Raw genomic sequence first — 57,671 nt, forward strand, 5'->3', positions numbered from 1 at the left:
TCCGGCTTCAGCTCCAAGAATGTAATTATCTAAATAATTCAAGTGCGAGGTTTCTTTTCATAGCAGAAGAAACCTCCTCTTAGTACCTTGTACGATTCGTTAACTTATTTAAATCTCGTAAAGGTGGCGTGTACCTTACTGAGTACAAACAAGCTTATAAACAGTTGCCCCATTTACGCTTGCTAGCTCAAAACGATTATTTTGATCAAAGGTTGCTGTTGAAACAATTCCTTTCGTGTAATCAGGACCAAATGTAATCTTAGCGACAAATTGTTCCTTATCGTACTTTGTGAAAACGAAGTAGGCTTCGTCGATATCTGCGTGAATTTTTGCATCAGTATACTCAAATGCATTTTCTAGTTTGATTTCTTTAAGTTGAGACTGTCCTCTGTCGTCCAAATATCTTTTTGAACCGATACAATCCATTGACAGGGCAGAAGATGCCAAAAGTAATGCTAACGTGATTTTTGCGATCTTTTTCATTTGAACTCCTTACCCCTAAGTTAATTAATAGGAAATTCTAGTGAAGAAATGCTATCAACGCAAAATATTGTGCTCAATAGTTAGAAAGTGTTAGATTTTTGTCGACTTAAGTTACTGAATTAACTTTAAAAGGTCCTTACTGAATGCATTAGACATGAGGGCCGAGAATAAGAAGATAAAGAATGTTGCAAAGACTTGTTTGATGAATTTCTTTTCCATATCGAAATCTTACTGGATTTTAATATTTGAAAATACTTTTTTAATAATTGCCTAGGTAGTGTTCAGCTTTATTTTTATTACTGTGCAAAAAGGTTAAGCTGATCAAGGCGTGATTCATGCTTAGAGAAAATTGTCTCAACAGAGTGCTCATGAACTTCGCGTTTTTCAAAGCCATTGTCATAAGTTTGAATAACGAAGAAAGACATACGTGGAAATTTTGCTTTTAGCTCTTTCATCGCATCTGTAATGAGATCGATATTTCCAGCATCATCATCACTCATTCCAAAGCGGTGATAATCTGAGTATCCGTATTTTTGAATAGCAAGTTCAACTGATTCGATAATGGCCTTGTACTTAAGTTCAGGCACATTATAATCCTCATCACGTCCACCAAGTCGTACACGAGTTTCTGGATTTGAAACAGCATAGACAGTGTGAAAGTTTGGCATATTTGGTAGGTGACCTTCGTTATAGATAACTTCGATCCCTTGCTTAATTGTATCTTCTCTGTGACCACGAGCTGTAATAATTGAAACTGGTCTTTGATTATAAGTTGCATGATAGAAGTGATTCCAGCTCGGAGCTTTCCAAGTTGAATCACTTCTTTCAAGTGCATCCTGGATATCTGTGATAAGTGATTGCTTTCTTCCGGTTAGTCGTTGAGTAAGCGAAAGATCTGAATCGCGGAAATTTCTAAAAGTTCCCGTCTCATCATCGAAATCCATGTGATAATTTGCGTAAGGTCCTTCTTTTCCAATGATCTTATTATGAGCAGCAAATTCGTGAGAAGAAAGAAGCTTCTCTTCGCCTGTCTCATTGTGAAAGATAATGATTGGAGTTGAAAGGAAAACGACATTGTCGTCGAAATCGAAGAAATAGAAAGACTTTCCACCAAGGTGGAAATTGCGATCGTTTTCGCGCGGAAGCTCAAAGTTAAACTCGAGCTGTTCCTTGTTTTTAGGTGATTTTTTCTTACGATTAAAAACCATGGTTTCTCTTTTCTATTTCTAACGAAAATACTTTTTATGGCGTATATTCGCAGAAGTTGTGGTCGCGTTCAAGAAAAGAGCTTAGTATCTGCAATATTTACAGATACTAAGTTATTGAAAACTAATAGCATTTACTATCGTTTAGCAGGGTAATTGTAGCTGAAATCATCATTTTAAGGTCATTACTATCAAATACTAGTGAGCTATTTGATAGAGTTGCAAGGCTTTGTTCAATACCTGTACAAATCATCCAGTCTTCAGAGGCAAAACTGATCGCACTTAAAAGATTACTCGTGTAATCTGAAATGATATAGCTATTCTCCTCAGTTAGCTCAAAATTCGTCATTCTAATTTTAAAGAAGAAGTCACGTAGAAGTATTAATGTTAGTTTATTAAGTAATACATAATTTGGATTACCTCGAATTTGATCATAAGAGAGTTTATCAATCATTGGGATGATATCTCTTAACATTTTATAATCTGCCCTTAAGGTTTTTAGGCGATTAAGTTCTTTCGAATCCACATAAAGTTCGTTCGATAAATTTAGATTTAAATTAATTAAAGGTGCAAGTGCAATTGTATTATATTTCTCAAGTGATAAATTTCCTTGCTTGAAATATGCAAGCTCTTCTTTTATCGAGCGTGAATTAAATGAACGCAACTGAGTGTTTTCAACGATGTCAAAAGACTGCTTGGCCCATTTCATTTTAAAATCACCAAAGCTCAAGATATCTTGCTGAATTAATACTTTTGTCGAGTAGACATAATTATCATCATTGATTCCTTGAGCTCTAAGAAGCTCGTGAAGAACCATAATGTTTGTAAGGCGAGAGTTTTTAAAAATATTATTCCAGTGAAGCTCTGGAATGGCATCTCCCACATATAAAGTTATCTTTCCCGGAACCCCAATCGCGCTAACTGGATTTCCAAGATTGTCGATTAAAATATCATTGGAAGTACTAATCGTATTGATATTTAGATGGGCCTTAAGTAGAAGAGGAGATACAAGAACTTCACTAATAGACTTAAAACCATCTTTATAATAATCGATGATACCATTTCCTGTGTTTATAAATCGAAGCCTTATTGTATCACCACCATTGCCAACTCCTGAGCCTCCTTCTCGTAAAACAGGACGTTCTTTAGCTGCTGAGGTCAAAGTTAATAAAGATAGTGCTAGAATTAAAAGTACTTTCATTGGTCAACCTTATTTGAAATAGCAAAGAAGTTAATTGCTAAGTGATATAATTGATTTCCTTCAAAGTCCTTTTCGATAAATTTTTGAGAAAATTCCTCTCTGAATTTTCTTAACTCTTCCTTCGCTTGTGGAAGATTTTCGGCGCGAATCCCAAATGTAAAGCCAGAGAACTCTCTGTCCTCCACATCTTGTTTTTCAACTGCTTCTTTTGCGAGTTCAGCAATGTTCTTGTGATATTCTTGCTTGGCAATATTTGGGATATCATTTGCTGTGAAGACTGTCTCGTGGGCCTTGCGATAACTACCATCTTTTAAAATTAACATTTCAAGCTTTGTTAGTAGCTCAACACTTTTTCTGATTTCTGTAAGAGGGTAGTTATGAATTAGTAATTTTTGAATCTTGATTGGTGTAAGATCAGCATCTATTAAGCAAAATAATTCAAGAATGAAGAAGTTAAGAGGATTTCGTATCAGCTCGTAATTATCTACTTCATAAACTTCAAGAGTTTCATTATTTCTCTGTATTGAGTTTAAATAGAATAATTTTTCTTCTTCTGATTTTGCGGCTTGAAGTTTTACTAGTTTTTCAAAATAGTCTGCTTCCTCTGCCTCAAGTTTTAAATCTCTCGCAATAGTCATTATATACTTACTAGGAAGATTGCGTTTTCCGTTTAGAACTTGGTGTAGCTGAGAATGGGAAGTTATTCCAAGTTTTTGTGCCCAAGACCTAATTGAGAAGTTTGGGTTAAGCTCTTTCTTCTTAAGCCAAGTATCTCTTAAGTACAGAGAAGCATTTACGTAGTTGTAAATATCCACGCAATGCTTATCTGATAAATATGGGGGATTTGTTTGTATATCCAATCTATTTTACTTTTAAATCAAGTCCGTAATCTAAGTTCCAAATACAAGTGTAATTATTTGTCCCTTTTGTTTTTTGAGTCATATTCTCTGGGATTGAAATATTCACTTTACCTTTTTGGTAAGTCAGAGTTCCGATATTAAGGTTTTGTAAATAGTCGTTCTTGTTACGATATAAATCGTAGCCACCAAAACCATCTTCTTCACCGATAAAGCTCATTGCAAAACCTGCACATTTCTTTCTGTCTTGTGACTTTAGTAAAACAGTGATTCTACCTGTACTTGATTTTGTAATCTGAACATCTAACTTAATATTTAGAGTCTTACTTTTTCCATAGTAGTCTTCGTAATCAAAACAAAGAAACTTGCTACAATCAGCCTGAAAATAACCCGTGTAAGTTAAAGAGATCTTTTTCTTTCCACTATATTCACCTTCAATTGATTTCTTTCCAAGTGCCTGAGTACTTAAAGAGAGTGATAGTAGGGTAATTGCTGTGATTAATCTTTTCATTTTTTATCCTTATAATATTATTTCTTTAGGTTTACGTTTAATCCGTGCTTAAGATCCCATATGCAGTTGTGTCCATTGCGACCTTTTGTTAGCATTGATATCTCTTGTGAAATTGCAATATCTAATTCTTTTTGCGCATAAGTTGCTGTACCAAAGACCTCATTTTTTAAGTATGATTCTTTGTTTTTGAATAGATCATATCCTCCAAAACCATCGGGCTCACCGATTAGTTTGATTGAGAAACCTGCACACTTTTTCTTGTCTTGTGAAGAAATCATAAGAGTAATTCTTTCTGAACTTGTCTCAACAACCTTTGCTTCAAGTTTTACTTTGAAAATATTTTCGCGAACATAGCTATTGTTGAAGCATACTGATTGCTTGTAACTTTGAACCAAGATAAATGTTCCGATGATCCCAATTGGACCAAGTGACCACGCTGCTCCAGCGGCACCTAGTGAAAGTGCATTGTAGCCAAGCCTTCCATCGAATGAGCATTTGTTAAGGAATCTAACACCATCGTAGTTTAAGGAAATACTCTCTTTACCTTTATACATTCCCGTGATGCCATTATCTTTACCACCAAAAAGTGCATAAGTATTTGTACTTAAGATGACAGTACTAAATACTGCGATTAATACTCTTTTCATTTCTCTCTCCCTAGTTCTAACTTATTAGTTACAACCATTATTTCTCATCATTCTATAAGCGCTTAAAACATTTCTTCTCTTGCTTGATACATCATTCGTTTGAAGAACAAATGTTAAACTCTTCTTTGCACACTCATAATTTCTAGAGAATGTACTTTCTTCGATTAACTCAATAGCAAGTCCTGCTACACGATTTAGCACTGCAATTTCTGTTTCATCATTCTTTGATCTTTCGCCCTCTGTAAGACCTCTTGAAAGAATGTCTTGAACATACTCTCTGTGATTTCCATAACACCAAAGACAAAGTCTTCTAGTAAGTCTGTCGTGAAATTTATTAAGATCACCAATTGCATCTCTTAAGTGTCTTCTTAGGAAGAGAACCTTATGTTCAGGTGAATCGTAAACTTCAGTGCCCTTAATTGCACTTGCAAGAGTTGTGTAAAAATAGAAGAAGTTCTTTTTTGGAGTGCTATCTAGAACAAAGTGTGAGGCATCTAAAAGGATTTCTAATTCCTCTTCATAAGTCACGCTTTCAAAACCTGATACAATTGCGTTCTCTAAAATAAAACTCGTATCTTTACACCACTTGCTAACTTCAGCGTTAGTTGTCAGTGCCAAAAATGTACAAATAAAAACTAATAACTTTCTCATCGAATCCTCCCAGATCGTTTCCAATGGAGGTGTTGTATCGATTTAAAAGTCAAAGTTGAACGCATTTGTACACAAACTGTATCAAAAATGTAAACAGCTCATTTGAATGTCAGTAAGATTTATGTAGTCAGGACTACCAGTTGGTTCCTTTCATATTGTGAATCACTTCAAAAACAGTCGTTCTTTCAATGATTCCAACTACTTTCTCGTTCTCTACAACAGGAAATGCATGGAAAGGATAGTGGAGAAAGAGTTCAACGATGAAGGTGAGGTTGGACTTTGAAGGAATGGTTACAACATTCTCGCTCATATAGTGTTCAACGAGTGAAGAAGGGTGGTTGTAGTATTTTGCATCGAGGCTATATTTGAGGCAGTCTTTTTGCGAGAGAAAACCAACAATATTTTCAAACTCATTAACGACAGGAAGACCTGTAATATTGTGTTTTATGAAGTATTCGCCAGCTTCTTGCATATCCATACTTGTGTGAAGTGGAACGAAAGCTTTGATAACTCGATTTATAATATTATAGCTTGATGTAAAGTGTTCTTCTTTTTCTCTTTGTCTTGGGGCCTTATCGCGTTCGATAGGTGGAGTGTAGTTAACCATTATGCATCCCTTTTTTGTTTAAACCTATCTCAAATTGTATTGTTAAAAGTTGAAAAGATTTTGATTAAATGTAGAGAAATCATCATAATAATTAATAATGGAATTCATTCAAGACTATGGCATCGTAGGGCTTTTCTTTATAAGCTTTGCCGCCGCAACTATTCTCCCATTCAGCTCTGAAGCATTCTTATTTGGTGCTGTAAAAGCAGGACTTTCAAGAATTGATATTTTCTGGGCCGCAAGCCTTGGCAATTTTCTTGGAGGGGTAAGCTGCTTTTATCTTGGTCACTTGGGCAAGATAAGCTGGTGTGAAAGATACTTAAAAATTAGTAAAGAACAGATCGTACGTTGGCAAAATCTTATTCAGCGCTTTGGGCCGGCCCTTGCTTTTTTGACATGGCTTCCCATCGTTGGTGATCCCTTGGCCGTAGCACTCGGCTACTTTCGTTGTCGCCCCGCGTATGTTTTCTTATCGATGTATATCGGTAAAGCATTGCGTTATGTCTTTGTAATTTGGTTAGCAAATAAGTTCTAAGAATATGACAAAACGCCTTGAAAATGGGATACTTAAATAGCACGACACACTGATTAAATAAGACATTTTGAGGACTCCATGGAACAAGATAGTAACGTCGAATCTAGCGAAACGAAATCACTAAAAGAAACTCACCCAGATAGCTTTGTACACCTTCACTTACATACACAGTATTCACTACTGGATGGAGCGATTCGTTTAAAGGATTTAATTCCACAGGCAAAGGAATTAGGTGTTCCGGCAATTGCACAAACTGACCATGGGAATATGTTTGGTGCTATTGATTTTTACACTCGCTGTAAAGCTGCAGGGATAAAACCAATACTAGGTTCAGAAATTTACTTCACACCTGGGTCACGCTTTGATCGTCGTGCGGCCAAGAAGTCTGCTAGTGTTAGTTCACAGGATGCTGAAGAGTCTTCAAGACAAATTCACCATTTGATTCTTCTTGCAAAGAATAATACTGGTTACCAAAACTTATGTAAGCTCCTTTCAAAAGCTTATCTTGAAGGTTTTTACTATAAGCCACGTGCAGACGTGGAACTTCTTCGCGAATATAGCGAAGGGCTAATTTGTACGACAGCATGTCTTAAAGGTGAGGTTGGTTATAACTTCTTTACTGGACAAGATGAGCGTGCCATTCGTGCAATTGAAAAACTAAGAGATATCTTTGGTCCTGATGACTTCTATCTTGAGATTCAAGAAAATGGAATTCCTGAACAGAGAATTGTAAACGAGAAAGTTATCGACTTTGCAAAGAAGAACGATATCAAACTAGTTGCAACAAATGATTCGCACTATATGACACCTGAGGATGCGACAGCTCAGGAAGTCCTTCTTTGTATTCAAACAGGAAAGACATACGCTGACGAAAATAGAATGCGTATGACGTCGCAAGAATTTTATTACAAGTCACCTGAAGAGATGAGAGCTGCATTTCACTATGCACCTGAAGCTTGTGATAACACTCTTGAAATTGCAGATAAGTGTAATGTTGAACTTTCGTGGACTGATGAAAAAGGAAATCAAATTTATCATCTTCCAGACTATGAAATTGATACAGATGAAACTCTTGAAGAATACTTTGATCGTGTAACAAAAGAAGGTCTTCAAGCACGTTTTGATGGACCGCAATTTAGAAATATTGTTAACCAACCGGATTGGGAAGAGCAGAAACCAAAGTATTACGAGCGTCTTCAATATGAGATGGATCTTATTAAGCAGATGGGATTCGTTGGATACTTCCTTATCGTTGCTGACTTCATTCAGTGGTCAAAAGATAATGGGATTCCGGTAGGTCCTGGACGTGGTTCTGGAGCTGGTTCTCTTGTTGCTTATGCTTTAACAATTACCAATATTAACCCTCTTCCATACAACCTACTTTTTGAGCGTTTCATTAACCCTGAGCGTATCTCGATGCCAGACTTTGACGTCGACTTCTGCCAGGCGGGACGTCAGCGAGTTATTGAGTACGTAACGCAAAAGTACGGTGAAGATAAGGTAGGGCAGATTATCACTTTTGGTAAGCTTCAGGCCAAGGCCGTTGTAAAAGACGTTGCTCGTGTTTATGACTTAACATTTGCTGAAGCCAATATGATATCAAAACTGATTCCTGATGAAATTGGAATCACATTAGATAAAGCAATTGAAATGGAGCCGAAGCTTCAGGAGCTTATTGAAACTGATCCTAAGATTCGCCAAATCTTCACTATTTCAAAAAGGCTTGAAGGACTTTATCGCCACGCTGGTATTCACGCGGCCGGAGTAATCATTACCTCTGAACCGCTTGTAAACTATTGTCCACTTTTTAAAGGGGCAAAAGGTGAAAAGGTTGTTCAATTTGATAAGGACTTCTCTGAGCTAATTGGACTTGTAAAATTCGACTTCCTTGGACTTAAAACTCTAACGGTAATTGATTACGCTTCTGATTTTATTAAGCGTGACTACGATCCAAATTTTGATATTGAAGCAATCGATTACGAAGATAAGAAAGTATATGACCTGGTTTCTGAAGGGGATACAATTGGTGTTTTCCAGCTGGAATCTTCTGGGATGCAGGATCTTTGTCGTCGTATTTCACCGGATACTCTCGATGATATTACGGCCATCAACGCTCTTTATCGTCCAGGTCCTATGGGATCGGGAATGCACGATGAATTCGTTGAAATCAAGCACGGGCGCAAAGAAGAAAGTTATCCATTCGAATCTCTTAAGCCAATCCTAAACGATACATACGGAATCATTATCTACCAAGAGCAGGTTATGAACATCGCCCGTATTATTGCTGGATATTCTCTTGGTCAAGCGGATATGCTTCGTAAGGCGATGGGGAAAAAGAAAATTTCGGAGATGGAAAGACACAAGCAGATCTTCCTCGATGGTGCAAAAGAGAGAAATTACGATTTAAAAATTGCTGAGACTCTCTATGATCAGATGGCGAAATTTGCGGAATATGGTTTCAACAAGTCACACGCCGTTGCCTACTCATATATTGCGTATCAAACAGCATACTTAAAAACTTATTATCCGCCAGAGTTCTATGCAGGACTCCTGAGTACGGAACTTTCAAATACAGATAAGATCACAACAATCATTAACGATGCAAGAAATCATGATATTCAAGTTCTTGCTCCTTGTGTGAATGAGTCGCTTTGGCTATTTAACGTTGTTGATGGAAACCTACGCTTTGGTATGGGTGCCATTAAAGGTGTTGGTGAAGGTGGTGTTGAAGAGATGATCCGTGAAAGAACGGAGAATGGCCCATTCGTTGGCTTCATCGACTTCTGTGAAAGAGTAAATCTTAAGAATGTTAACAAGCGTGTTATTGAATCACTTATTCGCGTAGGTGCTTTTGATGGTTGTGAAACAAATCTTAATCGTCGAACAATGCTTGAGAATATGGAAATGGTTGTGGCCTACGCGCAAAAGCGCCAAAGAGAAAAAGAGATGGGACAAACGAATCTCTTTGATATGGCCGAGGCAACAGAAGATACTGGTGCTAATCAGCTTGATATTCAATTTGTTGCTGACTGGGATGACCGTGAAAAACTTTTATATGAAGCAGAGCTAATTGGGGTTTATGTTTCAGGTCACCCGCTAGATCGTTACCAAGGTGTTATTGAACAAATGGCCTCGATGCCAATTGGACAAATCCAAGATATCGATGGAACTTCAAAGAGAGATATGGTTCTTGCGGGGATGATCGTTGAGAGAAAAAATATCATGACGAAGAAAGGGGATCGCATGTGTTTTGCTACCCTAGAAGATTTGTCAGGTAAGATTGAATGTATCATTTTTCCAAAAACATTCGTTCAATACGAAGAGATCCTTGCTACTGATGACCCAATCATTATGACTGGACAGGTAAATTTGGCCGAGGAACCGCGAAAATTCTTCCCTTCAAAGATTCAAAAGCTCAAGGAGCAGGCGGAGGAAAGGGTATCTTCTGTTCGTTTGAATGTTCCAATGACATCTCTAAATGAGGGACGTCTAAACCGACTTAAGCAGACGATTTTAGGTCACAGAGGAACAGTTCCACTACATATTATTTTTGAACATGATTCAGGTAGAGCAAGAATGCCACTTGGAAATGACTATCTGGTAAACCCAACACCACAAATGGCAGCAAAAATTAATGAGATTTTTGATGCTGATGCGGTGAAGTTTATTATTGATGGAAAAATCAGCGATGTAGGGTAAAATACTTAAAGATATTTTTTAATCTAGGGATGGATAATGAAGAAACTAATATTATTGCTATTATTAGCGACCAATACTCTTGCAGCATCAGTAAGTGCAAGGGGACAGTTCACCTCAAAACCTGGTGACTCTTTATCTTTTATTAAAGAGCAACTCTATGCCAACACGGTTCGCAACGTTCTTGATTCTGAGCTTGAAAAGCTAGGTCTTGATACAAAGACTTTTTGGCAAAATTACGAAACACAATTTGATGAATACTTTGCACCAATTAAAGAAAATTACGATCGTGAAACTGGTGCAGTTGATGCTGAAGGCAACCCTGTAACTCTAACGGGGAGTGCTCTTGAAAGATACCAAAGGGGAATTCGTAGCAAGAGACTAAAGGCACGCGCTTCTTTTGGTGGATTTAACTCTATTATTTCTTCATACACAGTAAAGAAGATGTCGAAGTCTTTATCACGAGCAGATACACACTATTATAATATCGATGCAAAAGTTAATCGTAAGTTAGTTTCTGAAATTTACTATCGCTATATTGGACAAGGTAAAACACGTAACTTTACAAAACTTTATCTAAATATCAATTACAAGCTTAAGGATCTAACTTGGGAAGAAGTTGGTGTAAGTTCTCAGTCGAAATTTACAGATGTTGTCGAAGATCACTGGCTTAAAGAGTTAGGAGAGAGTGTTGGTGGTGTCTTTCTTGAAGGGATTGAAGTTGTTAATCCATCAACAAGACAAGAAATTTTCGAACACCTAAAGAAGCCTCTTGTTGTCCTTCGTTCAAATGAAGGAGAGATTCTTGGTACTCGTCAGGAAGAGCTTAGAAATTCACTTATGCTAACTCTTGATATCGCACTTGAAAAAGAGTTTAAAGACGAAAAGCAAAAGCAAATTAATATACAGACATTTGGTGGATTAGTTCTTACTGATTTAAGAGATGGTACGATTGTAAACTTCAAAGATTTTGAGGCCAAAGGACAACAGTATTCGACAGTTGATCCACACAAGCAGAGCTCTGATATTGCAAGCTTTGTTTATCAGCTGCCAATCTCAGAAATGAAGGGATTAAAGAGAACGATTAAGGAGAAAGTATCTGTAAAGAACTCTTTTGATATCGTATTAAGAAATACTCATAATATTAATGAGGCATTTGATTTTGCTGGAATGTTAAAAGAAGAAGGTGTTGTTTACTTCTTTGATCCACAAATTACTTCGACTCTTCAAAATGTAGTCAATATTAGTATCACTTTCTCTGGTGATAAAGATAAGGCAATGGATGTCTTGAAGAAGTTTTCTAATACAAAATTATCAGAGCAAGCTTCGATTAAAAGAGATGAAAACCTTCCATTTGTTTTTAATATTATTCATGCTGGTGAGAGTGGAAAAGTTATTAAGGAAGATAAGGAAGCAGCTAAGGCAAAAAGTCTATGATTAAGTTTTTATTACCAATTTTAGTTTTAGTTACAACATCGTGTTCTCTTTTAGTACCACCACAAAAAAGAGATTATCACGGAAGAAAAGAGAGAACGTCTCAGCGTCAACATTTTACAGGCGTTAAAAAGAAGGTTGCACTTCTAACTTTCTTTAATGAATCTCCATTTGGTGGCCAAGATTTAGGTGTTATCGCAACAGAAGAGCTTCGCCGTGAGCTTCAAAAGACGGGACAATTCATTGTGGACCCAATGTCAGCTAGATTATTTGGTTCTTCGAAGCAGGTCTACTCTCAAGGTGGGTCAAAGCTTGTTCAGATGACAAGAAAGGCAAAAGGAGAAGGTGTAAACTTTGTTATTTTTGGTCGAATTATCGAAGCAAGAGTTAGAGAAAAGTCTGATGAAGTAGGTTTTGTTAGAAGCACAAAAAGCTATAGTGAAGCAAAAGTCGAGATTAGAATCTATGACGTTAACTCTAATAAAGAAATCTATACTGATACTCTTGATGGTTATGCAGACGATAGCAGCTACCGCTTCTTTAAGTCTGATCGCGATTCACAAACAAAGTACCGTCAAGATCTTCTTCGCTATGTAACAAAAGTTTCTGTTAGAAAATCAATTCCAAGAATTCTTGATACAGCTCAAAAGCTAGAGTGGATCGGACGTGTTGCAAAAATTATTGGAAATAATATCTATATCAATGCTGGCCGTGACTCAGGACTTAATATCGGTGATGTTTTAAAAGTTGTAACTGAAGGTGTTGATATCTATGATCCTGAAACTGGGGCCCTTATTGGTGTTTCCAAGGGAGAAGTCAAAGGGACTATTGAGATTATCGACTTTATTGGAGCAGATGCTTCAATCGGTATCTTACACTCCGGAGGCTCTGTTCACGAAGGTGACTTTGTTAAGTTGTACTAATGATTTATTCTCTTGCCCGTAACTTCTTATTCAAGTTAGACGCCGAAGATGCTCATGATCTTACAATCGATTTCATGGAGAGATTCCCTGTCCTTTCTGAGGTCTATCCGAGTTATCGCTCTGATAGTTTAAAATTAAGAATTGGTAAGTTAACGTGGGCAACACCTGTTGGGCTTGCTGCTGGACTTGATAAAAATTGTCGTGGATACGAATTTCTTTCTAATCTTGGTTTTGGTGCAATTGAGGTTGGAACTGTAACACCAAGGCCCCAGGGTGGAAATCCTAGGCCAAGACTATTTCGTTATATTGAAGAAGAGTCTATTCGTAACTGCATGGGCTTTAATAATGAAGGTGGAGAGTTTCTTAAGAATCAAGTACGCTTAGCAAAGCGTTCAATTCCATTAGGTGTGAATATTGGAAAGAATAAGGATACACCTGATAATCTAGCATATGAAGACTATGCGAGCCTTTATCAAGATTTTAAAGATCTTGCTGATTATATCGTTATAAATGTTTCCTCGCCAAATACTCCGGGACTTCGTTCGCATCAAACTCGTGAATCCTTAGAGAAGATCTTTGCTGCTTTAGAGCGTAAAGACGGTGAGGCTGATCTCTATTTAAAAATTTCACCAGATATTGAAGAAGATGAAATTGAAAGTATTATCAAAGTCGCAAGTGACTATAGACTAACTGGTATCATTGCAACAAATACGACTATAATGCAAGAGCGTGGGGTAGGAGGTGTTTCTGGAAAACTGCTTCTGGCCAAAGCACGTAGGGTCCGTAAGGCATGTCTTGATAAGATGAAGGATTTTCCTCATTTAGAGTTCATCGGGGTTGGAGGTTTTTCTTCGTATGAAGATATTGTTGATTATTGGCGTGATGGTGGAAGGTGTTTGCAGATCTATTCGGCCTTTATTTTCCAGGGGCCTAAGCTTCTCCAAGATATTAATCGATCAATAATAAATGATATGTCCCTAAAGGGATTTAATTGTGTTGAACAACTAATTGATCATTATCAAAAAAAATCTCAAATATAACCTATTAAAATTATGTATAAATAAAAACTAAAACTTAATCTTTTCCTAATATTAACCGAAACGAGTAAAAAGGTTGGTTAAACATTTAAGGAAAGAAATGATTAAAGGCTTAGTTCATACTGTCGTAATTGCATCATTAGGCGCATTTGTCTTTTTCACTAGTAGTGATATTGAGAGTACTCTTAAACAAGAGCTTGGTAGTGGTGCAAATCCATACAAGCATGTTAATCGTTCACCTGACTTTGTTAAACGTTCAATTGCATCTTTATCTGATGATGTTACGGCCCGTGAACTAAAAAAGAGAAGAGTTGAGGATATGCATATCTACAAGTCTTACGAGGAGTCGTTATCAAAACTTAAGGGTTGTATGAGAAGTATCTGTCAGGAATACTTCACAAGTGATGAAGTTTCTGAAAATTATGATAGGTATGGGGATTATATTACAGCGAAGATTAATCAAAATATTAATCAGCTATATAACTTTACGTCAAAAAGAGGCTTTCGTTCTCACTCAATTATTACGACAGCACTAGATTTTATCGATCTTTCAAATGAAGAATTAAAGAAGAACTTAGTTTTACTTTTAAGTACGCAAAAGAGTGATCTAAGATCATTAAATGCCTTAGTTAAACTTTCACAAGGTGTTTACGGTAAGGATCTTCATTCTCTTATTATTTTAGAGCTTGAAAAATATGCAAAGTCAGATGATTTTAAAGATAAGGTAAGCGATCAAATAGTGACAACACTAGCTTCAAACGCTAGCAATGAAAACTCACTTATTACAAGAGAGCTATATCGTTTCATCAATAAAGATAATCTTCAAAAGTTTAATCATCTTTTAACAAAGATTCCTAATGAGAGTCGAGTGTATTCACAGCTTGCAAATCATATCGAGAAGTTCGAATCGACAAGCCTATAAAACAATCTTAAGTTTTTTTGCGACAGTGATTTCTTTCTCATTCATATTTAGTTGGTAGGCAAGAATCTGTACTCCAGCTTCTTTGGCCTTGATAAGAAGTCTTTTATATTCTGTATCAATATCACTCACATTAAAGCTCTTAACATCTTCACGAGAAACAATATAGAGCATTGTGGCCTCATGACCTTGCTCCTTAATTGCCATAAGTTCTTCAAGATGCTTTTGGCCTCTGGTTGAGACGGCATCCGGGAATTGGGCCTGGTCGCCAACTTTTAAAGTAACATTCTTTACTTCAACAAAGTTGTACTTAAAACTAGGATCCTCAAGTTTTAAATCTTTCTTATCGATCTCTTTATTGCTTAAGAGAAAATCAATTCTACTTTTACCAATTTTTACTTCACTCTTGAAAAAATCATACCCTCTAAGTTCTTCGAATTTTCCAAGTTCTAGACCTTCCTGAACAATCTTATTTGTAAGGCCTGTATTTACCATAATCCAAGAATCCCCATTCGAAATCATCTGAGCAGAGAATTTAAGCTTTCTCTTTGGGTCATCAGAGTGGGTCATTAGAACTTTCCAATCTGGCTCCCAACATGTTTTCATGCTTCCTGTATTTGCAAGGTGGGCCGTTAGAGTTTGTTCACAACTATACTCTTTAAAGGCATTATCTAATTTAAAATCTAATAAAAATCGTTTGTAGCGTTCAATAATTGTCCCTAAAACCAATTCATTTTCTTTAAATTGCATATTTTTCCTTGTGTGCATGTTGCTAAGCATCTGTAATTATATGTTACAATGACAAATACGATATCATTTTAAGAGGAATTTGTGAAAACTGCTTTAGTAATTTGTGACAATGAAGTTTTAAATTCAATCTACAGTGTAAATCTTAAGACATACACTGAGTTGAATCTGATTTTTACGTCATCACTTGATGAGGCGCTCATTCATATTGAGGACACAGAAGTTCCTATTGATCTACTCGTAACAATGGCCTCAATCGGGGATGAAGATACGGCCCTTTTGGCCTTTCATAATCTTATTGAAAATGATCGCGATATTCCTTCGATTGTTATTGGAGAAGGGGATCTCGTTCCAGATGAGAACTATGTTGTTAAAAATCAATTTGATATCCCTGGCATTCTACAAAATATTTTTGAATGCTTAAAAATTACACCAAAAGAAGTTTTGGCCGTTGTGACAGAAGAGTTATATGAAATGCCAATTCGTCTCTTCTTTCCGTTTAATAAAGCATTTTGTGATACCTACTATATGCTAGAAAATAATGGCGAGAAAGTCCCAACTAAAATATACGACACTGAAAGTGATGTATGGCCAAAGGTAAGAGAATTCTTAGATCAAAATGTTTCACATCTTTTGATACCTGCAAGAGAGCGTTTCGCTTTCACTAAGAGGGTAACTGAGCTTTTAATTGAAAGTATGGAAAAGGTGACTCCTGAAACTCCTCAACAAGAATCTCTTGATTTTGTGGAGCAAAGTATTGATGCCATTGCTGAACAGCTATTTGAAGATGAAGGGGTAACGAAAGAAGTTGTCCAGCTTTCTCAAATGTGTATGGATACGATGGAAGAAGTTATTGATAATGTTCCAGATCTAAAATCTATCCTAAAGGATTTAGCAGCGCTAAAATCTGGCTTTCTCTATAGTCACTCAATTATTGCAGGTTACGTTTCGTCCCATATTCTCGACAACGTTGAATGGGGTGGCCCTGCTCATAAAGAGAAATTAAAATTTGTTCTTTATTTCCACGATATGTACTTAGTGCAAGTCTATAAAAAATATCCTGATCTAATGTACGAGGATAAGATCATTTTTGATCCTCAAGTCTCTGAAGAAGATAAGGAAATCATTATCAATCATGCTGCTGAAGCAGCAGATGCAATTAGGCGCTATCCTGCATGTCCACTTGGCGCCGATGTTATTATCATGCAACACCATGGAACATCAAATGGACTAGGTTTTGCGACAAGTTTTAAAGATGATATCTCTCCACTTGCTAAGGTTCTTATTATTGCTGAAGCATTTACAGAAGAAATCTACCAAAGAATTGAAGATCGCCAAAAAATAAATGTTGAAGATGTAATAACTAAGCTACGTGAGCGCTTTACTAAGCACACGTATAAGAAGATCATCGAAACACTTGCGACGATTAAGATTTAAGCAATATCTACTAATTTTTTTATTGTGACACTATCTTGTTCGAGGGTATAGATTGCGTGCCAGCTATCCTTTAATTGAATCTTTCTGATATTATTGATTTCATCAATTTCAATATTGAGAGGCCCATCGTATTTAATCTTGAATTCACGTGCCTTATCGATACCTAGATCTGAAAGAAGATTTATCCAACAACTAATTTCATCTTGAACTTCAATGGGAGTATTCGCTAGTTGTGCTAAGGCCTGTTGTTCAAATTCAATACTTACTTTTTTCATTTTAAAACTATAGCGATCTTACTTGTGTGTGGCAAATATCATGTTTTTTTGTTTACTTTCGATTAGTAAAAGAAATTTAGTCCTGCCATCGCTCTTTGGTAAACTTCATCATAGTATTGGTAGGCAAGTCTTAAGCTAACATCCTTGGTAAAGTGAAACTTTGCTTCGCTATTCCATTCATGTTGCTTATTTAAGCGAGTGTTATTTCTAAATGAATATTGATAACTACCTTGCCACGAAAAGTATTTACTCGAGTAGATAAGCCTTATTTTTGGCCCATAAGTAAGAGCATAGTCATAGTCTGACTCATAGATATAAGAGTTTTGTGTTGCTATAAATGCTGCCAGTGCGAATACTTCGTTACCAAAAGTGTAACCAAGATCAAAATCTAAGTAGGGATTTAATGTTCGGCTTTGATATGTAAAGCTCTCAGCAAAACCAAAGTTAAATTGCCAACTAAGCTTCTTTGCAAAAACTGTTACAGGTCTTAAGGCATCGATACGAGCAAGCTGTATATCGACTAACCTCAGTCGATCTTCTTGATAGCGATTATAATCTAACTTTATATTAACTAGCTCTGTTGTGGACATGGGAAGATAACCACTTTGTCTATCGAGTAGGTCGTGGAGTGCTCCACGAAACTCAATATTTAGATATTCTCCATTACTATCAAAGCTTGGACCTAGGCTAAAACGATTTGTAGAGTGGCCTTTATCCGGAGATTTAGGCATTAAAAAATCATAGTTAATATCTTGTGATTTTGAAGCTAATTTTGCTCGTTTGCTATTAATACGAAATTTTTGTGTACGGTATTCTTTCTTCTCTTTATCTTTTAAAGACTTCGTTGCATCAACATCAGCATTCTTAAAGTCGATATAAAGATTATAAGTATCTAAGACAAATAGTTCATCAACATTATCTTTGATGTCGCTGATATTCTTAGAATCCTTGATAAGCTTTTTGAAAAGTGCTCCTTGCTTTGGATTCATCTCATCATACCTCGCTTTTAATTTTGTATACGAAGCGGGTCTAACTTTAATATTCTTTACGATATTGTCTTGTTCGAATAAAGCGTAGATTGTATCAACTGGAGGAACTGTAGTATCGATATTATCAATTAGCTTCCAGTCTGTTCTAATGGCATCGACAAACGCTAGAATGTGGTAAGAGCAATTCTTAGTGAAGTAGAGATAGTCGAAATAAGCTCGATTCATTTCAAAGAGGTGCGCCTGAAAATAAATAAGATCTTTTCTATCTAAGTTTAATTCATAATCCCAAAGATCTCTCGATTCCATATTATTATATTCTTTAACTTTTACATAATATGGCATCATAGCAAACATGCCTTTAAAGCCACCAAAAATACCTTTGTAGCCATAAACGAGGGGATTACTAGTATCGACTTTCGCACTGAAGTCCACGCCGTAATCTAAGAGATCATTATCTTGGCTTTTAGATGACTTTGAACGAACACGAAAGAATGTGTGACCAAAAGTTGAAGCGGGCTTTTCTATAAAGTAAGAAGAAAAAATAATAGAGACTGAATAGATATCGATTTTCTTTATATAGTCTTGATAAGCAGGACAATCATACAAATTTAATGATTGCTCAATTAGCCTATGTTCTTTTAAGAGCATGAATCTTGCAGGGAAAAGACACTTCGGATGATTATTCATGTCTTTAACAAGAGGGGATTCAACACCTGAAATTGTTTGTTTCAATTCCTCTAGTGGTGATGTCATACCATTTTCAGAAAGAAAATATTCCTTCGCTTTTACTAGGGACTCGTAACCGAAAAGATTCTTTTCATATCGTATGAGCTTTAGCCACCTTTGTGACTTAGAAAAAGTTTCGAGCTCTGTTGATGCCCAAGAAGAATGCCCTAGAGCAAAGAAGAGAAATGTTGCAGTTAAATATTTTTTCATTCTAAAATCAATTTTTGGCGTATTGGAAAAATGGCCTACAACCGAAGTTGTAGGCCAAAGTATTACATCGCTAGTACAGTTTGGATGTTATTGTGGATTGTTTGTGCGTCAGCATTTTCAGCAAAAATCTTATCAAAGTTTTGCTTTAGGTTTGTTTTGTTTGCTGCTGGAGCATTAACTAGAGCAAGGTATGCATCTAGACTTTCACCTTCGCCACGAGCAATATCGCTTGAAAGTGCGATCATGTTGTTTTCAACAAATGATACAGCTGATACACGTGCTGTTTTTGCATCTTCACAACCAAGAGTACCTGTTGACATTGCAAATGTCTGGTTACCTAGGATACCGTTTGTTGTAGCTGCAAGAACGTTAAGAGCTAGTCCTGACTTACCTTCGAAAATTACCGAACCAAGACCACAACCTGCTGGTCCGTGAGCTGCAAATGCTGAAGAAGTAACAACTGTAAAAAGTGCTGCACATAATAGTTTTTTCATCAATAAACTCCTTAATATTGTGATGTTTGTAAAACAATACAAAGAGTTTAACTTAACTAAGAAAAATGTAAATTAAAAATCCCTCGTTTTTGTTTGAGCAAAGGACTCCGCTTTTTAAGAAAAATTTAATTTACAGTATCGTCCTTTGTAGAGCATTAAGTGGGTCTTTGAAGTTACCTTGGTTGTAAACTTCTTTAATTTCTCTAAAGATATTAAGTAAGTTTTTTTTGCCGCCTGTACTTGTACAAAGTTTTAAAATGTAGTTATTTGCTAGGATAAATGCACACGAGTGGGCCGTTAATTTATTTGTACTTAACTTATTAGGGAAGCCATCTCCCTTTGGTTTTTCATGGTGCTGGGCCACGACAAAGTCTGCTTCAGGGTAACCTGTAAAGTACTGTGCAATCTCAGCTGCTTTAAGAGGATGGAGACGGTAGCTTTCTTGCTCACTTTCTTTGAACATTTTAAGCTGTGGGTCTTCTAATGATTGAATTGAAGCAAGGTCTTCATTTTCAAGCATTGAATCATATAAAAGTGAGGCCAGTCCAAGTTTCTTCTTTGATGTCTCAGAGGCCCAGCCAAGAGCTTGTAAAATAAAGTGTGATAAATAAAGTGTCATAATTGATTGAGTGGCAATATCAAATGGCCCTTTTGGAAATAGCGAAAGGACATTACGATACTTCTTATTTTCAAGAATGATTTCACGACTACAAAGAATGACTTCATCACAAAGTTTAATTACATTCTCTGATACGCCAACGGTTTTAACATATTGATGAATCAAAAGAACGGCCTTAATTTGATTTTCAATAACTTCTGAGTCTTTAAGTCTTTTCTTGCTTTCAAAAGTTTTAAGGAGGTTTTCTATTCCTTCTTCTAAGAATTTTAAGTAGTCATTCTTTTTTAGATAAAGGACTTTTATATTCTTTCTCGCATAAGAATGAATTGTTGCGTGAGAGTATTTCTTATTTGCCGATATGATCTTTGTATATTTTGTTTGAGTTAGTTCTAAATAGACATCGTAGGCGAGTGTATCAAATAAATAAAAGCCACGAATCTTCATTGGCAATAAATCGTCTTCTTCAAATTCCTCAATGCTAGAGCCGAAGTCTTCACTTTTAACCCAGGCAAGGGCCTTGTTAACTGCGCCCATAAAATCTTCTTCTTCAATTGGGCGAAAAAGTGCCGAGCTCGATTCACTTCGTGCATAGAGTGCATCTGGAATTTTTTGTTTGATCATGGCCTCCATACCGATAAAGATAAATGGCCTTTGACCTGTAATCGAAAGAATCTTTCCCGCTAGCTGAGACGGATCTTCATTTTTAAGAGCTACTTCAATAATGATCACGGCAAAAGGACCTTCAAAGCTTAAAAGGTCAATTGCATCATCACCACTCATTGCGCAATGAAGTTGGATATCTGGATAACAATTTGAGAAAGAATCTCTAATGTATCCCCATTCATCTTTTTCATCACAAATATATAATGCTTTCAAAAACGTACTCCTTTAATCAACTAATCATTAATTTCTTTTCATATATCTCCCGCATCGGTAAGTTATTGAAATAATAAAATTTAGTTAGGAGAAAAAATTAATAATCAATTGATAATTATACAAGAATTCGACTTTTTAAGATGGATAAATTTGTTTAAACTATTTTAAAGGGGTTAGCATGACAGAAAAGACAATCTCTCTTGTAAAAGAGATGATAAAATTTGGCTTAATTAAAATTTCTCCACAAAATCCATTTAAATACGCTTCTGGTAAGACTGGGCCTATTTACTGTGACAATCGCCTTATGTCTTCTGATCCAAAAATGTGGAAGCTTGCAATTGAGCTCATGAGTGAACTCATTGAAGAGAATAACTTTTCATATGACTTCATTACAGGTGTTGCAACTGCTGGAATCTCTCACGCTGCGGCATTAGCATTTTATCGTAGCGAGCCAATGAATTATGTACGCTCAAAGCCTAAGGCCCATGGCACGGGTAAGATAGTGGAAGGAAAAGTTGGCGAAAATAGTAAATTACTTTTAGTTGAAGACCTGGTTAACCAAGGCTCAAGTATCGAAAAAGTCATTGGACTCATTCGCGATCAGGGCCATATGGTAGACTCAGTGCTGTGTTTGGTCGACTATCAAACTCCCAATGCTAAAAGGGTTGCTAAAGATTTAGGTATTGAGATTTTTTCTTTAATAAATCTTAATCAATTAGCCGATATTTGTTTGTCGCAAAAATTGATCGATGAAAGAGGCCATGAGCTTCTTATGAAATGGCAGCAAGACCCAGATAATTGGGAAAATTAATGCAACGCTGTGCATTTTAGACGCAAGACGTGTCGACAGATTTAGCAAAAAAAGATATGTATCTACTTAATTTAATTCGTGTTTTTTAACGTATTTAAGTTATATCCAACTTAAATTTTGGAGGAATAAAATGGCCGATAGTGCAAAAATTGAAATCAATGGTCAAACTATTGAAGTTCCTGTGATCGTAGGAACTGAAAACGAAGTCGCTTTAGACATCTCAAAGCTAAGAGCAGAAACAGGTGCTATTACTTTAGATATTGGTTTTGTTAACACAGGATCATGTACGTCGAAGATTACTTTCTTAGACGGAGAGAAAGGTATTTTAAGATACCGTGGTTACCCAATCGAACAACTTGCTGAATCTTCAAACTTTGCTGAAGTTTCTTACCTTCTTTACAATGGAAAGCTTCCAACTGTTAAGGAGCTAGATACTTTCAACAGAGAAATTTCAGCTAACAGCAAGCTTCCAGGTGGCGTTGAAAAAATCATCGACCAATTTCCTGGTTCAGCTCACCCAATGGGTGTACTAGCTGCTGCGATCTCATCTCTAAGTGGTTTCTACCCAGAGTTCTTAGATCCAGAAGCAACTGAAGAAATTAAGAACAAGGCTATTGTTCAATTAATGGGACAAGTAAAAGTTATGATGGCGCAATTCTATCGCAAGACGATGGGAAAAAGCCCACTAACTTCAAATGCTAAGCTAGATTACTCAGCAGATTTCCTAAATCTAATGTTTGATGGTGAAGTAGACCAAGACGTAGCAGACGCTCTTGATACACTTCTAATCCTTCACGCTGATCACGAGCAAAACTGTTCAGCTTCAACTGTAAGAGTTGTAGGCTCTTCACATGCTAACGTATTTGCTTCAATTGCAGCTGGTGTTACAGCTCTTTGGGGACAATTACATGGTGGTGCAAACCAAGCTGTACTTGAAATGCTTGAAGAGATTAAGAAAGATGGTGGTGATTACCAAAAGTTCATCGAAAAAGCGAAAGATAAGGACGATCCATTCCGTCTTATGGGATTTGGTCACCGTGTTTATAAAAACTTTGATCCACGTGCAAAAATCATCAAGAAAGCATGTGACACAATTCTTACTAAGCTTAAGATCGAAGATCCACTTCTTGATATTGCAAAAGGTCTTGAAGAAGTTGCTCTTAAAGATGAGTACTTCGTTAAGCGTAACCTATATCCAAACGTAGATTTCTACTCAGGAATCATCTACAAAGCACTTGGAATCCCAACTAATATGTTTACAGCAATGTTCGTATTAGGTCGTTTACCAGGTTGGCTATCTCAGTGGAAAGAACTGAGAGAAGATGGAGCACGTATTTCTCGTCCTCGCCAAGTTTATATTGGTGAAAATGAGAGAGATTACGTAGCACCAGAAAAAAGATAGTATAATCTTTTAAAAAGAATATTGAATTCGGGCCCAAGGATTTCTTGGGCCTTTTTTTTAGGAAGTAGAAATGTTTGAATACGATAAAATTTTAAAGAGTCTCTTAAATCCAAATCTTAATAAGCAGCAACTTGCAAAACTTATTGGGACTCAGTCGACACAATTTACTAGTGAGCGTACTAAGCTTAAGAATAACTACTCTGATGAGGATTTAATCAGTGCCTATACATCATTCTACTTTCCAACAAATGCTCTTAAACTTGAGTTTTTAACTGAGCATTTAAGCGAGCAGATGAAGGCCGAAATTTCTAAAACTCACATCTTAGATATTGGAACAGGACCTGGAACTTATGTTTTTGCGGCAAGTGAGCTTTTTTCGGATGCTCTTTCTTTCACAGGAGTTGATGAATCTAAGCTTATGATTGAACAGGCCAATAAGCTTAATAATGAGTATTTTCAAAATCCTAAAATTGGTTTTTCTCAAACTCTACCAAATGTTGACGATTCTCCAAGAACTCTTATTTTTGGTAATTCGATCAATGAAATGGGAATGCCTGCGGCCTTTAAGATTATTAAGCGCTACAATCCTAAATTTATCATTTGTATTGAACCTGGAACAAAAGATGTATTTAAAGACCTTCTTGCTTTAAGAAAGAAGCTTCTCTTAATCGATTACAAAATTCAATATCCATGTATGGGACAGGGGACTTGTCCTCTTGAAGGGATCGATGACTGGTGTCACCAATCAATTAAAACTTCATTGGACTTCGAGCTCGAGTCTCTTTCGCAAGTTGCAAAATTAGATCGTAAGGTCATGCCTGCAACAATTCACTTCTATGCATTAAACCAAATTGAAGATAAGAGCGGTAAAGCAAGAATTATTCGTTTAAAGAAAAATGTTAAGCACGCATTCCTTTGGGATGTCTGTGATGAAAATAATAAGTCTGTGACTTTAGAAGTTCCTAAGAAACTCTTTAAGAAGAAAGTTGTTAAGCAATTAGAAGAGATTTCCTCTGGCATTTGTGTTCGCTATACAATTGATAAGGAACTTGAAAATTCTACTGTTCGTGTAAAGACTATTGAAGTTGAAGGTGTTGAATAAGGGAGCATAAGGCTCCCTTAGATATTTACTTTTTACTAGCTGGTAGACGATTAAGTGGTGCTGTCAGGACGTCCTGAAGTCTTACGCCTGATCTAAACTCGATTAAATCCATACTTGTGATTTTTTGCTTTCCAATAATATAGGCCTTCTTTGAAATCATATTAGTCATAAAGGCGGTATCAAGTTCACTTAGAAGCGCTTTTTTATTTTTTTCAAGTGAGTCGACGTGTGCTTTCGTTGCATGATAATTTCTTACCTTTGCTCCTTGTGCTCCACCTGCAGGTGCCCAAGCAACTGACAGTGGCCAAAAGAGTAGGTTTACAACACCATTAGGTACATCGCCATTATAGAAATCTCCTACACCTGGCAGGATATTTAAAACTGCGGCCAATGTTTCATCTTTTTCTTTCACTTCAAGTCCTTTTGCTTTCCACTCAGCATACTCTCTTGCTTGATATGAGTTGATAGAAGAACAACTTGCTAGAAGTGATAAAACAGATAGAAGTAGAAATACTCTTTTTAATAATTTACTCACTATTCCCCCTTAAGTGATACATGTTCAGTTTCACTTTATTCGGTAAATATACTTTATTTCTTTAGTCGGGAGAGTGTGTAAGTATTTGTAAATAAAGGGGTTTCTTTAGGCTGTCTTTGGTTAAGAGAGCTAACTTATGAAAATAATGAAATGTAATTTACTGATAAAATAAATAATTTATTTTTAAGATTATTTAGACTTCAGCTCTTTGACTTCGTAGATAATTTTTTCTTTATCCATCTTGAAGTGGGGCATTGTTAAGATTTTTGAAAGGACATCCTTGGCAAGTTTTCTCATTTCCTTTGTTTCAAGAATGGCCATCAGTCGATTCACTTCATTTTCTGTATAATTGGCCTTAATACGTTTTTTTATTTCTTCTTTGATATCAACGAAGCTTGTATTGTCATCAATGATTTTTTCAAGCTTTTTATTGTCTAAGCTTTTTGCAGACTTTTCTATCAGCTGTCTTTTAACAAAGTCTGCACGTTCTTTTGAGTCATTAATTAGGTATTGCTCTTTTAACAGAATGTCGGCGATATAATTGATCTTGTTATCGAGGTTGGCAAAACTTAGCTGTGCAATAAAGATAGTGATTAGAAATTTCATATCTTAAATTATAAATAAAAAAGCCTCGCAATGCGAGGCTTCTTTTATATTCGAAAATTTTGATTCGATAATTACTTTTTCTTCCCAAGTGAAGCGTAAGAAGTACCAAATTTCTTTCTGAATTTATCGATACGACCTTCAGTATCAAGAACTTTAGTTTTTCCTGTATAGAATGGGTGAGAAAGACTTGAGATATCAAGTTTTACGTATGGGTAAGTTTTCCCATCAAACTCTTCTTCTGAATCAGCTTTGATTGTTGATTTAACTACAAATTTTGTGTCTGCAGAGATGTCATGGAAAAGAACGTCTCTGTACTCTGGGTGAATACCTTTTTTCATTTTAAACCTCGTTATCTTTTGCATTGCTTGGTACAATGCTGATTTAGTATTAATTAGAGATTTGAGCAATTTCGCCCATATAGGACCATTTGTCAAGATCTAATGTAGTGCTTCCATAGCTGAGATGGGCATTTTTAATGTGCGCTACAAGAGCTGCAGCCACCTCCAGACTTATCTGTCGGGTCGTTAAATTGCCAATGTCCATATTTTTCATTGATAAAATCAATGGCGCTCTTTAAAGAGCTGAAATCTCGTTGAAAAACCTCAAGATCTTCACCGTCCACAACTGTAACAGAATAGAGGATTAGCTCTTTTATTTGGCCATCAACTTCTTGGATATCTCCAGTCATTCCAATGAATGATTTAAAGTGCTCACTATTGTAGTGGGCGAAGTTCCAATTTTTGAGATTTACAAGATTTTGTGTTTCCATGCTGTATTTTTAGCAGTTGGCCCTTGCCATGACAATGTATTTCTAGTAAGTTTCTAACCTACGAATTGTAATTTGTATAAATTAGAGAAAACAATTTTAAAGTTTTATATATTTTAGGAGGCAGTTATGGCAAAGGGGCCAAGAGTTATTATTACACTTGAGTGTACAGAAGCGAGAAAGAATGGACAAACTCCATCTCGTTACACAACTACTAAAAACAAAAAGACTCATCCAGAGAGACTTGAAGTTAAGAAGTACAATCCTTTCTTAAGAAAGCACACACTTCACAAAGAAATTAAGTAATTTGATTTTTCAAATTTACATATAAAAAAAGCCTCGCATTGCGAGGCTTTTTTTATGAACTAGAGTTCAAATTCACATTCGTATTCAGCTGTTTCCACAGACTTCTTCGAAAAGAGCCTTTTATTAAAAACATGGGCCTTCATCATAGATGGGTCGTCAAGATTAAAATCAACTTCAGTTGTATAACCACGACTAGGGTCTCTGTATGAGAGGTGTGTGTCGCCATTGTCACTAACTTCGATTTTAGCTTTTTCAAACATTTTACCATTTTCAAGAATTGTTGGGATAATACTCAGTCCTTCATAACCCTTTTCAGTATCCCAAAAAGACACTTTATACGTTGTGTTCTTGTATTCCGAGAATTGCTCTTTAATAATTCCAAAACAAGCGCTATCGCCAAGAAGTAAGTTCTTTTCGAGGACATAAGACTTCGCTTTCACGCGATTACATTTTATGACATTAGAAATTTTATTCCCTGGCCAGCTTGGATCAAATATCGCCTCGTCAGCGCAAAAGCCAGCAAATACAGATGATGTTAGTGCTAGAGTAACGATTAGTTTCATATGTTTATCCTTCAAATTTATTGTTTGAGGATTTATAGCAAATTTAGGATATAAATAGTGTTTAGTTGAAATAATTACAATAGGCTTCCTGACGGAAGCCTTTATCATGATTAATTTTCAATAACTTCGTGACAAAAAACATCTCTGCTGTCGATATGACGACACTCTGGTGCTTTGCTTTTACAATGCTCAACTGCAAGTGGGCAGCGAGTATGAAAGTTACATCCAGCAGGTGGATTGAGAGGTGATGGAAGCTCCACATTCTTAAGTGGTGGGAAGGCCTTGATCACTTCGTTTTCTACCGCGTGGGCCGACTTTAGAAGTGTTTTCGTATAAGGATGCAGTGGAGTCGTAAAGATGACATCACTTTTTCCGTATTCACAAACCTTTCCAAGATACATGACAAGTACCTTGTCCGCTATATAGCGAACGACAGAGAGATCATGAGAGATGAAGATATAAGTGAGATTAAATTCTTCTTGAAGGTCTTTTAAAAGATTTAAAACTTGCGCTTGAACTGAAACATCAAGAGCAGATACTGGCTCATCAAGAATTAAAACTTTTGGTTTTAAAATAAGAGCTCTGGCAATTCCTATTCTTTGACGTTGGCCACCACTAAACATATGTGGGTACTTGTGAGCATGAGCACGACGAAGGCCCACTGTTTCCATAAGTTCACATGCACGCTCAAAAGCTTCTTTCTTTGTTACTTTCTCATTGATAAGAAGAGGATCAGCGATTATTTCCCATGCTTTTTTTCTTGGGTTAAGTGACTCGAGTGGATTTTGGAAAACCATTTGAATGGACTTGTATAGTTCTTTTGAAGAAAGAGTTGAGAAGTCTTTACCACCGATTGTGATACTTCCATCTGTTATTTGCTCGAGTGCCATAAGACATTTTGCAAGAGTCGACTTTCCACAACCAGATTCCCCAACTATTCCAAGAGTTGTTTTTTCTTGAAGAGTGAAGCTTAGGCCATCGATGGCCTTTACAAACTTGTCTGCGACAGGATAGTACTTTTTTAAATCATTTACTTTAATTGTATCAATCATATCTATACCTAATTCTTAATTTAATGGGTGAATACAACGAAGAGAGCGATCATCATGAATGACAAGCTTAGGGAGTAATTCACATTGTTCAGTCGCATATTCACATCGCTTTCTAAACTGACATCCTGTAGGGCGATCACCTAAGTCTGGAACCATCCCTTTTATTGAGTAAAGGGGAGCGTTAATATCATTTGTAAATGAAGGAATTGACTTCAATAGTCCTGATGTATAGGGGTGGCGAGGAGAATTGATGACGGCCATTGTTGGTCCTTTTTCAATGACTTCGCCAGCATACATAACTTGAAGAGTTTGCGTGAAGTCTTTAACGACAGCAAGATCGTGGGAGATAAAGATAACGGCCATGCCTGTTTCTTTTTGAATCTCATCTAGGAGCTCTAGAATTTGCTGTTGAACAGTAACATCAAGGGCCGTTGTCGGCTCATCTGCAATTAAAAGCTTTGGGCTTGAAGCAATGGCCATCGCAATCATCACTCGTTGGGCCATTCCACCAGATAGCTCGTGTGGGTAAGCTTTCATGCGCTCTTTAGGCGCAGGAATTCCAACTTGAATCAATAGCCTTTCAACACGATCCTTACGTTCTTGTTTTGATAAGTTTGGTTCGTGAATGAGAAGAACTTCCTCAATCTGATTTTCAACTGTATAACATGGGTTTAGGCTACTCATGGCATCTTGGAAGATCATACTGACATCACCTCCGCGAATTTGTTGCCACGATTTCTCATTAAGTTTTTGCAGATCCACTCCGTTGAAACTTAATTCTTCTGCTTCAACGACAGCATTATCATCAAGCAGGCCCATTATTGCCATATTCGTGATACTTTTTCCACAACCTGACTCACCAACGATTCCAAGTGTTTCACTCGCTTTAACTTCAAACGAAACATTTCGAACGGCGTGAATAAGTCCTTTCTTTGTTTTAAAGTGTATATTTAAATTCTTAACTTTTAATAAACTCATATATTTCTCTTCTATCGTTTAAGCTTCGGATCAAGTGCATCTCTTAGGCCATCTCCAAAAAGATTCAGTCCCAAAACAACGGCCAAGATACAAAGACCTGGAAGTGTCACAAGCCATGGGGCACTTTGAATGTAAGGTCTGGCATCACTTAGCATAATTCCCCATTCTGGAGTAGGTGCCTGGACACCTAGGCCTAGAAAGCCAAGTGCGGCCGTTGAAAGAATCCCTTCTGAAAGGCCTAGTGTTACTTGAACAATGAGTGTTGCCATACAATTTGGTAGAATTTCTTTAAGCATAATTCGCATAGGTGAGGCACCAAATGTTTTTGCTGCCTGAATGTATTGAAGATTTTTTATTTCTAATACATTTGCACGAATAAGTCGTGTAAACGAAGGTACACTTACTAAGGCAACAGCAAAAACCGCATTCATTAGGCCTGGGCCAATTACAGAAACAACGATAATAGCAAGTAAGATACTTGGGTAGGCCATAAGAATATCGATGAATCTCATGATCACCGCATCTGTTTTGCCTCCAAAGTATCCAGCAAGAAGGCCAAGCATTGTTCCTACTACAGTTGAGATCAAAACAATTGAGATACCAACAAAGAGAGAAATTTGAGCTCCATAGATAAGTCGGCTTAGAACATCTCGACCCAGATCATCTGTACCTAAGATAAATTGCATAGAGCCATCCGCTGCCCAAAATGGAGGTATACGAAGTTGTCCTGGGAAAATCTCGCTTGCTCCATGTGGTGCAATTAAAGGTGCCAGTAGAGCAATGATGATAAAGCCTAAGACAAGAGCTAGACCGAAGAGCGCCCCTTTGTTGTCACTAAAGTGATCAATAAATTCCTTAAAGACTTCCATTGTTGTTACATTTGAATTTTGTACTTCCATTATTTTGAACCTGAAATTTTTGGATTAACAATTGAGTAGATAATATCCACACACATATTGATGAAAATTACCATCAGAGCAATAAAGAGAATTCCTCCTTGGATAACTGGATAATCTCTTGCGTGAATACTTGCAACTAGCCAGCGTCCAATACCTGGCCAAGAAAAAATTGTTTCAGTAAGAATTGCCCCAGTAATAATACTTCCAAAAAGAAGACCGATTACTGTGACAATAGGAATCAGTGCATTTCGTACAGCGTGTTTCCAAACAATCTTTTGATAGCTTTGACCTTTGGCCTTTGCTGTTTGGATATATGGAGCTTTGAGTACTTCAAGTACACTTGATCTTGTCATTCTTGATATAACGGCGAGGGGAATTGTTCCCATGGCAATTGTTGGAAGAATGAGGTGCTTTAGTGCAGAAGTAAAAGGTGCAAAACCATCAAGTGAAATGACCTCTGGGTTTAATGTATCAATTAGCATTAGACCTGTAACTCTTGGAACATCAAAGAGAACATCCATTCTGCCTGATACTGGAGTAATTCCCATGTTAACTGAGAAGATAATGATAAGAATTAAACCCCACCAAAATATTGGCATTGAGTAGCCAACAAGTGAAGTACCCATTAAGAAATAGTCCATAAAAGAATTGCGCTTTAATGCCGCATAAACTCCTGCTGGTATTCCAATCAAGATTGCAAAGATCATAGCACAAATTCCCAACTCTAAAGTCGCTGGAAAACGCGAAAAGAACTCATTAATGACAGTTTGCTTGGTCACAATGGAAACGCCAAAATCACCTGAGAAAATATTCTTCATATAAATGAAGTATTGCTCTAAGATGGGGCGATCAAGGCCAAGTGTTTTTTGCATGGCCGCATAGACTTTGGGATCTGCACCACGCTCTCCTAAGAGAAGTAGGACAGGATCACCAGGAACTAAACGGACAACGATAAAAGAAAATAAGCTAATCCCAATAAGTGTTGGGATTAGCTGTAGAAAGCGTTTTTGTAAAAATTTTTTCATATATTATTCTAATGAAACTTTATCGAAGATATCATTTCCTAATGGGTGAATCTTAAATCCTTTCACATTACTTCTCATTGCACGGTGTACTGTTGAGTGAAATAGTGTGATCCAAGGAACTTCTTTTTTGAATACTTCTTGAGCTTTCTTGTAGTGAACAGCTCTTTCTTTCTTGTCACTTAAGCGCTTGGCCGCAATAACTTCGCTATCGTATTCTTTATTACACCAATTAGCATAATTTGATCCTGCCTTTGCTCCTTCACAGCTTAGTAGCATATAGAGAAAGTTGTCAGGATCTCCATTATCTCCCGTCCATCCCATCTGTAGCATTGCGTGTTCACCAGCGTGGGCCTTTTTCAAGTAAGTCGGCCAGTCATAAGTAACGAGCTCAACTTTAATTCCAACTTTTGCAAGATCTTCTTGCATTAGTTCACCCATCTTCTTTCCATTTGGGTTGTAAGGACGTGAAACTGGAAGAGTCCAAAGAGTCGTGCTAAAGCCATCTGGTAACCCTGCTTTCTTTAGTTCTTCTTTTGCCATCTCTACATTGTAGTCATAGTCTTTGATATCGTTGTTATATCCCCAGATTGTTGGTGGCATTGGGTTTTTAGCAACTGTTGCATACCCAAGATAAATTGGCTCAACATATGTCTTTCTATTTAATGCATAATTAATCGCGCGTCTTACGTGAATATTATCAAATGGCCTCTTTTGAGTGTTAAGAGCAAGATAACCAACATTTAAGCCTGGCCCTGAAAGAACAGTGATATCTTTGTTCGCATCAAGTGCTGCGATATCTGTTGGTGCAGGTTGAGTCGCTAAGTGACATTCTCCGGCCACTAGCTTTTGAGTTCTAACTGATGGGTCTGGAGTGATTGAGAAAACCATTCGTTTAATTTTAGGTACGCCATTAAAGTATTCTTTATTGGCCTCATAGCGAATCATTGTATCTTTCTGATAAGACTTAAAGATAAATGGTCCCGTTCCAACTGGATTACGATCAAGAACTTCAGGAGTTTTGGCCGCTAGCATTTTTTCACCATACTCACGAGAGAGAATACTTGTGAATGCCATTGCAAAGTTTGCAAGTAGGGGTGCTTCAGGGTGATGAAGAGTAATTTGTAATTGGTGCTTATCTGTCTGGTTGATACCTTTGATGATATTACTCATTCCCATACCATCCCAGTACTCATAAATACCGCCACTAACTTTGTGGTAAGGATGATTCTTATCGAACATACGATTAAAAGACCACACAACATCACTTGCATCGAGATTACGAGTCGGTTTGAAATCTTTTGTAGTATGGAACTTAATATCTTTTCTGATATTGAAAGTATAAGTTAGTTGGTCTTCAGAAATTGTCCAGCTTTCAGCAATTGATGGAATGATATTTGTCGAGCCTGTCTCAAATTTTACAAGTCTGTTATATAGAGGATAAACGGCCGCATTATGTGATGGGCCATCTGTTAAGAATTGTGGGTTAAACCCAGAAGGTGAGCCTTCTGAACAATAAACAAAGGTTGATTTATTTGCGCTGCTCTTTCCCGAGCACGATACGACAAGTGCGGCCATGATTAATGTGGCCATTAAACTTTTAAGCATTATTCTCTCCCTTTACTTAAAATGTATTAATTTTTATTTAGTTAAAATGATACGTAGCATTTAGCGCTCCGTAAACAATGCCTAGCGACATTTTGACTAAATATAACTTCTTTTAACTAGATTATTGTGAGGAGAAAATAATAGAAAAACCCCCTACGCTCAGTAGAGGGTTTCTTTATTATAAGTGGCCTTCATCAATTCCCTAATATTGAAGAAGGCCCTTATATTAAATAAGGGCCAATTTATTAAAACTTAGCTTTTGTATTTAGTGTGTGTGTCACTGACTTAAGTTCTTGTCCTGGTACTTTTGATACTAGAGGAAAGAATGTAAGTGTAACCTTTAACTCACGTGCCTTTTCAAATGGCCCAAGAGCAAATTTCTTAATCTTTTCAAATCCGTGCTTTTTCAATTCTTCTGTAAATAGAATATTTCCATTATCAAGAAGAGTTTTATTAAAAGTTAGAAGATTGATTGTTTTCTTAAAATGAATCTTCTTCTTTTCTTTGTCATAGATAACAATTTCTGCACTTAGCTCTTGCATACCTTCTGTGAAGTTTGAAAGCTCAAGTTCGAATTGACCTTTAACTCCAACTTTTACGTTTTCAGGGTTTACTAGAATAGGAGCTTTCGCCTCATCTAGGTCAAAGAATTCTACTTTAAGAGTTGACTCATAATTGTAATCAGAAACTTTTGTAAAGTCTGAAACTTGGAAGTTAATTTGAGTTGCTTCTTTATTTAAGTTTTGTACAAGTGTATCAAAGCTCTTAAGTTCGTTGCTAAACTCAAGCGTGAAATTTGCATCAGCTTTATCAACTGCACCAAGGTATTGTACCTTTACTTTGTGAGTTACATTTTCCATTTCTTTGTATGCAACTGTACGAGTCTTTGTACATGAGTATGGTTCTGAGCGGTACTTTGTTACATCACGACAAACATATTTTTGGTAAGGAACATTGTCACATACATTACGTCCTGGACGAGTGTGACATCTTCTTACTGGTACATTTCCACATACACGATCTTGATATGGGATTGAACGACAAGTTTCGCGCCCTGGGACTGTCTCGCAAACACGACGGCTATCACGTTGACGACATTCTTGTCTTCCATTCACTGTACGACAAATTCTTTGTCCCGGAACTGTACGACATTCTTGTCTCGAAGGACCTCTCGTACACTCACGACGATATCTCGTTTCATAACGGCATTGGTAATCATATTCAGTTTCACAAACCTGACGGCCTGGTTCCCAACGACATTCTCTTCTATAATCTGTTTCATAACCACACTCATTTTCTTGATATGGTATTTGGCGGTAACATGTCCCTTCGTATGGCTCTTCTTTGTACTTAGTAACTTCAACTTCCTTAGCTAGTACTTGTACATCATTATCTCCACCATTGAATGAGAAGTTTAATTGATGATCGCTTGCATTCGCAGCGAGAGTGTAACATGCGAGCATTAGCCCGATTAGAATTTTTGACATTTCTCCCCCTTAAAATATAACAGTTGATAATTTCTATCGAGTTTTAGGTGAAATTGAAAAAAATACGTCGGTAAATTTTAAATTAACCTCTAAATGTAAGATATTTTGAGAAAAATAACACTGATTTAGTAAGGCAATTTAGATGGTAAATGATTTTTGGTAAGAAAATGGCCCCAGGTAGGGGCCAATATTTCAAATCTTAATTTAGATTTAGTGGAGTGTATTCAAGATTTAGATCTTCAGCAACTTGCTTGTACACAAGTTTACCTTTGTAGATATTGATCCCTTTTTTAAATGCTTCATCCATCATCGCTGACTCTTCAACACCGTATTTTGCGATCATACGAGCGTACTTAAGAGTTACGTTTGTAAGTGCATAAGTTGAAGTTTGAGCAACTGCACCTGGCATATTTGCAACACAGTAGTGAACAACACCATCTACTAGGAAAGTAGGGTTTTGGTGAGTTGTTGGCTTACATGTTTCAATACAACCACCTTGGTCAACAGCGATATCAACAACTACTGAACCTTTTTCCATTTTAGAGATCATTTCTCTCGTTACAAGCTTTGGAGCTTTTGCACCTGGAACAAGTACTGCACCAATTACAAGGTCCGACTCTTGAACTGATTTTTCAATATTGTCGATATTTGAGAATAAAGTTGTAATTCTGTTATCAAATAGGTCATCAAGCTCAGCAAGACGCTTAGTTGATAGATCGATTGCAGTTACGTCTGCACCCATACCCATTGCCATTTTAATTGCGTTTGTTCCTGCAACACCACAACCAATAACAGTTACCTTTGCTCTTCTTGTACCTGGTACACCACCAAGTAGAATACCTTTACCACCATGATCAAGTTGAAGGTAAGCGGCACCAATTTGAGTTGCCATTCTTCCTGCTACTTCAGACATTGGAGTTAGAAGTGGAAGAGATCCGTCTGCAGGTTGGATTGTCTCGTATGCAATACATGTCGATCCAGACTCCATAAGACCTTTTGTTTGTGGCTCATCTGCCGCAAGGTGAAGGTATGTGTAAAGAATATGGTGTGGTTTTAAAAGAGCAATTTCTCTTGGTTGAGGCTCTTTAACCTTAATGATCATTGTCGACTTTTCAAATACTTCTTCAAGTGATGGAAGAATCTTTGCTCCAGCTTGAATATATGCTTCGTCAGAAATACCAATTCCAACTCCTGCATTTGTTTCTACGTATACTTCGTGACCATCGTGGATAAGTTGTCTTACACCACCTGGAACTAGACCTACGCGATTTTCGTTATTTTTAATTTCCTTAGGAACACCAATAATCATAAAAACTCCATTGAATTGAAGGCGTTAAAATACTCATAAAATATATGAGGCAAATATAATTGTTTTCAAATGCTATTACAATAAATTAAACCTCGAATTTTAGCCCGTCATAAGCAACTTTGACACTTCCATCTGGAAAGTGAGCATCGCACTCTTGTTGCAATAAGTCGTGATCAAGTTCGTGGCCCATGTGGGTTAGGTAATTATGATTGGCCCCTATTTGTCTAATGTAATCAAAGCTTCTTTCGACATAAAGGTGAGCTGGGTGAGGCTTGTGTCGCACACAGTCAACAATGAGAGAATCTAATTTGTAAGAGCGTAGCTTTTCTATTTCATCTTGCGGGATCTCATGGCAATCTGAAATGATGGCAAGCTTTCCAATAATAAGACCTAAGCTTGTCCCATTGCCATGTGGCAGACTTATGAACTCGCAATCTAAGTCGCAAATCTTACTTATGGTATTTGGCTGTATTTCGTTGAGTAAAAGCCTCGGACTTGATCCGATGTGGCCAGGGTTATTTCCAAAAATATAGCTAAATCTTATATTCATAATATTTGCGCTATTTTGGTCAGTATAAAGGTTAATAGGGTGTTTAAAGGTGAATGGCCTTATATCATCAATGCCGTTCAAGTGATCAGCATGGGCATGTGAAATAATAACTGCACTGATATCCTTTACGCCTTCACGCAATAATTGCGTGCGAAGATCTGGCCCCGTATCAAAGAGAATTGTGGTATCATTTTGTTGGATTAAAAATGAAGTACGCAATCGTTTATTGTGTTTATTAGAGCTTGTGCAAACTGGACAGCTGCAGCCTAACATTGGAATACCTGTACTTGTTCCGGTTCCTAGGAACGTAACTAATAAATTCATAACTTTATATTGCCAAGAAAATCATAAGTTTTTAAGCTATTTATATTAACTTTTATTGGAGATTTGATGTTTAAAGCAATTAATTTATTTGTCTTTACAGCCGCAGCTCTTATTCTAAATTCATCGTGTTCATCTACAAATGAAAATCAACATTCTAATAAGGACCTAAGCCTAGGTTCATTAGAACTAAATATTGATGTTCAGAAGCACACTTTAGAAAATGGCCTACGCTTACTACTTGTTCGTGATTCGAAATTACCGATTGCCTCGATCTATACTTTTTATGATGTAGGTGGACGCTATGAGAGAAAGGGGACAACTGGAGCGACACACTTTCTAGAGCACATGATGTTTAAGAAAACGAAGAACTATCCAGCAGAATACTTCTCTGACTATATCGAAACTTATGGGGGTAATTCTAACGCTTATACAACATTTGATAATACTGTTTACTACGAGAATATCGCAGCTCAGACAGTTGAGAAAATGATTGAACTTGAAGCGGAGAGAATGGCAAATCTCATGCTTGAAGAAGTTCCTTTTGAAAAGGAAAGACAAGTTGTTCTTGAAGAAAGAAAGATGCGTTATGAGAATAGACCAAGTGGTAAGATTCACCTCGCTATGATGAAGGCCATGTTTAATGGAACTCCTTATGGAGGGTCTGTCATAGGGGACGCAAAGGATGTTAAAGAGTTAGATCGTAAACAAATGCTTGAGTTCTATCATGACTTTTATGCTCCAAATAACGCCATTATGGTGATCGTTGGTGATATTAATCCTTCGGCAATTCTTTCAAAGGTTCAAGATACTATTGGTAAAATTCCAATGAATAAGACTCTTGATACAAAGAAGGCAAAGCTTGATGATGCTGGTAGATATAAAAGAGAAGGTAAGCTTCCATATGTAAGAAGTCTAAAAGGACAGTCGAAAAACCCAATGTTTAGACTTGCATTCCCTTCTGTTTCAGTTACTCACGAAGACACTTACGCTCTCGATTTTCTTTCAGATATTCTGGGAACAGGTACAAGCTCTTACTTAGTAAAGAACTATGTTGTTTCGAAAAACCCAAGACTCTCTAAGGTTTACTCATACAACTACAACCTAAAAAATGGTGGTATTTTTGTTATTGGAGGAGAGTTACTTCCGAAGAAAGGTATTAAGGACACTCGTCGTAAACTTCTAAAGTCTTTAAAGGATTCATGTGAAAAGGCCATTACTCCAAGAGCAGTTCAAAAGACTAAGAATATGCTTCTTAAACAATACTATGAAGCAATTTCGACTAATGATGGCCTAGCTAGTTTCCTAGGTTCTTCTGAATTCTTTAATGGAGACTATAGAGAATATAAGAAACAGCTTAAGAGTTATAGTGAGATGAATGTTGATCAAGTTCGTGATGTTTGTCGTCGCTATATTTCTGGAAACGATTATGTTTTCTTATCAATTTGGGATCGTAACTAGGATGAAGGGATTAGTAGCTATGAATAAAATTTTAAAATCAATAATCATTGCATCGACTTTCATGAGTGTTAGTGCCAATGAACTAGTCGATAAAATTGAAAAATTTAAATGGGAAAATATCGATGTCACTTATATTCAAGATGATAAATTCCCTACTTATAATGTAACGATATTCTTTGCTGATGGTGCAATTAAAGATGGCCGTACTAAAGGTGTAACTAAGATGATGTTTGATCTACTTGAGAGTGGAACAAATCGTTTTAGCCTTAATGAAATTGCAGATAACCTAGAATTCTATGGGGTTTCAACTTCTTCAAATGTAACTCACGAATTCTCAAGCTATTCATATAATGGACTTGCTAAAGACATTATTCCTACTACAAAGAAAATTTGTCATATCTTTAGAGATGCAGTTTACCCTGCTCAAGAACTATCTAAAGCTAAGAAATCTCTTACTGCCCAAAGACAGAATCTTGTTTCAGATCATGGTGAATTAGCTTCTACAGCATTTCGTACTATAAGCTTAAAGGGGACTCCATACGTATCAGATGTAAGGGGAAGACTTGCAGATATTAAGAGAATTAAAAGAAGCTATCTTCAAAGTCGTCTGAAATATTTTAGAGATGATGTTAAAAAGAAAGTTTATATCACTGGTCCACGCTCAATCCTAAAGATTAAAAATATTGTTACTAATGAATGTGGTTTTGATTCTAAAGCAAGCTTTGTTAGAAATTTAGATACTGAAGTAAAAGAGATCAAGAAGTTCAATCCAGAAAAGCCACTTATTCACTTTGTTGAAGTTCCAAAAGCGAACCAAGCGCAAGTTAGAGCTGGAATTTACATGGCCAAGAAAGAAGATCCAGGCTTTGAGAATTTAGAGTTTATGTCTCAATACTTAGGTGGTGGTTTCACTTCAATTCTTGTAAAGGAACTTAGAACAAAAAGAGGATTAACTTATTCTGCATGGGCAACAGCTGGTATGCAAAAAGACTATGGCCGCTCAATTCTTTCAACTTTTACAAAAGAAGAAACTGTTAATCAGATGGTTCAAGAAGTAATCAAAATTCTAAAGGACAATTCTCAGGCAGAGAATATTTCGATGGAAGAAATTGAAAAGGTAAGAAAGGCCGTAAAAGGTGGATTTGCTTTTCAATTTCAAAAGCCATCAAGCTTTATGAGACAGTTAGTAAGCCTTGATAATTCTCAAGTGGATATTAAGCGTTTTCTAGAGTACACGAACTCAGTTGATAAAATCACGCAAGAGGATGTTGCAAAGACTATTTACTCAGCATTTCCTTATGACAAGGTTCAAATAGTTGTTCTTGGTGATAAGAAGATGATGAATGCCCTAAAGAAGATTGCAAAGATCAAAGTTTATTCTTACAAAAACTTTTTATAATTAATAATCTGGAACAACCAGAATATGGGTAGGGCCTGAGAGGCCTTGCCCAATTATCCTTACAAGAGAATAATCACTAATATCAATTTCCACTAAGTGATTAAATGAATAATCTGAAACAATAATATTACCACTTTGTAGCTGGGCAACACCTCTAGGATTTGTAAGGTAAGTCGTATTGCTATAACTTGCTCCAGTTGCTGTTAAAGAGCTATCATATTCGATCACTTGATCAGTTGCACCACTCCAAATACCCACAATATCACCATTATCAAGCTCTATAGCAAAGTAGCCATCAGTTGCACCTGCTGGCCCTGCGACACTATTTTGTTGAACACCATCTTCATCATAAGTTCTTATTTGATCAGAGCCACGTGAGCTAATAATGAAGCCACCATCACTTAGTGATGCCATGCCTTGTCCTGTATTGATGATATTTGCAATAGGAAAGCCTGTAGTCTCTCTTTGATGTCCATCTCCAAGTGGAGTAAATAACTCGAGGGCGTTGGATTCAAGAACTGCGATATTTCCATTTGCTAGCTCTGTTACACCTCTTAATGCACCATTTAGTCCCGTGTGCACAATGACATCAGAAACCTTGCCTGTGTAGGCATTTATACCAAGTACGCGATCATTGCCATCAGTAGTAAAAAGAAGTTGATTTGTCTCACTCGACCAACCAAGGGCCATCAAAAGAACACTGTTGCCAGTTGCTTGATAGATCGTTCTTTTAAAAACCCCATTACTATCAAGTTGAACGATAGAGTCAGAAGTATAATTCATGACAATGATATCTCCAGGTTCAAGATAATTGCCACTTGGTGCAGGTAAGGGTTCCGCCTTGATAACAGATTCTACTTCCTTACATGAGGCCATACCAAAGAGTAAGCTCATAAAAAGTGTTAAGGATAAGATACATGTATTTAGCTTTGTCTTTTTCATGCCTAAAGAATCGGGCCATAGTTAAAATAAAGTTAATTGGGTGATTAAATAGATAAAATTGAGAAAAAACTTCCACTTATCTTGATTCAGGAAAATTTATTTTCTTTTTGTTACAATAGCTTAGAGGTGGTTAATTGAGCTTAGCTAAATATTTAAAACTATTCACTTTATTATTTCTCTGTCTTCAGGTGAAGGCTGATATATCTTATTTAAGGTTTGATGGTGTTTTTGGAATTGGGACAAATGATAAAATGGACCAATATGATACGGCAACTACAGGTATTGGCTATAATTTGTCCTATGGGGTAAGAAATCGTGTTACTGGAATCGAGGCATTCTATACAAGAATTGATCTAAGCGGCGACATTAAACATGGTGGTGTTGATAGGGTGGCAGTTCAATCGCTTGCCATCTATGGACTTGAGTTTCATTTTTATCCAATTCAGAGACTTGCTGTAAAATTAGGGTATGCCCTTGTTTCATTTAATGATTTTATTGAAGGAAATTCTGATGGAAATATCTTTGCTGGAGCGGCCAATACTTATGGCCTTAGAAGAGATACAACACTAGGTGGATTAAGAATTGGTATTGGTTATGATTTTTTTCGTATAACCAGAAAAATTAATTTTCATACAAGCTATGTTTACCAAGAAAATGGTAATGGACATGAAAATCTAATTTCATTAGGTCTTGTTTTTAAATTTGAACGTGGAATTATCGATCGGCTTATACGCTAACTAGTAAAATCACTTCTATGATTCTAAAGTATGCCCTTGCATATTAACCTTTGCTCCTGGAGCAATATTAATATTCTTAGCGACAATCTGTCCCTTAACAGTTCCTGTAGGGAAGACCTTAACTTTTCCTTGAGCAGTTATGTCTCCATTTACTACACCATAGATATTCAAGTCCCCACAGCGAATACGCCCTTGGACATTTCCTTGTGGCTCAATTGTTAGTTGATGCTTTTCATCAATTTGAATATCGCCTTCGATAGTCGAGCAAATATGAGAAGGGCCATTTAATACAATATCACCCTTAATAACTGAGCCAATTCCAACGAATGTAAAATTTTGATCTCTTAAATCCATAGTAAGGCCCTACTTAATTTCTTCTCTAAATAATTGCTGATGAACAATATCGCCAAGACGGTTGAAAATAAAAATCTTAAACATAACTGTTTTATTCTTAGGCATATCAAACTTAGCTGTTACAGGACGAAAGCGTGATGTTGCAAATGATTCACCCTTTGTGTAGTTAAGTGAGAAATTTCTAATTGAGTCACCGCCCTCAGGGTAGTGGAAGTAGTTATTCCCATCGAATAAGAAAATATGGATATAACCAGAAACCCTATTATTATCTTTTGTGATATTGATAATATTAAAGTTAAGTTCCGCTTTATCATCTTTCTTAGTTACTTTTAAGTCTTCGATATTAATGCTGGCCGGACTCGTTAGGTCTTTTTGACCTTTTACTGGAGCAATAATATTAAGTGAACTTGCACTAACTGCACTAATCGTTTCATTGGCAAGTCGATTTGTTAGGTCAAGGTTCAGAGTTGTTAACTCAGTATTCTTTTGTGCCAGAGTCGAGTTCTCATCTCTTAGATTTTTTATAATTAATGGCTCTTTGGCCTTGATAAGCTTTTCAATATTCTTCGTGTAGAAGTATGAGCCAGCTAAGGCAAATATAGAAAATACAGTAAGAACAACTGGTACATAAATGATTGCTTTATACTCGCGAGGAGAAAGCTGTAAGTATCTTGGTACTTTATTATTTTCATAAAGAATGAAAGACAAATTATTCTTTGCCTTTGAACTACTTGATGGTGTGGACATCCCGTTCCCTTTTAATTTTCGCTATACGGTCTCGTTAAAGTGAGATTCAGTGTGAAAATTTGTTTTGGGTCTTGCGAAGTAAAGAACCTCTGTGAAGGTTCAAAACTTAAGTGCTCCCTCTCGTTTGTAATATCCATTGGAATACGCTGCCATCTCTCCGCGACAATCTTCCACTTATAATAAGGGTCACGCTTTAAATAGAGCGTTTTCTTTCCAATATCGTTAATTGTATTACTAGTGTAGTCTTGCTTGAACGTTACGACAACATAGTCATCAGCTTTTAATACAGTTAAATCTTTTAACTGAATTGAAGGAGTCCCTGGGTTTGCAAATACGGCCTTCTTATACTGTGCAAATGAATTGTAACGTCCACGAGTTGGATCGATAAAATCTGTGCGTGAGTAGAAGCTTAAGTAGTCATTGATATTCTCTGTTGACCAAGCTGTTAGCCAACCATTTACAGTATCAAGGACTTCATTCTTTTCTTTTTCCCAAGTTTCCTTGTTAAAGAATTTTAAGTTATGAACAACGACAATATTTGTCTTATTAATTTCAATAAATTTTGAAATATCAATTAGGTTTACATTGTGAGCAACAAGGCAACCTTTTGAGTCTAGGCCTTTGTCAATTCTTGGCTCGTTGTCTGTTGAGTGTAGCCAAATTCCGCCACCTGTTTTTCCTAGCGCTTTATCAATTGGGTTAGGGTAGTTAAGAACAAATGCTCCAACCCCATATTGAGCTCCAAGCTCACCATGCTTTCTAATTAAATCTTTATGTTCAATGAATTGCTCAAAATGATAAACACCTTCTGGTGTTCTACGATCACCTTGAAATGATTTATTTCCAACTTTCTGACCTGTGGCCATTTGATATGTCTTAATTAAACGTGGCAGGCCATTATTATTTTCATATAGGTAGATTGTATGAGTCGACTTTTCTGCAACGATCACATGATGAGCGAAGTAATCATTTAATAAAAGTAGACTCGATGGAAAAAATTCTTGAGCAAAACTACTTAGTGAAAAAAAAGTAGATGTAAAAATAGTCGATAAAAATAATAGTTTTTTAATCATGAAAAGCCTTTATATTTGATAACTACCTAATATTGTAGAACATTTTTTAATCACTTCTCAAGTCTTTATGCCTCAAAAAGTAAAATAACTTTCGACAAAATAACTTTATGCGTTGTAAGTACTCAACTTTTTTCGAAAAAAGGCGAAAAGTAGAGGGTAAGGATTTAAGAAAAGGCCATATTTAAATAAATTTCATACGTTTTGCATGGCCGCGATGGGGAAAATTATGTCAGCAGAAAAGAAGCAACAGGAAGAATTACTCGCTGAAAGTGAGAAAATTCAAAATGCGGTTGATGAAGTTCTTGGAAGCGATACTGATAGTAGCAGTGACGCACAAGAGAAGACTTCTCTAACTCTTGTTGATACTAATATTGACTTCTCTCAGCTAAATAATGAAGACAGCTCCCCACTGGATGAAGGTATTGAGCTAGATTTTGATGATGTCAGTGCCATCGATCTTTGTGGTGATGATGATATCGTAGAAAATGCTCCAGTAAATGCAGATTCTCCAACTGATCTTGATATGGATTTTTCATCTAGTATTACCATCAACCTTACTCAAGAAGGGGATACTATTCCAAATGCTTCTCTAGATGCTGCTCGTGAAGATGACTTGGATCTGGATAATAATCCGATTATTGTTGAAGATAAGCTAGAACAAGTCGATGAAGAAATTGATGAAGAAGATGATGCCGTAGAGGCCAGTGCTGAATCTGAAATAGAAACAGCTGATGACTTTTCAGTAAACCTTGAAGAAGATTCAGGTGATATTTTAGATGAGGACCTTGATGATCTTGAGATGTCACTAGGTGAAGATTTAGATGATGAATTAGATTCACTTGGTAACCTTGATAATTTAGGTGAACTCGATGATATGGGAGATCTAGATGACTTTGATAGTCTTGATGCAGATCTCGATTCCGAGCTTGATGATCTCGACGCCGATATTGATATGTCGCTAGACGATGATCTTGATCAATTTGATGATGAAACAACTAATGAAGTGGAACTTCCTTCTGTTGCCCAAGAAGATACAATGGCCCAACTTGATGGAATGGTTGATGCAAATCACCAGCAGTATAATTCTCCAGATGAGACCTTAACTGTAACGGCAGTTTCACCAACTGAAGAAACTGGCAATATTGATCTTGGGGGATTTGATTCGGTTGAAACTCCTGCTGCTTCTGAGCACCATGATTTCGTTGCATCGGCACCGGCCGCTCCAGCATCGAATCACGTTAGTGCAAATATTAACTTTCACCCTGGGCACATTTTAAGCTCCCTAAGTGAAGAGCAGCTACTTGATTTAAGAGTAACTGTTACAGAGTTAAAAGAAGATCGTATTAAACTTTTAACTGAACTAAATGAATTAAAAACAATGATTGAGCTTCTTAAGAGAGATTCGTTAAGCTTAAGAACAGAAGTTGATGAAAAAAATATTGAGCTTTCGATTGCTAAAAAGCGACATGCAATTGAAGTTGAGGAAACGAAATCACTTCTTGATAAATACAAGCATGGGCTAGAGCTTAGTGAAGCTAAGAATAAGGCCATGAGAGAAGAGATGGCCGAAATTGGGACACGCTTAAAAATCGATCATACAAGTGTTAGAGCACGTGAACAAGAGCTAGAAAGTCAATTAGAACTTATGGCCATCGATAGTGATAATAAAATAAAAGCAAGAGATGAGAAGATTTTAGAGCTTAAGCGAAAAATTGATACTCTTGAATTTAATATGGAAAACGTTGCAATTAATGAGAGGCAAGCAAAGAAGGAAAGAGTTTTAGCTGAGCAAAAACTTGAACGCCTTATTAGTAATCTAAGAGGCTCTTTGAATGTAGTTGCTGATACATTAGAATTAGATGATGAACTAGAACTGGATGATTAAAAATTAGTATGTTGGAAAAACAGTATAAAGCACTTTTAGAATTTATTTGTCAAAATGTTGAAGAGCATAATTTCAATATCGTATTGAAGTCTTTTCGCGATTTCATTAAGACAGAGTTTGATTCAAAAACGCCACTCGTTTTTGCGACGTTAGATAATGAATCCTCAAATCCAATCATTAGAGATTTCTATAATAATAAAGTTATTGAAGAGTATCCAAGTAAGGTCTATCAAGAACTAATGGGTGCGTTAAAGACACAAAAGCTTCATCTTGAAATAGAAGGTGATAAGTATCGCTTTGTCGAGGTCGGCTTCAATGGAAGTCAAAGTCTATATCTTGTATTGAATGGAGAGTTTCCTTCAGATATCTTTAGACAATTAGAAAACTATATTCAATCGAAGTTTAGAAGTCTTTTACAAGTAAAAGAACTTCAAAGACTACAGGCCCTTGCTCACGTTGATGATGTAACAGGTCTTTATAATCAAAGAAAATTTAAAAGTGATATTGATGCTGCTATTAGAGAATATGATGCACTAGAACGTTCATTCTCTCTTATCTTCATCGATATTGATTACTTTAAAAGTATCAACGATGGCCATGGCCATTTGATTGGAACAAGCTTACTTCAGCAGGTCGCAGAAACAATTCGTTCTACTGTAAGAGAGGATGATCTTTGTTATCGTTATGGGGGAGATGAGTTTGTCGTTCTTGCTCCATACTCTTCGTTAGAAGATGCTAAGATGATCGGACAAAGAATTCTTAGTCGAGTTAAGTCTACTGTTTATAAAATAGAGGCAGAGCTTGAAATCAATACTCATGAGGATGAAGATGTCCAATTGAGTGTCTCAATTGGTGTTGCCAATTACCCAACTAACGCTTCAGGACGTAATGAAATTATCGGAATGGCCGATAGAATGATGTATGAAGCAAAAAAGTCTGGACGTGGCAAGGTCTGTGTTGCAGACTCATAAATATGAAGTATCTAATCTTATCTGATCTCCATTTAGGCAAAGGTAGTTACCTGCAAAACGGTGAATTTAATATCTTAGAAGATTTCTTTGAAGACAATCGCTTCTATGAATTTTGCGACTACTTTTCAACGAATGAATATTATTCGAAACCTGTAACAATCATCATGAATGGAGATATCTTAAATCTCATTCAAATCGATTCAGATGGTGTTTTCACTCATGTCGTCGATGAGGCAATGACTATTAAACAGATTGAGGATATCGCTAAAGGACACCCTCGTTTTTTTGCAGGTCTTAAAAAGTTTTTAAGAGCGCCACATAAGCGTGTTGTCTATGTTGTAGGAAATCACGATGTTGGTATGCTTTTTAAAGGTGCACAGGAGAAGTTTTCAAAAATCTGTGGTGATAATATTATCTTTACTGAAACTTTTTTAGAAAATGGCCTACACGTTGAACATGGGCATCGATTTGAAGCTGTAAACACTGTACCAAAGGCAAAACAATTTATTCGCGGACCTGGTGGCAAGGATATATTGAACTTTCCGTGGGGTTCTCTTTTTTGCATTAACGTTCTACCAAAGCTTAAAAAAGAGCGTCCTTATATTGATAAAGTAAGGCCTATGTCTTCATATGTTAAATGGTGTCTTTTTAATGATACAAGATTCTTTTGGCGTCTATTTATCACGTGTATTAACTATGTCATTAAGACTCACTCAAATTATTACACACGACAGAACTCGAATTTCAAAACAAACTTAAAAATTCTTCAACAGATCACAATTTATCCACGCTATGAGCGCATGGCCAGAAGGATTCTTGATCGCGATAGCTCGATTCATACTGTTGTTATGGGGCATACCCATTTACAAGAGTGGAGGCGATTCCCAGAAGGTCGTTATTATTTCAACACTGGAACTTGGAATAATATCCCATCGATTGATGCTGGAAAGCACCAAGATACGCTAAGTCTTACTTATTGTAGTGTAAATGTACATCCAGAGAGTAATTCACTAGTTAATGCGTCCATGAATCAGTGGATGGGCCAATGGAAACCATATATTGAAGAAATTAGAACGAGTTAAATGATTATTAAGATTGATTGAGATGATTTTGAAAAAAAAACGACGTTCCTAAAAAGTCCTTTCCCGAAACGCCGAAGTGTCTTTAATTTTTTGTCTCTGCTTATTAATAAGTTTATTCGATTTTACAGAAACCACAAGAGATTTTTTCTTACAGTAGCTCGCAGCAAAAATTAACTTAGTCCATTATTCTATCTCCCTTGTAGTAGGGTATTTACACACTCTATAAAATATGTTTTTCTACTTTCTGACATCACAAAAATTTATTACTTTTGAATTCACGTTCATATGGGTTAAAGCTGGACATTTTAGGTCGCTAAAAGCTGACTTGAGCGAGTTTTTTTGGTAGAAATAGAGGATATTTAATCAGGTAGAAGTTGTGAAAAAGTACGAATCAATTAGAATATTTAAAAATCCAATTCTTGAGTCATTTACCCATGTTCATCCAATTGTGCCACTAGTGCTTTGGGCGCCATTTATTGGTTTTCTAATTTATCGTTCATATTTTGAACTTGGTTACACTCATCTACAAATGATTCTATGTGCAGTTAGTGGTTTAATTATTTGGACTCTTACAGAATATCTACTTCATCGTTTTGTTTTCCATTTAAAGCCTATTGGGCCACTTTCAGAGCGATTTGTGTTCTTGTTTCATGGGCTACATCATGATGACCCTAATGATCCGACAAGGCTTGTTATGCCGCCTGTGCCAGCGATCTTGATCATGGGGCTGATTTGGCTATTCTTTTCACTTTTTATTCCAGCTTTTTATATGCCAGGTTTTATGGCCTTCTTCACAATAGGCTATCTTTGCTATGACTATATTCACTATGCAACTCATCACTTTAAAATGAGTGGAAAGGTGGGGCGCTACTTAAAGAAATTTCATCTTCAGCATCACTTTAGACATGAGAAAGCTAAGTACGGTGTAAGCTCACCATTATGGGATTATGTTTTTAGAACTGTGACAGGACCTAAGGAAGACTAAGTTAGAGCCATTTACGCTCTTTGTAGTCCTTCGCTGTCATCTCAATTGTGTCCTTTAAATTATAATTAGGGACAAAACCAAGTGCCTTGATCTTTGAGTTACTGCAAAGCCAAGCATCTTGCTCCAATTCATTGATCTTATCTCCAGTAAGAGGTAGGTGAATTGGAAGAGTGTAGATAATTCCCGCAACTATTCTTAGTAGCCAAATTGGTAATGCCATAAACATAACCTTTTGAACTCCTAGAGCGTTCGAAATTTCATTGATTAATTCTTCAAAAGTTACTTCATCTACGGAAGTTACAAAATAAGTTTCTTGTTTTGTTTGCTCTTGAGATGCACAAAGAATGATTGCATCGACTAGGTCAAAAACATTAACGACACTATATTTCTTCGTTCTAAAGTTAAGTCCTGGGCCTGTAACAATACGCCCCTTAACCATTTTGAAAACATCTAAAACGGCACTGTCACGTGGACCTATCACCATTGGAGGTCGGATTATTGTGGTATTCCAACTCTCTGGAGAAAGTTCTCTGACTGCAATCTCTGCAGCAAGCTTTGAGTGACCATAGGCCGAAACAGGTAAGCATTCGATGCTTTCATCAACTAATTGCGATGAAGGACCGGCCGCAGCTTGTGAAGAAATTAGCATAAAATGAATATTTTCAAATTTTACTTTTAAGCGATTTATTAAATTTTCTGTGGCAATGTGATTTGTCTTTGCAAAAGTAAGAGAGTGTTTTGCTGAAACAATTCCCGCAGTATGGATAACGCAATCTAAGTCTTTTGGTAGGTCGCTTACCCATAATTTGATTGAGGCCTCTTCAAGGCTACCTTGGATATATTCGCCAGGTAAGTTTAAAGACTGCGCCTTTTGAGGATTTCTCACAAGAGCGAAAACCTCATGTCCTTGTTGATTTAATTTGTCACAAAGATGTGAGCCGACAAAACCAGTTGCACCAGTAACTAAGACTTTCATTATAACTCTTTTTGAAAAATTCGATATGTTCGGTAAGGAACAGCATTCATGCGAATGAGTGGTTTATTCATATTGATATTATCTTCTAGAATCCAGCTCATCTCTACATTCTTATATTTTTTATACTGTTTAATATTCTCATGGCATCTGTAATAAAGAATTGATTCAAGTCCATACAGACGATACTTCTTTTTCACACCCATCGTAATAACTCGAACACCATCTATAAGCTTTGGTGCACGAAGAACTTGAAAAATACCTTTTGGAAATAGCTTTCCATCTGGAATTTTATGTAGGACTTGATTGAAGTCTGGAAGGGCCACGATGAAACCGGCTTCTTCACCATTAACCATGGCAAAGAGAATTAGTTTTTCGTCAGCAACAGTTTTAAGGTCTGCTGCCATGGCGTAGAACTCATCCTTTGTCATTGGAACAAAGCCCCAGTTCTGCTCCCAAGCATCATTGTAGATACTATACATAAGATCAATTTCTTTCGCCCAATTTTTCTTAGAAACTGTACGATAAGTAATATTGGCCTTGTCTTCCGCTCTTAAGGCAATCTTTCTGATTACTTCCGGCATCTCGAAATCCGCCTTCATATGGTAGGCCAGGAGATCTTTTGCTTTCGTAAAACCAAGCTCATTTAAGTATTGATGATAGTATTCATAATTGTACATCATCATGAGAACTGGAATTTCATTATGACCTTTAATCAGTGTTCCACATTCATAATTTGTTGATGGATTAAATGGCCCAATAAATCGCTCAAGGCCAAGTGATTTTCCCCATTCCATTGCACAATTGAAAAGAGACTTAAAGACTTCGATATCATCGATGGCCTCAAAGAATCCCCAGTGAGCTTCTTGTGTGCTATGGAACTGGTTATAGTTGTGATTGTTGATGGCCATGATTCGGCCCACATCTTTTCCATCTTTAATTGCAATGTAAAAGGCACTTTGCGCTGTTTGATAAAAAGGATGTTTTTGATTAAAAAGTTTATTGAGTTCCATGCGTAGTTGTGGAACCCAATACTTGTCTTCTTTATAAATATTAAATTGGACGTCAATAAATCTTTTACGGGCCTTTTTATCGTTTAAGATATCAACTTTTTCGATATAAATGGCCATAGACTTATCTCCTTAAAAATATAATTAGTGTCCCATTGTCGAAGGGATATCAAACTCTTTCTTTGCTCTTGCAAAAACTTCTAGAACTTTTGTTAGCTCACTCTTGTTGTGAGTGGCCATGTAACTTGTTCTGATTAATGCTTCACCCTTAGGAACTGCCGGTGGTACAACTGGAGTTGCAAAGACTCCATTTTCACCTAGAAATTTAGTTACAAGCATTGATTTAACATCATCACCAATAAAGATTGGAATAATAGGAGTTTGGGAGTTGTATGTATAGAACCCGATTTCCTGGAAACCATTTCTCATGAATTTAACATTGTCCCATAGGCGATCGTGAATTGTATCGTCAGAGTTAATAACGTCAATACATGCCGAAACAGTTGCTACAGCAGATGGTGCCATTGAAGCAGAGAACATGAAAGATCTTGCTAGGTGTTTTACATAGTTGATTGTTTCAGCATCACCTGAAAGAACTCCACCAATTGAAGCAAATGACTTTGAGAATGTTCCCATGTTTAAGTGAACCTTATCAGTTACACCAAAGTGGTTCATTGTCCCAGCGCCTTTTTCTCCCATAACACCGATACCGTGAGCATCGTCGACGTAAATATAAGCACCATACTTTTCAGCAAGTCTAACCATCTCTGGTAGGTTTGCAATATCACCAGTCATTGAGAAAACACCATCTGCAACGATGATTACTTTTTGGAAGCGATCAATATTTGCTTCAAGTTGCTCCTCTAAAGACTCCATATCGTTGTGGCGATACTTAAATGTCGTTCCCATTGCTAGGCGAGAGGCATCGATAATTGAAGCATGATTTTCTGAATCAAAGAGCATACAGTCTCTTGGGCCACAGATAGCAGAAAGAGCACCAAGATTTGTTTGCATACCAGTTGAGAAGATAAGAGCTTTTTCGTGTCCTAGGTAGCGCGCTAGCTTTTCTTCAAGTTCTTCGTGAATTGTTAGGTTACCGTTTAAGAAACGAGATCCTGTACAACCAGTTCCATATTTTTCAATGGCCTTAATGGCCGCTTCTTTTACGTGAGGGTGATGTGTTAGGCCTAGGTAGTTATTTGAACCGATCATGATTTGATCTTTTCCATCAATCTTTACTATCGTTCCTTCTGAGTCACCAATTTGGCGGAAAAAAGGATAAAGATCTTTAGATTTTAGCATTGCTGCCATGTCCATCAAGCGGTCAGCTGCGCTAGAAAATTTTAGTGCCATATTTCACATCTCATTCGAATTGTATTAATAATAGAGGTAAGCTTGAATTTAGCTAGATTGAGTTGACAAGTCAACAAATTATACGCACAGTGACAGCGCCTATGGTACTTAAATTATTCACTTTTAAAACATGCATCATGTTTATTATCTTAACTGTTTTTGCTTCGTGTCAGCAGCAGAATATTCAAGATGAAAAAACACAAATTGAAGTTTCTGATTGGAAACCTCCTTGTGATTTAAATACTTTTTGTGATCGAAAAGAAATCCTAAGCTCTCTAAATGGGCCTATTGAATACCGAAGTTCACTTGTAAGTATTTTAAATCGTTCAAAGAAAGAGTTCAAAAGGTATCACGTTCATTATGGAGATGATATCTACTATATTTGTGGCAAGCTTATTTCTGTTGGCGGCTGCTCTCATCTTTCACTTGAAGAAGGGGAGATGAGCACTGTTCAAGTCGAAATGTACTTAGCGGCAATGGCCAATTGCCATCACTATAAGTGCTATGATTATTTCCAAAATCTTAGAGGAAAATTTTTAAAATTAGTTAATGCTACAAATTCTGACAAGGCCAAAAAGTCTTTCTATCTCATGGCCATCAAGCTTCCTAGGCCTTGGTTTGAGAAATCGGGAGACTTGAGAATGTTTATCCACTTACTTGAAAAAGATCAAGGCAGCATTGCTTACAAAGATCTTGGTGCCTTGATAAGTGCCATTCCGAATCATGAAGATCTCAAGGATTTTGTTGCAAAAAACTTCTTTAAAATTGATTCACATAAAACTGGAATATCTGTTTATCTGGCCCGCTACCTCGAGGCCTGGCACGATAGAAATTATAAGCGCTTTCTCACTGAGGGCATTAAGCAAGAAGATATTAATGCCTTCATTCTTAGTATGCCAATCGGGTGCCCTAAGCTTGAAACAATTCTTGCTTTCAAGGATTACTTTTCTAAAGGTAATGAGAGGGTATTAAAAGATATTCTCAAACAAGTTGAGTTAGATACTTACTTCAAAGAATTGAATTTAAAAGAAAATAAAAGCTCTAAGTGCCTTTCTTCATTGCCGCCTGCTTCCTAAGCTCTTCTCCGCGGGCCTCTGAATTAATTGAAAGCACAAGATCTTCTTCGACTTCTTTGTCCATATTCATAAAGGCGATACCAATCCCCATTGGTGTTTCTTCATTATTTTCAATTGGCCAAGTCGCTGCAATTTTTACTTGTGGAATTTCAAATCGTTTCGACGCAAGTCTTACCGTTGCATTATCAAAAATTGATTCTTTCTTGAATTTGTCAGCGAAGTCTTTTGGGCAGTTAAAGCTAATTCCACCGGCCGAGATATCGTTGCAATCAAAGACATCTTCTTCGATTTTAATCTGAATAGGGATGTAAGCATTTGCATGCAAGCGGTAGTTAGATCGTTGCTGACTCTTATAGACGGGACGATCAACTTTAAGCTTATAAACTTCTTCTGCCGCAATGAAGCTTAGGTATGAACTCGAAAATAAAATAACTGATTTAAACTTAATTTTTAGAAGAACTTCATTGTCCTTGTTTTTTGAACCTGCCAATTTCGCAATTAGGCTTGCGTCAAAGTCTAGAGTGAATTCGAGTTCACTTTCATCAAAAGATTTAATTTTGAAGCTTTCGACTTTATCTTTTTCTTGTCCTTTGCGCCAGATTTCAATGATTAATCCATCGCTTAGGGCCCTTTTTAAAAAACTTATCTTCTCTTCAAAGGGAATTTCTGAGAAATAAAATTTCTTATTCGCATCCATCAAGTTCTCACTTTAATAATCTCTAAATTAATTTAAGTGTTTAATATTAAATATATTCTAATCAAAGTTTTCATTCAGTTCAAATTGTGGCAAATTCTACAAATAAATACTCAAAATTATAGGAAATAACGAGGTATATATGAAAAGCGAAACTCCTGTGGTCAAGTATTTGGCGGATTATCAAGCGCCAACTCACAAAATCGAGACAGTTAATCTTGAATTTCATTTAGATGATACAAAAACTCAAGTATGTTCAACGATGGAAATTGTCCCATTAAGCGGTCAGACTCTTGAACTTAATGGTGAAGAATTAATTCTAAAATCTGTAAAAGTTAACGGCGAAGAATTTAAAAACTACAACGAAGAAAAAGAGATCTTAACTCTTAGTGCACTTCCAACAGAAAAGTTCACTCTTGAGATTCACAATGAAATTAACCCAAAGGCCAACACTGCTCTTGATGGTTTATATAAATCAGGTGGAATGTTTTGTACGCAAAATGAGCCTGAAGGATTTAGAAGAATTACTTACTTTATCGACCGTCCAGATAATTTAAGCATTTTTACAACTAAGATCGTTGCAGACAAAGCAGCATACCCATTTCTACTATCTAACGGAAACCTAATTGAACAAGGCGATCTAGAAGGTGGGAAGCACTTTGCTGTGTGGAATGATCCTTTTGCAAAACCTGCATACCTTTATGCTCTTGTCGCTGGAGATCTTGCTCTAATTGAAGATACATTTACAACAAAGTCAGGCCGTGAAGTTAAGCTTCAGGTTTTTGTCGATAAAGGAAATGAAGATAAGTCTCACCATGCAATGGAATCACTTAAGAAGTCAATGAAGTGGGATGAAGATAGATTTAGACTTGAGTACGATCTTGATATCTATATGATTGTTGCCGTTGACTCATTCAATATGGGTGCAATGGAGAACAAAGGTTTAAATATCTTTAACTCTGCTTACGTTCTTGCTTCAAAAGAGACAGCAGAAGATCATAACTTCTTTGGTATTGAATCAGTAGTTGGACATGAGTACTTCCACAACTGGACAGGAAATCGTGTAACTTGTCGTGATTGGTTCCAGCTAACTCTTAAAGAAGGTCTTACTGTATTTAGAGACCAAGAGTTCTCTGCAGATCTAAACTCAAGATCAGTTTGTCGTATTAACGACGTTATTAATCTTAGAGCAGCTCAGTTCCCTGAAGATGCTGGCCCGCAGTCACACCCAATTCAGCCAAAGTCATACATTGAAATGAATAACTTCTATACCATGACTATTTATGAAAAAGGTTCAGAAGTCATTCGTATGTATCACACACTACTTGGAGAAGAAGGTTTCCAACGTGGTATGGATAAGTATTTTGAGCTATATGATGGGCAAGCGGTAACGACAGCAGATTTCACAAATGCAATGAGTGTCGCCAATGATAATTACGATTTCTCTCAATTTAGAAGATGGTATGATCAAGCGGGAACACCTGTTCTTGATGTAACGACTAGTTACGATGAAGCGGCAAATGAATTTACTCTAACTGTAAATCAATCAACGCCTGCAACCCCAGGGCAGCCAACAAAAGAGCCATTCCATATGCCATTTGTTATCGGACTTCTTGATAGCAAAGGTGTTGATATGAAGCTTGCTCTGAAAAATAGAGACGATCAAGCTGATCTTGGAAGAGGACTTCTTCATATTAAAAAAGATTCAGAAGTATTCGTATTTGAAAATATCACAGAAAGACCAGTAGCATCTCTAAATAGAAACTTCAGTGCACCTGTTGTTCTGCGATCGGATCTAACAGATGGAGACTTCATTTTCTTAATGGCAAATGATAATGACGATTTCAATCGTTATGAAGCGGGACAAGCACTTGCTCTTAAAAATATTCATGCACTTCTTAGTGATTCAAATTACCAAGTTGATGAGAAATTTATTCAAGCATGGGGGGCAATCCTTAAGGATCAAAATATTGATGAAGAGTTTAAGGCCGTATGTCTTGGGCTGCCATCGATGACTGATATTGCTTCAACAATTACTATCCCAGATTATCGCGCTATCGATGAAGCAAGAGAGAAGTTATATACGCTACTTGCGAGTACTTATGAACAAGATCTAGTTGCTATTTACAATGATCTTAGTACGGAAAGAGAATTCAAGGTAGATGCTAAGGCAATGGGTGAGAGAAGGTTAAGAGGCTTTACTCTTAGTTGTCTTGCTAAAATTGATGGACACCAAGCTCTTGCTCGTAAGTGTTTTGAAACTGCGACAAATATGACTGATATGATGAACTCTCTAGCTGTTATCGTTCACGAAAAGCTTCCTGGTGCTGCTGAGTCTTTACAAGAGTTCTATACACGTTTTAAAGATCAAACACTTGTTATGCAAAAGTGGCTAAGTGTTCAGGCAAGTTCAAGTGATGACTCAACTTTTGATCGCGTACAAGAGTTAATGAAAGATGAAGTCTTTGATATGAATGTACCAAACTTAGTATCGTCACTAATTGGAACATTTGCTCGTAATAAAGTTCAATTCAATCACGAAAGTGGACGTGGACTTAAGTTCATTGCTGAAATGATTAGAAAGGTTGATGCAATTAACCCTCAATCAGGTTCTCGACTTGCTGGTGCATTTAATGATTACCGTAAGATGCCAGCTGATCTTAAAGAGATTGCACGTCTTGAGCTTGAAGCAATCGTTAATGACGAAAAGACTTCGAAGAATGTTTTTGAAAAACTATCTAAAACTTTAAATTCATAGTTAACGAAGGGAGACTGGCGTGAGTGATAATATTTTTACTGAAGAACTTGAATTAAATTATACGGAAGTTGCTCCGGAAATTGATTTTAAAGAATTCGAAAAAGTTGTCTCTTCACGCCGCTCTGTTCGTGTCTTTGGTGATGAAGAAGTTCCGGATGAGGTTGTTCAAAAGGCAATTGAGCACGGTCTGCTTGCACCAAATTCTTCTAATCTTCAACCTTGGGAGTTTCACTGGGTTAAATCTGAAGATAAGAGATCAGAACTTGCAAAACTTTGTTTTGGTCAAAATGGTGCCAAAACAGCAAAGCATCTAATTGTCTGTGTGGCAAAGACTGGCACTTGGAAGAAGAATTGTGAGCGCATGCTTGCTTCTCTTGAAGCCGCCTCAAAGAAAGATGGCATTGAAGTTCCTAAGGCCGTAAAAGCGTACTATTCAAAGATCGCCCCAATGGCCTATGGTTATATGGGACCTTTTGGTATTTTTTCACCTCTTAAATGGGCTTTCTATAATACAATTGGCCTATTCCAAGTGATCTTTCGTGAGCCAATGTTTCCATCTGAGCTTAGAACTTGGGCGCATAAGACAACGGCACTTGCCTGTGAAAATATCATGCTATCAATTCGCGCTCAAGGTTATGACACGCTTCCAATGGAAGGCTTTGATGCTAAACGCGTAAAGAAGCTATTAGGTCTTGGATGCAAGGATCATGTCACAATGGTACTTGGAGTAGGAAAGCGTTCTAGTAAAGGCGTTTACGGCCCACAGTTTAGATTTCCAAAAGAAGATTTCATCATTAAGCATTAAGCACTATGCGATCATGTAGCGTGGAATGAATGGATAATAAAGAAGGCCTCTTCTTGTATTCAGTCGAATACGAGAAATAAAGTTGGCCTGTTTGCTTTTGTTCTTAATTGAATTTCCCCCTTGTCCTCTCAATTCATTATTAGGATTCGTCAATAATAGGCAAAGAGTAAGAATTGAAAAATATTTCATATACACATCCTTAGTACATTCTCATTCTATCTGTCCCTAAGTTGAACGAAGTCAGCGCCTTGTAAAGTTCTTGTGATTTGTTACATCTTTAAATTTTTTTATTGATGTAAGTTTTGCTTATTTGCTCATAATTTAATTGTCACCTAAAATGGTAGCTAAGTTATAAAAATGAAAAGGATTTTCACATGAAATACTTATTAAGCTTACTTGTTACAGTAAACCTATTTGCAATCACTCCTCAAGAGCTATACGGATGTTTTGAAACAATTGAACATAATCAGCAGTCTGTTCCACATGGACCTGATTATGAGAGAAATCTTACCACTTATGAAGATTATAGCTTTTCTCGAACTTATAAAAATGTTGAGACTAATCGTATTGAGCCAATCAATGTTTTCAATTTCTTTACTGGTGTAAGAGATGATGTGTATTACTCGTATTCACCAATTATTCTCTTCCAAGACCTAGGTGAATATTCTTGGAGTGAGAATTCGCTAAGCTATGAGGTTGATGAGGATATTTATATGTATCGTTCGCAAAAAGAGATGTATGAGAAAGTTGATCACCGCCTAAAGCTTTCAATTAATAAAGTTGGAGCTTTCTTTGAGGGAAGTGTTGAACTAAAATCTCAAGCTCGCAATATCGATCGCGCTTTCACTTTTAAACTTAGAAAAGTTTCTTGTCCTACATCGTACTAATATCGTAAATAGACTTAAATAAAAGGCCCACAAGAACAACATTAAATGCTGTTGTGACTGTGGCCTTATTGCCATTAATAACT

The 57,671-nt window shown here is 36.7% G+C and carries 58 protein-coding genes (1 of these 58 running past the window's edge); 22 read left to right on the plus strand and 36 right to left on the minus strand.

Annotation, left to right across the window (positions count from 1 at the left end):
* Positions 1 to 135 precede the first annotated feature (135 nt).
* From ACMAYX_RS15075 to ACMAYX_RS15110, 8 genes are all read right to left on the minus strand, one after another.
* The gene (locus ACMAYX_RS15075) at positions 136 to 483 is read right to left on the minus strand and encodes a hypothetical protein (protein ID WP_103219168.1); all 348 of its coding nucleotides are present in this window, start codon (positions 481 to 483) and stop codon (positions 136 to 138) included.
* Positions 484 to 779: 296 nt separating this feature from the next.
* On the minus strand, positions 780 to 1,691 hold the full coding sequence (locus ACMAYX_RS15080; protein WP_103219169.1) for a hypothetical protein: 912 nt from the start codon (positions 1,689 to 1,691) through the stop codon (positions 780 to 782).
* Between the two features lie 121 nt (positions 1,692 to 1,812).
* Positions 1,813 to 2,889 (minus strand): hypothetical protein, encoded by a 1,077-nt coding sequence (locus ACMAYX_RS15085; protein ID WP_103219170.1) that lies wholly within the window; start codon positions 2,887 to 2,889, stop codon positions 1,813 to 1,815.
* Positions 2,886 to 3,704: a TIGR02147 family protein gene (locus ACMAYX_RS15090; RefSeq protein ID WP_412472124.1), complete on the minus strand. Its 819-nt coding sequence runs from the start codon at positions 3,702 to 3,704 to the stop codon at positions 2,886 to 2,888. The genes ACMAYX_RS15085 and ACMAYX_RS15090 overlap by 4 nt, the downstream gene beginning before the upstream one ends.
* Before the next feature lie 46 nt (positions 3,705 to 3,750).
* Complete coding sequence (locus tag ACMAYX_RS15095; RefSeq protein WP_103219172.1) at positions 3,751 to 4,257, minus strand: hypothetical protein; 507 nt, start codon at positions 4,255 to 4,257, stop codon at positions 3,751 to 3,753.
* 17 nt (positions 4,258 to 4,274) lie between these two features.
* Positions 4,275 to 4,904 carry a hypothetical protein gene (locus ACMAYX_RS15100; RefSeq protein WP_103219173.1) on the minus strand — a complete coding sequence of 210 codons (630 nt, stop codon included), beginning with the start codon at positions 4,902 to 4,904 and terminating at the stop codon, positions 4,275 to 4,277.
* 24 nt (positions 4,905 to 4,928) lie between these two features.
* Complete coding sequence (locus ACMAYX_RS15105) at positions 4,929 to 5,555, minus strand: hypothetical protein (protein WP_412470076.1); 627 nt, start codon at positions 5,553 to 5,555, stop codon at positions 4,929 to 4,931.
* A 133-nt stretch (positions 5,556 to 5,688) separates the two neighbouring features.
* Complete coding sequence (locus tag ACMAYX_RS15110) at positions 5,689 to 6,162, minus strand: CBS domain-containing protein (protein WP_103219175.1); 474 nt, start codon at positions 6,160 to 6,162, stop codon at positions 5,689 to 5,691.
* A 97-nt stretch (positions 6,163 to 6,259) separates the two neighbouring features.
* Between ACMAYX_RS15110 and ACMAYX_RS15115 the strand changes: the two genes are divergently transcribed.
* From ACMAYX_RS15115 to ACMAYX_RS15140, 6 genes are all read left to right on the plus strand, one after another.
* On the plus strand, positions 6,260 to 6,697 hold the full coding sequence (locus tag ACMAYX_RS15115) for a YqaA family protein (RefSeq protein ID WP_103219176.1): 438 nt from the start codon (positions 6,260 to 6,262) through the stop codon (positions 6,695 to 6,697).
* 78 nt (positions 6,698 to 6,775) lie between these two features.
* Complete coding sequence (gene dnaE / locus ACMAYX_RS15120) at positions 6,776 to 10,396, plus strand: DNA polymerase III subunit alpha (protein ID WP_103219177.1); 3,621 nt, start codon at positions 6,776 to 6,778, stop codon at positions 10,394 to 10,396.
* A gap of 36 nt (positions 10,397 to 10,432) precedes the next feature.
* Positions 10,433 to 11,830 (plus strand): hypothetical protein, encoded by a 1,398-nt coding sequence (locus tag ACMAYX_RS15125; protein ID WP_392992363.1) that lies wholly within the window; start codon positions 10,433 to 10,435, stop codon positions 11,828 to 11,830.
* Positions 11,827 to 12,750: a hypothetical protein gene (locus ACMAYX_RS15130; RefSeq protein WP_103219091.1), complete on the plus strand. Its 924-nt coding sequence runs from the start codon at positions 11,827 to 11,829 to the stop codon at positions 12,748 to 12,750. The genes ACMAYX_RS15125 and ACMAYX_RS15130 overlap by 4 nt, the downstream gene beginning before the upstream one ends.
* Positions 12,750 to 13,790 (plus strand): quinone-dependent dihydroorotate dehydrogenase, encoded by a 1,041-nt coding sequence (locus ACMAYX_RS15135; RefSeq protein ID WP_412463111.1) that lies wholly within the window; start codon positions 12,750 to 12,752, stop codon positions 13,788 to 13,790. Before ACMAYX_RS15130 ends, ACMAYX_RS15135 begins: the two co-directional genes overlap by 1 nt.
* 97 nt (positions 13,791 to 13,887) lie before the next feature.
* Positions 13,888 to 14,709, plus strand: coding sequence for a hypothetical protein (locus tag ACMAYX_RS15140; RefSeq protein ID WP_103219090.1), 822 nt, complete (start codon positions 13,888 to 13,890; stop codon positions 14,707 to 14,709).
* Here the strand turns inward: ACMAYX_RS15140 and sfsA are convergent.
* Positions 14,704 to 15,456 (minus strand): DNA/RNA nuclease SfsA, encoded by a 753-nt coding sequence (gene sfsA, locus ACMAYX_RS15145; protein ID WP_158246944.1) that lies wholly within the window; start codon positions 15,454 to 15,456, stop codon positions 14,704 to 14,706. The two genes, ACMAYX_RS15140 and sfsA, sit on opposite strands and share 6 nt — an antisense overlap.
* Positions 15,457 to 15,537: 81 nt before the next feature.
* Between sfsA and ACMAYX_RS15150 the strand changes: the two genes are divergently transcribed.
* On the plus strand, positions 15,538 to 16,890 hold the full coding sequence (locus tag ACMAYX_RS15150; RefSeq protein WP_103219088.1) for a hypothetical protein: 1,353 nt from the start codon (positions 15,538 to 15,540) through the stop codon (positions 16,888 to 16,890).
* Here ACMAYX_RS15150 and ACMAYX_RS15155 read toward each other — a convergent pair.
* The 4 genes from ACMAYX_RS15155 to ACMAYX_RS15170 all read right to left on the minus strand — a co-directional run bounded on the left by ACMAYX_RS15155 (position 16,887) and on the right by ACMAYX_RS15170 (position 21,079).
* Positions 16,887 to 17,165 (minus strand): hypothetical protein, encoded by a 279-nt coding sequence (locus tag ACMAYX_RS15155; RefSeq protein ID WP_392992359.1) that lies wholly within the window; start codon positions 17,163 to 17,165, stop codon positions 16,887 to 16,889. The genes ACMAYX_RS15150 and ACMAYX_RS15155 overlap by 4 nt on opposite strands.
* A 62-nt stretch (positions 17,166 to 17,227) precedes the next feature.
* Positions 17,228 to 19,090, minus strand: coding sequence for a DUF4105 domain-containing protein (locus tag ACMAYX_RS15160; protein ID WP_103219086.1), 1,863 nt, complete (start codon positions 19,088 to 19,090; stop codon positions 17,228 to 17,230).
* 62 nt (positions 19,091 to 19,152) lie between these two features.
* A complete protein-coding gene (locus ACMAYX_RS15165) occupies positions 19,153 to 19,584 on the minus strand; it encodes a DUF3015 family protein (protein WP_103219085.1) in 432 nt (143 codons plus the stop codon).
* Between the two features lie 130 nt (positions 19,585 to 19,714).
* Positions 19,715 to 21,079, minus strand: coding sequence for a hypothetical protein (locus tag ACMAYX_RS15170; protein WP_103219084.1), 1,365 nt, complete (start codon positions 21,077 to 21,079; stop codon positions 19,715 to 19,717).
* A 178-nt stretch (positions 21,080 to 21,257) separates the two neighbouring features.
* Here ACMAYX_RS15170 and pyrE point away from each other — a divergent pair, with 178 nt between their 5' ends.
* From pyrE to ACMAYX_RS15185, 3 genes are all read left to right on the plus strand, one after another.
* Complete coding sequence (gene pyrE, locus ACMAYX_RS15175; RefSeq protein ID WP_103219083.1) at positions 21,258 to 21,890, plus strand: orotate phosphoribosyltransferase; 633 nt, start codon at positions 21,258 to 21,260, stop codon at positions 21,888 to 21,890.
* A 130-nt stretch (positions 21,891 to 22,020) separates the two neighbouring features.
* The gene (locus ACMAYX_RS15180) at positions 22,021 to 23,292 is read left to right on the plus strand and encodes a citrate synthase (protein WP_103219082.1); all 1,272 of its coding nucleotides are present in this window, start codon (positions 22,021 to 22,023) and stop codon (positions 23,290 to 23,292) included.
* A gap of 70 nt (positions 23,293 to 23,362) precedes the next feature.
* On the plus strand, positions 23,363 to 24,394 hold the full coding sequence (locus ACMAYX_RS15185) for a small ribosomal subunit Rsm22 family protein (protein WP_412472126.1): 1,032 nt from the start codon (positions 23,363 to 23,365) through the stop codon (positions 24,392 to 24,394).
* Positions 24,395 to 24,419: 25 nt separating this feature from the next.
* On the opposite strand, the gene ACMAYX_RS15190 is transcribed toward ACMAYX_RS15185, so the two are convergent.
* The 4 genes from ACMAYX_RS15190 to ACMAYX_RS15205 form a co-directional block, all read right to left on the minus strand.
* The gene (locus ACMAYX_RS15190; RefSeq protein WP_103219080.1) at positions 24,420 to 24,929 is read right to left on the minus strand and encodes a hypothetical protein; all 510 of its coding nucleotides are present in this window, start codon (positions 24,927 to 24,929) and stop codon (positions 24,420 to 24,422) included.
* Positions 24,930 to 25,118: 189 nt separating this feature from the next.
* Positions 25,119 to 25,535, minus strand: coding sequence for a hypothetical protein (locus ACMAYX_RS15195; RefSeq protein ID WP_103219079.1), 417 nt, complete (start codon positions 25,533 to 25,535; stop codon positions 25,119 to 25,121).
* Between the two features lie 71 nt (positions 25,536 to 25,606).
* Positions 25,607 to 25,873, minus strand: coding sequence for a type B 50S ribosomal protein L31 (locus tag ACMAYX_RS15200; protein ID WP_021268340.1), 267 nt, complete (start codon positions 25,871 to 25,873; stop codon positions 25,607 to 25,609).
* A 134-nt stretch (positions 25,874 to 26,007) separates the two neighbouring features.
* Positions 26,008 to 26,304, minus strand: coding sequence for a hypothetical protein (locus ACMAYX_RS15205; RefSeq protein WP_103219078.1), 297 nt, complete (start codon positions 26,302 to 26,304; stop codon positions 26,008 to 26,010).
* Between the two features lie 126 nt (positions 26,305 to 26,430).
* On the opposite strand from ACMAYX_RS15205, the gene rpmG reads away from it, so the two are divergent.
* A complete protein-coding gene (gene rpmG, locus ACMAYX_RS15210; protein WP_021268365.1) occupies positions 26,431 to 26,607 on the plus strand; it encodes a 50S ribosomal protein L33 in 177 nt (58 codons plus the stop codon).
* 59 nt (positions 26,608 to 26,666) lie between these two features.
* Here the strand turns inward: rpmG and ACMAYX_RS15215 are convergent, their stop codons facing one another.
* From ACMAYX_RS15215 to ACMAYX_RS15255, 9 genes are all read right to left on the minus strand, one after another.
* Entirely contained in the window at positions 26,667 to 27,170 is a 504-nt protein-coding gene (locus ACMAYX_RS15215) for a hypothetical protein (protein WP_412471081.1), read from the minus strand.
* Between the two features lie 110 nt (positions 27,171 to 27,280).
* On the minus strand, positions 27,281 to 28,222 hold the full coding sequence (locus ACMAYX_RS15220; RefSeq protein ID WP_392992352.1) for an ABC transporter ATP-binding protein: 942 nt from the start codon (positions 28,220 to 28,222) through the stop codon (positions 27,281 to 27,283).
* A gap of 15 nt (positions 28,223 to 28,237) precedes the next feature.
* Positions 28,238 to 29,200, minus strand: a complete 963-nt coding sequence (locus ACMAYX_RS15225) for an ABC transporter ATP-binding protein (RefSeq protein WP_412472127.1) — start codon at positions 29,198 to 29,200, stop codon at positions 28,238 to 28,240.
* A gap of 11 nt (positions 29,201 to 29,211) precedes the next feature.
* Positions 29,212 to 30,099, minus strand: coding sequence for an ABC transporter permease (locus ACMAYX_RS15230; protein WP_103219074.1), 888 nt, complete (start codon positions 30,097 to 30,099; stop codon positions 29,212 to 29,214).
* Entirely contained in the window at positions 30,099 to 31,124 is a 1,026-nt protein-coding gene (locus ACMAYX_RS15235) for an ABC transporter permease (RefSeq protein ID WP_103219073.1), read from the minus strand. The genes ACMAYX_RS15230 and ACMAYX_RS15235 overlap by 1 nt, the downstream gene beginning before the upstream one ends.
* Positions 31,125 to 31,127: 3 nt before the next feature.
* Positions 31,128 to 32,729 (minus strand): ABC transporter substrate-binding protein, encoded by a 1,602-nt coding sequence (locus tag ACMAYX_RS15240; protein WP_412472128.1) that lies wholly within the window; start codon positions 32,727 to 32,729, stop codon positions 31,128 to 31,130.
* Between the two features lie 245 nt (positions 32,730 to 32,974).
* The gene (locus ACMAYX_RS15245; protein WP_103219071.1) at positions 32,975 to 34,216 is read right to left on the minus strand and encodes a hypothetical protein; all 1,242 of its coding nucleotides are present in this window, start codon (positions 34,214 to 34,216) and stop codon (positions 32,975 to 32,977) included.
* 199 nt (positions 34,217 to 34,415) lie between these two features.
* On the minus strand, positions 34,416 to 35,525 hold the full coding sequence (gene ald / locus ACMAYX_RS15250) for an alanine dehydrogenase (RefSeq protein WP_103219070.1): 1,110 nt from the start codon (positions 35,523 to 35,525) through the stop codon (positions 34,416 to 34,418).
* Between the two features lie 85 nt (positions 35,526 to 35,610).
* Entirely contained in the window at positions 35,611 to 36,399 is a 789-nt protein-coding gene (locus ACMAYX_RS15255; protein WP_412472129.1) for an MBL fold metallo-hydrolase, read from the minus strand.
* A 66-nt stretch (positions 36,400 to 36,465) separates the two neighbouring features.
* Here ACMAYX_RS15255 and ACMAYX_RS15260 point away from each other — a divergent pair, with 66 nt between their 5' ends.
* Positions 36,466 to 37,857, plus strand: a complete 1,392-nt coding sequence (locus ACMAYX_RS15260) for a M16 family metallopeptidase (RefSeq protein WP_103219068.1) — start codon at positions 36,466 to 36,468, stop codon at positions 37,855 to 37,857.
* 19 nt (positions 37,858 to 37,876) lie between these two features.
* Positions 37,877 to 39,256 (plus strand): M16 family metallopeptidase, encoded by a 1,380-nt coding sequence (locus ACMAYX_RS15265; protein ID WP_412463105.1) that lies wholly within the window; start codon positions 37,877 to 37,879, stop codon positions 39,254 to 39,256.
* Here the strand turns inward: ACMAYX_RS15265 and ACMAYX_RS15270 are convergent, their stop codons facing one another.
* Positions 39,257 to 40,198, minus strand: coding sequence for a hypothetical protein (locus ACMAYX_RS15270; protein WP_412472130.1), 942 nt, complete (start codon positions 40,196 to 40,198; stop codon positions 39,257 to 39,259).
* A gap of 134 nt (positions 40,199 to 40,332) precedes the next feature.
* Between ACMAYX_RS15270 and ACMAYX_RS15275 the strand changes: the two genes are divergently transcribed.
* On the plus strand, positions 40,333 to 40,935 hold the full coding sequence (locus tag ACMAYX_RS15275; RefSeq protein WP_103219065.1) for a hypothetical protein: 603 nt from the start codon (positions 40,333 to 40,335) through the stop codon (positions 40,933 to 40,935).
* 15 nt (positions 40,936 to 40,950) lie between these two features.
* On the opposite strand, the gene ACMAYX_RS15280 is transcribed toward ACMAYX_RS15275, so the two are convergent.
* The 3 genes from ACMAYX_RS15280 to ACMAYX_RS15290 are packed head-to-tail and all read right to left on the minus strand — an operon-like array spanning position 40,951 to position 43,109.
* The gene (locus tag ACMAYX_RS15280; RefSeq protein ID WP_103219064.1) at positions 40,951 to 41,289 is read right to left on the minus strand and encodes a bactofilin family protein; all 339 of its coding nucleotides are present in this window, start codon (positions 41,287 to 41,289) and stop codon (positions 40,951 to 40,953) included.
* Positions 41,290 to 41,298: 9 nt separating this feature from the next.
* Entirely contained in the window at positions 41,299 to 42,036 is a 738-nt protein-coding gene (locus tag ACMAYX_RS15285; protein ID WP_103219063.1) for a hypothetical protein, read from the minus strand.
* An 11-nt stretch (positions 42,037 to 42,047) separates the two neighbouring features.
* On the minus strand, positions 42,048 to 43,109 hold the full coding sequence (locus ACMAYX_RS15290) for a L,D-transpeptidase family protein (RefSeq protein WP_412472131.1): 1,062 nt from the start codon (positions 43,107 to 43,109) through the stop codon (positions 42,048 to 42,050).
* A gap of 226 nt (positions 43,110 to 43,335) precedes the next feature.
* Between ACMAYX_RS15290 and ACMAYX_RS15295 the strand changes: the two genes are divergently transcribed.
* The 4 genes from ACMAYX_RS15295 (at position 43,336) to ACMAYX_RS15310 (ending at position 48,032) form a co-directional block, all read left to right on the plus strand.
* The gene (locus tag ACMAYX_RS15295) at positions 43,336 to 44,994 is read left to right on the plus strand and encodes a hypothetical protein (protein WP_412472132.1); all 1,659 of its coding nucleotides are present in this window, start codon (positions 43,336 to 43,338) and stop codon (positions 44,992 to 44,994) included.
* An 8-nt stretch (positions 44,995 to 45,002) separates the two neighbouring features.
* Positions 45,003 to 45,965 (plus strand): GGDEF domain-containing protein, encoded by a 963-nt coding sequence (locus ACMAYX_RS15300; protein ID WP_103219060.1) that lies wholly within the window; start codon positions 45,003 to 45,005, stop codon positions 45,963 to 45,965.
* Positions 45,966 to 45,967: 2 nt separating this feature from the next.
* Entirely contained in the window at positions 45,968 to 47,047 is a 1,080-nt protein-coding gene (locus ACMAYX_RS15305) for a metallophosphoesterase (RefSeq protein ID WP_103219059.1), read from the plus strand.
* Between the two features lie 376 nt (positions 47,048 to 47,423).
* On the plus strand, positions 47,424 to 48,032 hold the full coding sequence (locus tag ACMAYX_RS15310; protein ID WP_103219058.1) for a sterol desaturase family protein: 609 nt from the start codon (positions 47,424 to 47,426) through the stop codon (positions 48,030 to 48,032).
* 1 nt (position 48,033) lies between these two features.
* Here ACMAYX_RS15310 and ACMAYX_RS15315 read toward each other — a convergent pair whose 3' ends face one another.
* Genes ACMAYX_RS15315 through spt form a run of 3 tightly spaced genes read right to left on the minus strand, consistent with a single transcriptional unit; the run spans position 48,034 to position 51,368 of the window.
* Positions 48,034 to 49,008 carry an NAD-dependent epimerase/dehydratase family protein gene (locus ACMAYX_RS15315; RefSeq protein ID WP_412472133.1) on the minus strand — a complete coding sequence of 325 codons (975 nt, stop codon included), beginning with the start codon at positions 49,006 to 49,008 and terminating at the stop codon, positions 48,034 to 48,036.
* On the minus strand, positions 49,008 to 50,135 hold the full coding sequence (locus ACMAYX_RS15320) for an N-acetyltransferase (RefSeq protein ID WP_103219056.1): 1,128 nt from the start codon (positions 50,133 to 50,135) through the stop codon (positions 49,008 to 49,010). The genes ACMAYX_RS15315 and ACMAYX_RS15320 overlap by 1 nt, the downstream gene beginning before the upstream one ends.
* Before the next feature lie 24 nt (positions 50,136 to 50,159).
* Positions 50,160 to 51,368 carry a serine palmitoyltransferase gene (gene spt, locus ACMAYX_RS15325; protein WP_103219055.1) on the minus strand — a complete coding sequence of 403 codons (1,209 nt, stop codon included), beginning with the start codon at positions 51,366 to 51,368 and terminating at the stop codon, positions 50,160 to 50,162.
* 137 nt (positions 51,369 to 51,505) lie between these two features.
* Here spt and ACMAYX_RS15330 point away from each other — a divergent pair, with 137 nt between their 5' ends.
* Positions 51,506 to 52,444, plus strand: a complete 939-nt coding sequence (locus ACMAYX_RS15330; RefSeq protein ID WP_392992332.1) for a hypothetical protein — start codon at positions 51,506 to 51,508, stop codon at positions 52,442 to 52,444.
* On the opposite strand, the gene ACMAYX_RS15335 is transcribed toward ACMAYX_RS15330, so the two are convergent.
* Positions 52,410 to 53,141, minus strand: coding sequence for a PilZ domain-containing protein (locus tag ACMAYX_RS15335; RefSeq protein ID WP_103219053.1), 732 nt, complete (start codon positions 53,139 to 53,141; stop codon positions 52,410 to 52,412). The two genes, ACMAYX_RS15330 and ACMAYX_RS15335, sit on opposite strands and share 35 nt — an antisense overlap.
* Before the next feature lie 139 nt (positions 53,142 to 53,280).
* Here ACMAYX_RS15335 and pepN point away from each other — a divergent pair, with 139 nt between their 5' ends.
* Both pepN and ACMAYX_RS15345 read left to right on the plus strand, forming a co-directional pair.
* Positions 53,281 to 55,896: an aminopeptidase N gene (gene pepN / locus ACMAYX_RS15340; RefSeq protein ID WP_412472134.1), complete on the plus strand. Its 2,616-nt coding sequence runs from the start codon at positions 53,281 to 53,283 to the stop codon at positions 55,894 to 55,896.
* A gap of 19 nt (positions 55,897 to 55,915) precedes the next feature.
* A complete protein-coding gene (locus ACMAYX_RS15345) occupies positions 55,916 to 56,701 on the plus strand; it encodes a nitroreductase family protein (RefSeq protein ID WP_412470060.1) in 786 nt (261 codons plus the stop codon).
* Between the two features lie 3 nt (positions 56,702 to 56,704).
* On the opposite strand, the gene ACMAYX_RS15350 is transcribed toward ACMAYX_RS15345, so the two are convergent.
* A complete protein-coding gene (locus ACMAYX_RS15350) occupies positions 56,705 to 56,890 on the minus strand; it encodes a hypothetical protein (RefSeq protein WP_412470059.1) in 186 nt (61 codons plus the stop codon).
* A 185-nt stretch (positions 56,891 to 57,075) separates the two neighbouring features.
* Between ACMAYX_RS15350 and ACMAYX_RS15355 the strand changes: the two genes are divergently transcribed.
* Entirely contained in the window at positions 57,076 to 57,588 is a 513-nt protein-coding gene (locus ACMAYX_RS15355; protein ID WP_392992324.1) for a hypothetical protein, read from the plus strand.
* Here ACMAYX_RS15355 and ACMAYX_RS15360 read toward each other — a convergent pair.
* A protein-coding gene (locus tag ACMAYX_RS15360; RefSeq protein WP_103219048.1) for a sulfite exporter TauE/SafE family protein crosses the window boundary here: on the minus strand, positions 57,575 to 57,671 show its final stretch. Its footprint extends 674 nt past the window's final position; the window shows 97 of its 771 coding nt (coding positions 675–771); its start codon lies beyond the right edge, outside the window — the gene reads right to left on this strand; its stop codon occupies positions 57,575 to 57,577. The genes ACMAYX_RS15355 and ACMAYX_RS15360 overlap by 14 nt on opposite strands.

The organism is Halobacteriovorax sp. RT-2-3, from assembly GCF_047085075.1.
Taxonomy (GTDB): Bacteria; Bdellovibrionota; Bacteriovoracia; order Bacteriovoracales; family Bacteriovoracaceae; genus Halobacteriovorax_A.

Excerpts from the sequence above, each read along its gene's own strand:
- ACMAYX_RS15160 (WP_103219086.1), bottom strand. The coding sequence starts at position 19,090 with ATGAAAAAATATTTAACTGCAACATTTCTCTTCTTTGCTCTAGGGCAT.
- ACMAYX_RS15155 (WP_392992359.1), bottom strand. The coding sequence starts at position 17,165 with ATGAAAAAAGTAAGTATTGAATTTGAACAACAGGCCTTAGCACAACTA.
- ACMAYX_RS15285 (WP_103219063.1), bottom strand. The coding sequence starts at position 42,036 with ATGTCCACACCATCAAGTAGTTCAAAGGCAAAGAATAATTTGTCTTTC.
- ACMAYX_RS15205 (WP_103219078.1), bottom strand. The coding sequence starts at position 26,304 with ATGGAAACACAAAATCTTGTAAATCTCAAAAATTGGAACTTCGCCCAC.
- ACMAYX_RS15240 (WP_412472128.1), bottom strand. The coding sequence starts at position 32,729 with ATGCTTAAAAGTTTAATGGCCACATTAATCATGGCCGCACTTGTCGTA.
- ACMAYX_RS15355 (WP_392992324.1), top strand. The coding sequence starts at position 57,076 with ATGAAATACTTATTAAGCTTACTTGTTACAGTAAACCTATTTGCAATC.
- ACMAYX_RS15185 (WP_412472126.1), top strand. The coding sequence starts at position 23,363 with ATGTTTGAATACGATAAAATTTTAAAGAGTCTCTTAAATCCAAATCTT.
- ald (WP_103219070.1), bottom strand. The coding sequence starts at position 35,525 with ATGATTATTGGTGTTCCTAAGGAAATTAAAAATAACGAAAATCGCGTA.
- ACMAYX_RS15230 (WP_103219074.1), bottom strand. The coding sequence starts at position 30,099 with ATGGAAGTACAAAATTCAAATGTAACAACAATGGAAGTCTTTAAGGAA.
- ACMAYX_RS15245 (WP_103219071.1), bottom strand. The coding sequence starts at position 34,216 with ATGTCAAAAATTCTAATCGGGCTAATGCTCGCATGTTACACTCTCGCT.
- ACMAYX_RS15130 (WP_103219091.1), top strand. The coding sequence starts at position 11,827 with ATGATTAAGTTTTTATTACCAATTTTAGTTTTAGTTACAACATCGTGT.
- ACMAYX_RS15220 (WP_392992352.1), bottom strand. The coding sequence starts at position 28,222 with ATGATTGATACAATTAAAGTAAATGATTTAAAAAAGTACTATCCTGTC.
- sfsA (WP_158246944.1), bottom strand. The coding sequence starts at position 15,456 with ATGCAATTTAAAGAAAATGAATTGGTTTTAGGGACAATTATTGAACGC.
- ACMAYX_RS15320 (WP_103219056.1), bottom strand. The coding sequence starts at position 50,135 with ATGGCCATTTATATCGAAAAAGTTGATATCTTAAACGATAAAAAGGCC.
- ACMAYX_RS15335 (WP_103219053.1), bottom strand. The coding sequence starts at position 53,141 with ATGGATGCGAATAAGAAATTTTATTTCTCAGAAATTCCCTTTGAAGAG.
- ACMAYX_RS15305 (WP_103219059.1), top strand. The coding sequence starts at position 45,968 with ATGAAGTATCTAATCTTATCTGATCTCCATTTAGGCAAAGGTAGTTAC.
- ACMAYX_RS15255 (WP_412472129.1), bottom strand. The coding sequence starts at position 36,399 with ATGAATTTATTAGTTACGTTCCTAGGAACCGGAACAAGTACAGGTATT.
- ACMAYX_RS15095 (WP_103219172.1), bottom strand. The coding sequence starts at position 4,257 with ATGAAAAGATTAATCACAGCAATTACCCTACTATCACTCTCTTTAAGT.
- ACMAYX_RS15075 (WP_103219168.1), bottom strand. The coding sequence starts at position 483 with ATGAAAAAGATCGCAAAAATCACGTTAGCATTACTTTTGGCATCTTCT.
- ACMAYX_RS15165 (WP_103219085.1), bottom strand. The coding sequence starts at position 19,584 with ATGAAAAAACTATTATGTGCAGCACTTTTTACAGTTGTTACTTCTTCA.
- ACMAYX_RS15300 (WP_103219060.1), top strand. The coding sequence starts at position 45,003 with ATGTTGGAAAAACAGTATAAAGCACTTTTAGAATTTATTTGTCAAAAT.
- ACMAYX_RS15215 (WP_412471081.1), bottom strand. The coding sequence starts at position 27,170 with ATGAAACTAATCGTTACTCTAGCACTAACATCATCTGTATTTGCTGGC.
- ACMAYX_RS15280 (WP_103219064.1), bottom strand. The coding sequence starts at position 41,289 with ATGGATTTAAGAGATCAAAATTTTACATTCGTTGGAATTGGCTCAGTT.
- ACMAYX_RS15270 (WP_412472130.1), bottom strand. The coding sequence starts at position 40,198 with ATGAAAAAGACAAAGCTAAATACATGTATCTTATCCTTAACACTTTTT.
- ACMAYX_RS15180 (WP_103219082.1), top strand. The coding sequence starts at position 22,021 with ATGGCCGATAGTGCAAAAATTGAAATCAATGGTCAAACTATTGAAGTT.
- ACMAYX_RS15330 (WP_392992332.1), top strand. The coding sequence starts at position 51,506 with ATGTTTATTATCTTAACTGTTTTTGCTTCGTGTCAGCAGCAGAATATT.
- ACMAYX_RS15290 (WP_412472131.1), bottom strand. The coding sequence starts at position 43,109 with ATGATTAAAAAACTATTATTTTTATCGACTATTTTTACATCTACTTTT.
- spt (WP_103219055.1), bottom strand. The coding sequence starts at position 51,368 with ATGGCACTAAAATTTTCTAGCGCAGCTGACCGCTTGATGGACATGGCA.
- ACMAYX_RS15260 (WP_103219068.1), top strand. The coding sequence starts at position 36,466 with ATGTTTAAAGCAATTAATTTATTTGTCTTTACAGCCGCAGCTCTTATT.
- ACMAYX_RS15080 (WP_103219169.1), bottom strand. The coding sequence starts at position 1,691 with ATGGTTTTTAATCGTAAGAAAAAATCACCTAAAAACAAGGAACAGCTC.
- ACMAYX_RS15265 (WP_412463105.1), top strand. The coding sequence starts at position 37,877 with ATGAATAAAATTTTAAAATCAATAATCATTGCATCGACTTTCATGAGT.
- ACMAYX_RS15200 (WP_021268340.1), bottom strand. The coding sequence starts at position 25,873 with ATGAAAAAAGGTATTCACCCAGAGTACAGAGACGTTCTTTTCCATGAC.
- ACMAYX_RS15225 (WP_412472127.1), bottom strand. The coding sequence starts at position 29,200 with ATGAGTTTATTAAAAGTTAAGAATTTAAATATACACTTTAAAACAAAG.
- ACMAYX_RS15235 (WP_103219073.1), bottom strand. The coding sequence starts at position 31,124 with ATGAAAAAATTTTTACAAAAACGCTTTCTACAGCTAATCCCAACACTT.
- ACMAYX_RS15195 (WP_103219079.1), bottom strand. The coding sequence starts at position 25,535 with ATGAAATTTCTAATCACTATCTTTATTGCACAGCTAAGTTTTGCCAAC.
- ACMAYX_RS15140 (WP_103219090.1), top strand. The coding sequence starts at position 13,888 with ATGATTAAAGGCTTAGTTCATACTGTCGTAATTGCATCATTAGGCGCA.
- ACMAYX_RS15295 (WP_412472132.1), top strand. The coding sequence starts at position 43,336 with ATGTCAGCAGAAAAGAAGCAACAGGAAGAATTACTCGCTGAAAGTGAG.
- rpmG (WP_021268365.1), top strand. The coding sequence starts at position 26,431 with ATGGCAAAGGGGCCAAGAGTTATTATTACACTTGAGTGTACAGAAGCG.
- ACMAYX_RS15085 (WP_103219170.1), bottom strand. The coding sequence starts at position 2,889 with ATGAAAGTACTTTTAATTCTAGCACTATCTTTATTAACTTTGACCTCA.
- ACMAYX_RS15315 (WP_412472133.1), bottom strand. The coding sequence starts at position 49,008 with ATGAAAGTCTTAGTTACTGGTGCAACTGGTTTTGTCGGCTCACATCTT.
- ACMAYX_RS15125 (WP_392992363.1), top strand. The coding sequence starts at position 10,433 with ATGAAGAAACTAATATTATTGCTATTATTAGCGACCAATACTCTTGCA.
- ACMAYX_RS15100 (WP_103219173.1), bottom strand. The coding sequence starts at position 4,904 with ATGAAAAGAGTATTAATCGCAGTATTTAGTACTGTCATCTTAAGTACA.
- ACMAYX_RS15110 (WP_103219175.1), bottom strand. The coding sequence starts at position 6,162 with ATGGTTAACTACACTCCACCTATCGAACGCGATAAGGCCCCAAGACAA.
- pyrE (WP_103219083.1), top strand. The coding sequence starts at position 21,258 with ATGACAGAAAAGACAATCTCTCTTGTAAAAGAGATGATAAAATTTGGC.
- dnaE (WP_103219177.1), top strand. The coding sequence starts at position 6,776 with ATGGAACAAGATAGTAACGTCGAATCTAGCGAAACGAAATCACTAAAA.
- pepN (WP_412472134.1), top strand. The coding sequence starts at position 53,281 with ATGAAAAGCGAAACTCCTGTGGTCAAGTATTTGGCGGATTATCAAGCG.
- ACMAYX_RS15115 (WP_103219176.1), top strand. The coding sequence starts at position 6,260 with ATGGAATTCATTCAAGACTATGGCATCGTAGGGCTTTTCTTTATAAGC.
- ACMAYX_RS15350 (WP_412470059.1), bottom strand. The coding sequence starts at position 56,890 with ATGAAATATTTTTCAATTCTTACTCTTTGCCTATTATTGACGAATCCT.
- ACMAYX_RS15135 (WP_412463111.1), top strand. The coding sequence starts at position 12,750 with ATGATTTATTCTCTTGCCCGTAACTTCTTATTCAAGTTAGACGCCGAA.
- ACMAYX_RS15105 (WP_412470076.1), bottom strand. The coding sequence starts at position 5,555 with ATGAGAAAGTTATTAGTTTTTATTTGTACATTTTTGGCACTGACAACT.